Origin of the sequence: Silanimonas sp., from assembly GCF_044377035.1 — a bacterium.
GTDB lineage: Bacteria > Pseudomonadota > Gammaproteobacteria > Xanthomonadales > Xanthomonadaceae > Silanimonas.
The window spans coordinates 1-55,982 of sequence record NZ_JBILJW010000014.1 but is presented as its reverse complement, the minus strand read 5'-3'; the positions used below and the strand labels follow the sequence as shown (position 1 = coordinate 55,982).

Genomic DNA, 55,982 nt, shown 5'->3' with positions numbered 1-55,982 from the left:
GCGCGACAGCGTCGCGACCTGCTGCCTGGCGGTTACCAGTTCGGCACGCGCCTCGGCGTGCACCTTCAGCAACTCGCCGTGCTCGGCCCGCAGGTCCGTGAGGGCCGGCTCGGCGCGCCAGGCCATCCAAGCCCACAGCGCCAGCAGCGACAGCGGCCAACCGACGAGCACGGCCCAGCGGCGCAAGCGGTCGGAAGCGCGGCGGGGCACCACGATGAAGCGGGAATCGTCGTCGCGTTGGTGGCTCACGGCTCGGATCCGGCACGGGGGCGACCGGTATAGCGGCCCCCTTCAGGCAGGGTCAAGCGATCACTTCCATACTCCGGCCGTCCCCCGCCGCCCCGTGGAGTGCCGCCATGCCCGAAGCGCCCCTGTTCGCCCTTGGCCTCGCCCTCGCCTGCCTGGCCGGCGTCCGCGCCTACCTCACCGTGTTCGGCGTCGGCATCGCCGCCCTGCTCGGCTGGGTGGCCCTGCCCGCCGGGATGGACGTCGTCACCTCTCCGTGGGTGCTGGGCACGGCCGGCGCCCTCGCCGTGGTCGAGTTCTTCGCCGACAAGATCCCCGGCGTCGACTCCGCCTGGGACCTCGTGAACACGCTCGCCCGCGTGCCGGCCGGCGCTTTCCTGGCCTCGGCCGCGTTCGCGCCGGATGGCGAATGGAGCGTCGCCGCAGCCGCCCTCGGCGGTGCCGCGGCGCTCTCCACCCACACGCTAAAGAGCAGCACCCGCGTGGCCATCAACGCCTCGCCGGAACCGGTCTCCAACTGGGTGGCCTCGGGCACGGAGGACGCCGTGGCCGTCGGCGGCCTGACCCTGACCCTGCTCGCGCCGGTCCTGGCAGCCGCGCTGCTGCTCGTTTTCACGGCCGGCGGGCTCTACTTGGGCTGGCGGCTGGTCCGCGGCTTCAGCAAAAGACAAGAAAACAAAACGCGAACCGCGTCACAAGTGTGAATCTTGATGAACGCGGATTGCCGCGTTCCGGGGGGCGACCAACAATGAGGGCACCCCTTGGAGCCCGCCGCCCGTGTCCGTTGCCGCCGCCCTAGAAGCCGGCCGAATCGCGGCCGAAGACCTCGCGCCCGTGCTGCGCCATCGCTGCCGGCTGCTGGAACGCCGCGTGCGTCGTGCGCGGCGCACCGGCTGGGACATCAATGCCGTCGCCCAGATCCGCGAAGAGCTGGGGCCCCTCGTGCATGGCCTGCACGCGCTTGGCCGCAGCCCCGCCGTCGACACCGCACTGCTGCTGGCCGAGTCGCTCGCCCGCCCGCTGGAGAAACAGGACCTGCCGGACCCGATCCTCGGCGCCCGGTTCAGTGCCCTGCTCGAGACCCTGATCGACCAGCTGCCCGCCGGCGGCCACGACGAGCTCGAGCGCTCCCTGGTGATGCTGCCGCACCCGCCCCGCGGCGAAGCCCTGCCGCTGGGGTTCTGGCGACGCTGGGTGGCCGACGCCGCGCCGTCCCGTTGCGTGCCGGCCATGCCCATGAATCCCCCCCCGCTCCCCACCTCTGGTACACGCCCGACCCCCGCTGACGCGTCTACACTCGAAAATCCTCGTTTTGGCAATGGATCGCTGCCCATGACCGCACTGCGGCTTTACCTCCTGTCCGACGAAAGCCGCGAGGCCGAGACCCTGGCCGAGCAGCTGCGCTCCCGCCAGTTCGAGGTCGACGCGCTGTCGGATATCGACGAGCTCGTCGAACTGATGGGGGCGCTGCCCGCGGACGTGGTGCTCGTCGACCGCATGCATGCGGCCTCGATCGAGCGCATCGGCAACGCGATGAAGCCGATCCGCATGCGCGCCAACCAGCCGATCCGCATGGCGCTGATCACCGACACCGACGACGTGATGGCGCGGCTCTCGGCCCGCCGCGCCGGCATGGACGCGGTGCTGGTCCGGCCGCACGGTGGTATCGACGTGGCCAACCGCCTGCGCGACCTGTTCAGCACGGGCGAGCCGGTCTACCGCGTGCTGATCGTCGAGGACGACCGCGCCCAGGCCCTGTTCGCCGAAGGCGTGCTGCGCAACGCCGGCATGGACACACGCATCGTCCTCGACGCGCTCGACGTGCTGCCGACGCTCGACACCTTCGAGCCCGACCTGATCCTGATGGACTTCCACATGCCGGTGGCGAACGGCATCGAGCTCACCGCCTTGATCCGCGAGCGCGAGGCGTTCGCGCATACGCCGATCGTCTTCCTCACCGGCGAACAGGACGAGGAAGTGCGCTTCAACGCGATCGATGCCGGCGGCGACGACTTCCTGGCCAAGCCGATCCGCCCGAAGCACCTGATCGCGAGCGTGCAGGGCCGCATCCGCCGCTACCGCGATGTGCAGCAGATCCGCGACCGCGAATCCGATGGCGGCGCGGCGGTGGCCAGCAGCGTCGACAGCGGCATCGTCGAACGCGGCCGCATGATGGCCCGCATCGACCAGCTCATCACCGAAGGCAGGGCGCGCGGCGGCGTGGTGTTCCTCGAGATGGAGACGATCGCCAAGCTGCGCGAGCGGCTTGGCCTCGGCCAGTTCGAGCGCCTGCACGTCGAAGCCCTCGACCTGCTCAAGCCGCTGGCCGGCGAACGCATGCTGTGCCGCTTCGCGGACGGCGGATTCCTCGTGCTCGACGCAAGCCTCGACCCCGACGAGCTGCTGATGCTCGGCGTGCAGCTGCGCGAGGCGCTGGTCGCGCACGAGTTCCGCCTCGGCGACCAGAGCGTCATCACCCCGGCCGTCGCCGGCGTCGCCCCGCTGGCGGAAGAATTCACCGACGCGGGCGCCCTGCTCAACGCCGTCGAGAAGACCGCGCACAACGCGCGCAAGCGTGCCGACCGCATCGACCTCTACCGCCCGCTGGCCGCCGAAGAGGCGCAGCGCCAGAAGGCCCTGATCGACGACATGCGCAAAGCCATGACCGATGGCCGCCTGTCGCTGCTCTACCAGCCGATCGTCGCGGTCGCCGGCGGCGAGGACAGCCGCTACCAGTCCCTGCTGCGCCTCGACACCAGCAGCGGCAAGCGCATGACCGCCGCCGAGGTGATCCCGGCCGCCGAGCGTTCCGGCTTCATCGTCGAGATCGACCGCTGGGTGCTGCGCGAATCGATCGCGAAGATCGCCAAGGCGCGCGAGCGCGGCGCGGCGATGACGCTGTTCGTCACCCAGTCGCCCTACACGCTCGCGCATGGCGGCCATGCCGAATGGCTGCGCAACGAATTGCGCGCCCTCGACGTGCCGGGCGCCTCGCTGGTGCTCGAGATGCGGCTTTCCGACGCCAGCGTGCACACCGGCACGCTGCGTGAGTTCTGCTCGGCGATGGTGGCGGACGGCGTGCAGTTCTGCCTGTCGCAGTTCGAGCCGGGCCCGGAGGTCGAATCGACGATGGAGCAGCTGCCGCTCTCGCTGATCAAGCTCGCCGGCAAGTACTCCACCGGCGCGCTGTCGTCGGCCGTCCGCGACGAGTTGAAGGTCATCATCGACCGCGCGCACCGGCGCAGCCTCGAGGTGATCGGCCACGGCGTCGAAGACCCGCAGGCCGCCGCCACGCTGTGGATGAGCGGCGTCGACTTCGTGCAGGGCAACCTCGTCCAGCAGGCCGCCGACGCCCTCGACTTCGACTTCAATCAGGCGATCCTCTGACGTGCTGCCGCCACGCCTCCCGAACCGACTGCTCGCGGGCTGGCTGCTCCTAGCGGCGGCCGGTGGCCTGCTGCTCGCCGTGGTCTTCGCCCTGCTGCCCTTCGGTGCCTTTTGGCCCACCGTCATCGCCGCCTTGGCCTTCACCATCGGCGCGACCGTGGTCGTGCCGGGCGGCCTGCGCCAGGCGCGCGAGCTGTTGGCCGAGCACCAGCGCCTCACCAGCGAGAACCAGCGGATGGTGGAAACGCTGCAGCAGGAGCTGGAGCGCCACCGCCGCCTCGAGCTCGAGCTGAAGGACGCGAAGAAGCAAACCGAAGCCGCGATGATGGCCAAGGGCGAGTTCCTCGCCACGATGAGCCACGAGATCCGCACGCCGCTCAACGGCATCCTGCCGGTGATCGACATGCTGCTGGCCGCGCGCCTCACCGCCGACCAGGCCGACCTGCTGCGCACCGCGCATGGTTCGGCCAAGCAGATGCTGCGGATCGTCGACGACATCCTCGATTACTCGAAGCTCGAAGCGAACAAGGTCGACCTCGAAACCACCGGATTCAACCTGCGCGAGCTCGCCGAGTCGGTCGTCCGGCTGATGACCAAGCAAGCCGAGACGAAGGGCCTGCTGCTGCACCTCGAGATCGATCCCGGCGTGCGCCTGCCGGTGCGCGGCGATCCGACCCGCCTGCGCCAGGTGCTGTCGAACCTGCTCAGCAACGCGATCAAGTTCACCGACCGTGGCCGCGTCACCCTGCGCATCCAGAAGAACGGCGAGGAGCGCCTGCACCACCCGCTCCGGTTCGAAGTGGTCGACACCGGCATCGGCATCCCGAAGGACAAGCTCTCGCAGCTCTTCGTGGCCTTCTCGCAGGCCGACGCCTCGACCACGCGCATGTATGGCGGCACCGGCCTCGGCTTGGTGATCTGCAAGCGCATCATCACCCTGATGGGCGGCCGCATCGGCGTCGACAGCGACCCCGGCCAGGGCTCCCGCTTCTGGTTCGAAGTGCCGCTGTCCAAGGCCGTCGGCGACCTGCCTGCGGCGCGCGCCGACCTCTCCGGCGCCCGCGTCCTGCTGATGACGCCCGACCCGGCGCAGCGTGAACGCCTCGCTACGGCCATGCAGAACTGGGGCCTGCGCCTCTCCTATTCGAGCACGCCACCCGAGGCGCTGCAGATGCTGCGTTCGGCCGCGGCCCGCGGCATAGGCGGCGGCTTCGAGGCGCTGGTGGCCGACCTGCGCGACGGCGCCTCCGCCGCCGTGGTGCTGCAGCGCGCGCTCTCGCGCTCGCCGGAAGTCGCGGGCCTGAAACTGCTGCTCCTGACCGGCGCCGAGCCGCTGCCGCCGGAGACCACCGCCGCAGCGACGGTCGCCGTGCTGCGACGCGACGCCGCGTCGGCCGACCTGAAGTCGGGGCTGGCCGACCTGCTTGTGCCCGACCAAGCCATGCCGCTCCCGGGTGCGGCCGATGCCGAAGATGATTTCGCCCTCGGCGAGCCCCCGCCGTCGCCGGCCGTCGCCGCCCTGCCGCAGGGCAGCAGCGTCGGAGCGTTCTCGGAAGCGGCCATCGGCCGGCGCGCGCGCGTGCTGCTGGTCGAGGACAACCCCGTCAACCTGCTCGTCGCGCAGAAGCTGATCGCGCAGATGGACCTCATCTGCGAGTCCGCCGGCGACGGCGAGCGCGCACTGGAGCGCATGGCCGCGGGCAACCTCGATGTCGTGCTGATGGACTGCCAGATGCCGGTCAAGGACGGCTACACGGCCACCCGCGAATGGCGCGAGTACGAGAACGCGCACCGGCTCCCTCGCTTGCCGATCGTCGCCATGACCGCGAACGCGATGGCCGGCGACCGCCAGCGCTGCCTCGACGCCGGGATGGACGACTACCTGTCGAAACCGGTCGATCGTTCGCAACTCGAAGACACCCTGAAGCGCTGGCTGCAGCGCGGCGCACTCGCGCGCCGCAGCGCCGCTCCCGCCGCTCCCACACCGGCGCCTGCCGCCCGTCCGGCGCCTGCGCCGGCCGCGCCAGCCCTCGCACCGACCCTTCCCTCCATCCCCGGCATGCAGCGGCCCGAGGCGCCGTTGCCGCCGGCCGTCGTATCCGTGCCGATGCCGGCCCCGGCGCCGGCAACCCCAGCGCCGAACGTGCTGGACGACGACGTGCTCGCCGAACTGCGCGAGGTGATGGGTTCCGAATTCGGCAACCTCGTGCAGATGTTCCTCGTCGACGCGGCGAAGTACATCCAGCAGCTCGAGGAGGCCGCGGGCGGCGGCGACCTGGAGAAGATGATCGCTCCGGCGCACACGCTGAAGTCCTCCAGCGCCAATCTCGGCGCGATGGCGGTCTCGGCCGCCGCGAAGCGCATCGAGGTGGGGGCCCGCGAAGGCGTGCTGCCCCGCCCCGCCGTGGCCGTGGCCGTGCTCGAAGCGGAATTCCAGCGCGCCAGCGAATCGCTGCGCCGGCTGGTGGCCTGAAACGCGAACGGCCGGGTTTCCCCGGCCGTTGCTGTCGCGTCGCGATGAAACGCGGCGCTCAGTCCTTCGACATCGTCGTCTGCAGGTAAGGGCCCTCGCCGAGGCGCTTGATCAGGTCGAGCTGCGTTTCCAGCCAGTCGACGTGCTCCTCCTCGGACGCAAGGATCTTCGCGAACAGGTCGCGGCTGACGTAGTCACCCACCGATTCCGCATGCGCGACGGCGGCCTTCAGGTCGGGGATGGCGATCATCTCGAGCTTGAGGTCGCACTCGAAGACTTCCTTCGGCGTCTCGCCGATCATGATCTTGCCGAGGTTCTGCAGGTTAGGCAGGCCCTCGAGGAAGAGGACGCGCTCGATGACCCAATCGGCGTGCTTCATCTCGTCGATCGACTCGTGGTACTCGTGCTCGCCGAGTTCCTTGAAGCCCCAGTTCTTCAGCATGCGGGCATGCAGGAAATACTGGTTGATCGCGGTGAGTTCGTTGTAGAGCACCTTGTTGAGGTGCTGGATGACCTGCGGGTCGCCCTTCATGTCGGCTGCTCCTTGGCGCGTGGTGCGCGAAGCCTAGCGCCGCGCCTCCGCGCACGCGTAAACGCGAATCGCTGCGCGATATGGACGCGAAGTGAAGACCGGATCGGGGGGACGCCGCGACGACGCCTCAGGCGGCGATGGGCAGGCCGAGGCTCATCGACTTGGCCTGGAGGATCGCTTCTTCCGCGTACTCGCGGCAGCAGCCGCAGGTGCTGCCGCAACCCGTGCGCGCGGCGAGCGCGTCGAGGCTGTCGCAGCCCTCGTCGACGGCCCGCTGGATATCGCGATCGGTGACTCCGTTGCAGACGCAGACGTACACGGCTTGCATCCAGTAATACGAACAGTTCGCATTACAAGCCGCAAGCAGGGGACTGTCAAGGGCCGGGGGCGGCCGACAGATGCCGGGTTCAGCCACGGGTCGACGGCGTGAAGGCTCAGGCCTGGCGGCGGCTCCGCGCTTCGGCCAGCGGTGCCGGGAAAGCCGGCTCCGGCACCGCCTCGGTGCCGGCCAGTCCGCGGGCCGCTGGGGCCACGTGGCACAGCGCCCGGGTGTAGACGTCGCGCTTGAAGTGCACGACGTGCTCCAGCGGGTACCAGTAGTCGACCCAACGGAATCGGTCGAACTCGGGCTTCTCGTTGGCGTCGAGGCGCACATGGGATTCGCAGGCCACGAGCCGCAGCAGGAACCACACCTGCTTCTGGCCGATGCAGCGCGGCTTCTCGCCCTGACGCACGCAGCGCGACGGCAGGCGGTAACGCAGCCAGCCGGGCGTGGAATGCAGGAGCTCGACGTGCTCGGGGAGCAGGCCGGTCTCTTCCTGCAGCTCGCGGTACATCGCCTCGAGCGGCGTCTCGTCGCTGTTCATTCCGCCCTGGGGGAATTGCCAGCCGTCGCGATGCACGCGACGGGCCCAAAACAGGCGGCCGTCGTCGCGCATCAGGATGATGCCGACATTGGGGCGGTAACCGTCCGGATCGATCACCGTACGGGCTCCAAATTCAATGGGCTCACCATGCCACAGCGGTGAGAGAAGCCTCAAGCCTTGGTGTGTCCACCGAGACGATGCAAGGCCTGTTCGCCGAGATGGCGACCGGCTTCATGCAGGGTGAGGTGCGCCTCGTCCGCGCCATCGGCACGCAGCAGGGCCACGTGGTCGGCGTAGAGCGCATGGGCGACGATCGGGCCGCGGAACCCGCGCGCCCGCAGGTGCCGTGCGGCCGCGCGCTTGGCGTCGATGGCGTCCATCGCCAGCACGGCGACGCGCAGCGAGGCCAGGTCGGCGATTCGCCAGACGTCGGCGTCCTCGGCATCCACCATCACCACGTCGCGCCCGGCCTCCTGGTGCTCGCGGATGCGGAACGGGTCGGCATCCAGCCCGACCACCCCGCCCATCGCATCGCGCAGACGATCGTAGGCCGCCGTGCCGGTGCGGCCCATGCCAAACACCAAGGCTTCGGCGTGCCCGAGGCCCGGGGCGATCTCGTCGGGATGGCGTGTGTGGCGCTGGAAGCGCACCAGCCACGGTTCCAGGCGGTCGTACAGACGCTGCGCATGGCGATTCAAGGGCGCGGCGATGGCGAAGGACAAGGCCACGGCCAGGGCCAATGGCGTCAGCCAGTCTTCAAGGCCGGCGACGCCCGCCGCGACGATCAGGCCGAACTCGCTGTAGGCCGAGAGCGAGAGCGCGGCGAGAAAGGCATTGCGCGCGCGCAGGCGGAACGCCAGCAGAAGGAAAAAGAACAGCAGCGTCTTCAAGGGCAGCGCCAACAGCAGCAGTGCGGCGACGAGCCAATCGTGGCCCGTCGGCAAGCCCGCGAGGCCGATCCACAGGAAGAACGCAACGAGGAAGACCTCCTTCATCGCCCAGAGGTCGTGGCCGAGCTCGCGCGCCCGCGCGTGGCCACCGACCAGCACGCCCACCACCAGCGCACCGAGCTCGCCCGACAGGCCGAGCGCGGCGAAACCCATGCCACCGAACACCACGGCGAGCCCGAGGCCGGCGAGCACGAGCAGCTCGTCGTGGCCACAGCGGTCGAGCAACCGGTACAGCAGCGGGCGAAGCAACGGCAGTCCAAGCAGCAGCAGGGCCCAGGCCGACGGCGTCTTGCCGCCCCACAGGGCCAGTGCGGCGAGCGCGATGAGGTCCTGGACGATCAGGATGCCAATCGCGATCCGTGCATAGAACGCCGAGAGTTCGCGCTTTCCCTCAAGCATCTTCGCCGCAAGCACCGTGCTGGAGAACGACAGCGCGATCGCCACGAGGAGCGCCTCCTTGCCGCCCACTCCGGCCAACAGCACCAGCAGCGGCGCGAACACCGCCACCACGATCGCGCCGTGCGCCAGCCCACCGAGGAACACCGCAGGCTGCGCGATCTGCCCGGGTTTCAGCTTCAGTCCGACGGTGAACAGGAGCAGCAGCACGCCGAGATGCGCGATATGCCCGACCGTGGCGATGCCGGCCTCGCTGATGACGTCCCAACGCGCATCTACGGCATGGAGGGCGAAGCCCGCGGCGAGGAAGCCCACCAGCGGCGGAAGGCCGACGGCGCGGGCCACCAGGCCGAACAGCAGCGCCGCGCCGATGCCGAGGGCTTCCAGCATCCTCAGTCGCCCGACGTGCCGGCAGGAACGCGCACGTGGCCTTCCATCAGCACGCGGGCGCTGCGGCTCATCAGCGCGCGGCGCACGACCCACTGGCCGTCCACCTGCTCGGCCGCGGCGCCCACGCGCATCGTGCCGCTCGGGTGGCCGAAGCTGACCGCTTCACGCGCGCCGCCACCGGCGGCCTCGTTCACCAGCGTGCCCGGGATGGCCGCGGCCGTGGCGATCGCCACCGAGGCCGTGCCCATCATCGCGTGGTGCAGCTTGCCCATGGACAGCGCGCGTGCAACGAGATCGATGTCTGCAGCCTTGACGGCTTTGCCGCTGGAGGCGATGTAATCGGCCGGCGCCGCGACGAAGGCGACCTTCGGCGTGTGCTGGCGCTTCACGGCCTCTTCCGGGCTCTTGATCAGACCCATGCGCAACGCACCGGCGGTGCGGATGGCTTCGAAAAGCGCGAGACGCTCGCGGCTTTCGTTGATCGCCGGCTGCAGCTCGGCGCCGGTCAGGCCGATATCGGCCGCGCGCACGAACACCGTCGGGATGCCGGCAGTGATCATCGTGGCCTGCAAGCTGCCGACGCCCGGCACGTCGAGCGTGTCGACGACATTCCCGGTGGGGAACATCGCACCGCCCTCGTCGCCCTCGTCCACCGGATCCAGGAACTCCAGCGGGATCTCGGCACTCGGGAAGGTGACGCCGTCGAGTTCGAAGTCGCCGTCTTCCTGCACTTCGCCATTCGCGATCGGCACGTGGGCCACGATCGTTTTGCCGATGTTCTTCTGCCAGATGCGCACCGTGCAGACGCCGTGCTGCGGAACGCGGTCGGCGGGGATGAAGCCATTCGCGATCGCGAAGGGCCCGACGGCGCTGCTGAGGTTGCCGCAGTTGCCGCTCCAGTCGACGAAGGCGCTGTCGATGCTGACCTGACCGTAGAGGTAGTCGACGTCGTGGCCAGCCTGCGTGGCCGGGCCGATGATCACGCACTTGCTGGTGCTCGACGTCGCACCACCCATGCCATCGGTGTGCTTGGCGTAGGGATCCGGCGAACCGATCACGCGCAGCAGCAGCGCATCGCGCGACGGGCCAGGAACGCGCGCGGCATCGGGAAGATCGGCGAGGCGGAAGAACACGCCCTTCGACGTGCCGCCGCGCATGTAGGTGGCGGGGATGCGGACCTGCGGGCGAACGGGGCGCATGCTCAGGCCGCCTTGGTGGCTTCGAGGAAGTCCTGCGCGAAGCGCTGCAGCACGCCGCCGGCCTCGTAGATCGCCACTTCCTCGGCAGTGTCGAGGCGGCAGCGCACCGGGCATTCCACGCGGCTGCCGTCCTTGCGATGCACGACCAGCGTGAGCGTGGCGCCCGGCGTGCGCGCGCCGGTGACATCAAAGGTTTCGGTGCCGTCGAGGCCCAGCGTCAGGCGCGTGGTGCCGGGCAGGAACTCGCAGGGCAGCACGCCCATGCCGATCAGGTTGGTTCGGTGGATGCGCTCGAAGCCTTCGGCCACGATCGCCTCCACGCCGGCGAGGCGCACGCCCTTGGCTGCCCAGTCGCGCGAGCTGCCCTGGCCGTAGTCGGCGCCGGCGATGATGATCAGCGGCTGGCCGCGCTCCATGTAGGTCTCGATGGCTTCCCACATGCGCAGCGTCTGGCCCTCGGGCTCGACGCGGGCCAGCGAGCCCTTGCGCACCTTGCCCTCGGCGTCGCGGACCATCTCGTTCTGCAGGGTCGGGTTCGCGAACGTCGCGCGCTGCGCCGTCAGGTGGTCGCCGCGGTGCGTCGCGTAGGAATTGAAGTCCTCTTCCGGCAGGCCCATCTTCGCGAGGTACTCGCCGGCCGCGCTGTTCAACAGGATCGCGTTCGACGGCGAGAGATGATCGGTGGTGATGTTGTCGCCGAGGATCGCCAGCGGGCGCAGACCCGAGAGCGTGCGCGGCTTGGCCAGCGCGCCTTCCCAATACGGCGGGCGGCGGATGTAGGTGCTCATCTCGCGCCAGTCGTACAGCGGCTTCACCGCCTCGCCGTGCTCGACCACCACGCGGAACATCGGGTCGTACACCTTGCGGTACTGCTCCGGCTTCACCGATTGCTTCACCACCGCGTCGATCTCGGCATCCGTCGGCCACAGGTCCTTCAGCAGGATCGGCGTGCCGTCGGCGCGATGGCCCAACGCGTCCTTCTCGATGTCGAAGCGCACGGTGCCGGCGATGGCATAGGCCACCACCAGCGGCGGCGAAGCGAGGAAGGCCTGCTTCGCGTAGGGATGGATGCGGCCGTCGAAGTTGCGGTTGCCCGAAAGCACCGCCGTCGCGTAAAGGTCGCGCTCGATGACTTCCTTCTGGATGGCCGGATCGAGCGCACCGCTCATGCCGTTGCAGGTGGTGCAGGCGAAGGCGACGATGCCGAAGCCCAGCGCCTCGAGCTCGGCCTTCAGGCCGGCCTCTTCGAGATAGAGCTGCACGGCCTTCGAGCCCGGCGCCAGCGAGGTCTTCACCCAGGGCTTGCGCACGAGGCCCAGCGCGTTCGCCTTCTTCGCCAGCAGGCCGGCGGCGATGACATTGCGCGGGTTCGATGTGTTGGTGCAGGAGGTGATCGCGGCGATGATCACCGCGCCGTCCGGCATCAGGCCCTGCGCCTCCTGCTCGCGTGCAGCGGCGAGGTTGCCCGCGATGCCTTTGGCGGCCAGCTCACTCGTCGCGACGCGCGCATGCGGGTTCGAAGGACCGGCCATCGTGCGCACCACGGTCGAGAGGTCGAAGTGCAGCGTGCGCTCGTACTCGGCCGTGCGCAGGTCTTCGGCCCAGAGGCCGAGCGTCTTCGCATAGGTCTCGACCAGCGCCACCTGCTCGTCCGTGCGGCCGGTGAGGCGCAGGTAGTCGAGCGTGTTGCCGTCGATGAAGAACATCGCCGCCGTCGCACCGTACTCCGGCGCCATGTTCGAGATCGTCGCGCGGTCGCCCAGCGTGAGCGCCGCGGCACCTTCGCCGCGGAACTCGAGGTAGGCGCCGACCACCTTCGACTTTCGCAGGAACTCGGTGAGCGAGAGCACCACGTCGGTGGCGGTGATGCCCGGCTGCGGCTTGCCCGACAGCTCGACGGCGATGATGTCCGGCAGGCGCATCCACGAGGCGCGGCCGAGCATCACGTTCTCGGCCTCGAGGCCGCCGACGCCGACGGCGATGACGCCGAGCGCATCGACATGCGGCGTGTGCGAGTCGGTGCCGACGCAGGTGTCGGGATACGCAACGCCCTGCTCGACACCGATCACCGGCGACATCTTCTCGAGGTTGATCTGATGCATGATCCCGTTGCCCGGCGGGATCACGTCGACGTTCTTGAACGCGCGCTTCGTCCAGTCGATGAAGTGGAAGCGATCCTCGTTGCGGCGATCTTCAATTGCCCGATTCTTCTCGAACGCGTTCGGATCGAAGCCACCGCACTCGACGGCCAGCGAGTGGTCGACGATCAGCTGCACCGGCACCACCGGGTTCACCTGCGCCGGATCGCCGCCGAAATCGGCGATGGCATCGCGCAGGCCGGCGAGGTCGACGAGCGCCGTCTGGCCGAGGATGTCGTGGCAGACCACGCGGGCCGGGAACCAGGGGAAGTCGAGGTCGCGCTTGCGCTCGATGAATTGGCGCAGGTAGTCCGGAACGCGCACCGCGTCCGCCCGGCGAACAATGTTTTCGGCGTGCACGCGCGCGGTGTACGGCAGCGTGGCCCAGGCCCCGGGACGGATGGCATCGACGGCCTCGCGGGCGTCGAAATAGTCGAGGCGGGTGCCGGGCAGCGGCTTGCGGTGGGCGGAGTTCATGGCGGGCGTCGGCTCGAAGCGCAGGCGAGGCCTACGATTATCGGCGATCCCGCGTCGCGACCGGGTCTGACGGTGCCCGTTCAGTCGTCCGGTTGACGCGACGGCGGTCGGCGTGGACAATGCCCGCCCCCGTGGCTATGTAGCTCAGCCGGTTAGAGCACAGCACTCATAATGCTGGGGTCGGTGGTTCGAGTCCACCCATAGCCACCACACCTAACCCCGCGATTCTGCGGGGTTTTTTGTGTCCGAAAGGTCCTCGCATGGCCGCCCCGACCCGCCCCCTCAACGTCCTCGGCACCCCGCTCGAGGACTGCAGCCACGACCCGAAAACCGGCTGGTTCCGCGACGGCTGCTGCCGCACCGACGAGAACGACCAAGGCAGCCACACGGTCTGCGCCAAGGTCACCGCCGAGTTCCTCGAGTTCTCCGTCCGCGCCGGCAATGATCTGGTCACGCCTCGGCCCGAGTTCGGCTTTACCGGCCTGAAGCCCGGCGATTCGTGGTGCGTGTGCGCCTCGCGCTGGATGCAGGCTTTCGAGGCCGGTATTGCGCCTCCGGTTCGGCTGGAAGCGACGCACGAGAAGGCGATGCAGATCGTCCCGCTCGCCGCGCTGCGCTACCACGCGATCGAGGACGACACGGCGGACTGAGTGGCGCACGCCTTTCGCGGAAGAGTGGTGCAATACCGTCCGCCCACCACAGGAGGCCCGATGGCCACGACGACGGAAGGCTTCATCACCAGCAGCGATGGCACGCGCCTGTTCTTCCGTCGTCACGCGGCGGCGGCACCCAAGGCACGCATCCTCGTGATTCACGGCTTCGCCGAGCATGGCGGGCGCTACATCGAGCTGTTGGAGGCCCTCGCCGACGCCGGCTTCGACGCGCTGGCCTTCGACCTTCGCGGCCATGGGCGCTCGGACGGACTGCGTGCCGACCTCCGCCGGTTCGAGGATTACCTCGACGACACCCGCGCCGCCTTCGAGGCGCTGACGGCCGGCACGAAGGATGGCGCGCTGGTCTTCGGCCACTCGATGGGCGGGCTGATCGCCACGCATTTCGCCGCGTCGGAGCCGCAGCGTTGCCAGGCCTTGGCGCTCAGCGGGCCGATGTTCGCGCGGATGATGAAAGTGAACGCCGTGAAGCTGCTCGCCGCCCACGTGCTGGGCCGCCTGTTGCCCCGATTCGCGATGCCGAGCGGCATCACCGGTGCGCACCTGACGAGCGATCCCGCCGAAATCGCGATCCACGACGCCGACCCGTTGATCCTCCACCAGGCGCGGGCGGGATGGTTCCTGGCCTTGGAAGCCGCGATGGCCGCCACCCCAGCCTGCCTGCCGCGCCTGACGATGCCGCTCTACCTGATGCATGGCGAGGCCGACCCGCTGACGTCCTTCGAAGCGAGCCGAGCACTGTTCCCGCAGGCGGCGAGCACCGACAAGACCTTCGTGGCCCTGCCGGGCTTGCGCCACGAAACCCTGCACGAGATTGGACGGGAGAAGGTGCGGGCCGGCCTCGTCGCGTGGCTGGCAGCGCAGGCGGGCCTGTCGGCACCCAGCCATGCCTGAGTCGACCCGCCGGCTCTGCTACGCCATCGTCCGACAACCGGCGCGCAGCCTGCTCGACGCCTGCGAGCTCACCCACCTCGACCGCGTGGCGATCGACGCTGAAGGCATCGCTCGCGAGCACGCGGCCTACCGCGACGTCCTGGCGGCCATGGGGCTCTCGGTGACGGTGCTGCCCGCGATCGAGGCGCACCCGGACAGCGTCTTCATGGAAGACACCGCCGTGGTGCTCGACGAGGTGCTGGTACTCACCCGACCGACGCGCAGCCGCGAGGCCGAGCCGGCGCACCTGCTCGCCGATGCCGGCGCTCTCGGGCGCCCCGTTGCTCGCATCACCGCGCCCGGCACGCTCGAAGGCGGCGATGTGCTGCGCGTCGGACGGCGACTGATGGTGGGCCTCACCACGCGCACCAATGCCGAGGGCGTGGCGCAGCTGCACGCGATCGCCGAGCCCTTCGGCTACACGGTCGAATCCTTCGCCGTCGGCCGCAGCCTGCACTTCAAGACCGCCTGCACCGCGCTCGACGAGGGATTGCTGCTGGTGAATCCGGAATGGGTCGATGCGCAGGCCCTGCGCGCGGCCGGCTTCGAACTACTCGCCGTTCCCGGGGACGAGCCCTTCGCCGCGAACCTGCTCCGCGTCGACGATCGCGTGCTGATCAATGCCGCAGCGCCGAGAACTGCCGCGTTGGCGCGGGACGCTTGGCGGGCCCGTGGCCACGCACCCGATGCGCTGTTCGACACGCCGCTGGTTGAATTCGGGAAAGCCGAAGCCGGCCTGACCTGCCTGAGCCTCGTGTACGCCGACCCAGCCTCGACGTGATCCTGCCCCCGATGGCGGCAGCATGAGCGCATGACCAGCCTCGGCCCCCTGCCCTTCACTGTGTTGATCCTCGTCGCGGCCTGGGGCGTGGGCACCGTCGCGGGCCGATGGCGCGCGCGCGGCCTGCCGGACCCCAAACCGGCCGTTGGCGGTGCCTTGTTCGACATTGCGCTCGTGGGCCTGGTGGTCGCCCGCATCGCGTTCATCGTCGCGTGGTGGCCGCTGTATGCCGCCGACCCGTGGGCGATGCTGCGGCCCGGCGATGGCGGCTACCTGCCGATCGCGGGCGTGATCGCCGCACTCGCCTTCGCCGGATGGCGCGCGTGGCGGACGCCCGACCTGCGTCGCCCCCTGCTCGCGGGGCTGGTCGCCGCGGCGCTCGCCTATGGCGCACTCACGGCGGGCTTGCAGCAGTGGCAGGCCCGGGCCATCGGCCTCTCCGACGCCGTGCTCACGGGGCTCGATGGGCGCAGCACGCGCCTCGTCGCGCTGAAGGGCCAGCCGATCGTCGTGAACCTGTGGGCGACGTGGTGCCCACCCTGCCGACGCGAAATGCCCGCGCTCGCCGCGGCACAGGCCTGGTACGACGACGTGCACGTCGTGTTCGCGAACCAGGGCGAGGACGCCGGCACCATCACGCGTTACCTCGAGAGCCAGAACCTCGCGCTCGACCTTGTGCTGGTGGATCGGCTTTCGCAGCTCTCGCAAGACGCCGGAGCGCGCGGCCTGCCCACGACGCTGTTCTTCGATGCGCAGGGGCGGTTGATAGACGTGCACGTCGGTGAACTCACCCGCGCCGGCATCGCGGCGCGACTGGCCGGTAACTCCACAAAGCTGCCGATGCCGCCCTAGGTGCCGCCCAGCGCCTTTCGGACCCAGTCCACGCGCTTCAGCCATTCGAACAGCACCGCGGCCAGCACACCCACCACCACGGCCATCGCGGAGGCCGAGACGCCCGGCGGCGCGAAGCCGAACAGCGTCGCGGCCGTCGGGCGGCGGTATCCTTGCCGCCCCGAAACGCCAAGCCCGATCGCCCCATGGCCAAGCTCAACGCCCTGCAGGAACAACTGCTCAAGGCCGGTCTCGCGAAGAAGTCGAAGGCCGCCGAAGCTGCACGCGAGCAGGAGAAGGCACGTCGCGGCGAAGCGCCGTCGGCCGCTGCCGAAATCCAGCGCGAGGCCGAGCGCGCCCGCGAAGAAAAGGTCGAACGCGACCGCGCGTTGGCCGCAGCCCAGAAGGCCGAGGCGCAGGCCAAGGCGCTGCGCGCGCAGGCGCGCCAGATCACCCTCGACAAGCGCGTCGCGGTGAAGGGCGACATCGAATACCGGTATCCGATCGACGGCGCGATCCGCAGCCTGCTGGTCGATGAGGCCACGCGACGCCAGCTCGCCAATGGCCAACTGGTGATCGTGCGCTTCGAGGATGGCGTGGCGCTGTTGCCGCGACTCGCCGCTGAGAAGGTGCGCGAGCGCGCTCCCGATCTGATCGTGCTCGACAACCGCAGCGCCGCCGACACCGCAGCCACCGCGGGCAGCACCGAGGACGACGCGTACTACGCGCAGTTCACGGTGCCGGACGACCTCGTCTGGTGACACGCCGCCTCGGGCGTTCCCGAGGACACCGCGGCGTCAGTGCAGGGTTTCGCGCCCCTCGTCCGCCGCACGCAGCCGGTACTCGACCGCACAGCGCATCAACGCACCCGCGGTATGCAGTTCGAGCTTCTCCATCAAATGGTGGCGATGCGTCTCCACCGTCTTGATGCTGAGGCCCAAGCGATCGGCGACCTGCTTGTTCATCAGCCCCTCGCCCAAGGCCACCAGGACCTCCGACTCGCGTGCGGTCAACAGGGCGAACCTGGCGCTCTGCCGTTCCCGTTCCTCGCGGCGACGGTGCTCCTGCTCGGCCACGGCGGCAGCTTCGCCGACTTGGCGGGCATAGGCCTCGAGGTCGACCGGCTTGGGCAGCACGGTGAGCATGCCTTGCTGCATCGCTTCGACCACATGGGGCAGATCGACGACGCCGGACAGCATCAGCGCCGGACCGTCGAAACCCGCGCGCCTTGCCAGACGCAACGCGGCGATGCCGTCGGTGCCGGGCATCGAGTAATCAATCGACAGCACCTGCGGGTGGCCCCGCCCCACGTCCGCGTAGGCCAGCAGAAAGGCGTCGGCACCGGAGGCGCCTCGGGCGTCGAGGCCGAATGCCTTCAGCACATCGACGAGCAGAGTACGAAGGTGGTCGTCATCGTCGACCACCCACACGATCACCGGCATGCGCGCCCCCTGATCCATGGTCCCCACGTCCAAGGCTACCCTACCGTTGCGCGGGCGGTCTTCATGGGCGGGCCTCGGCGGCGGCCCGCCGCAGCACCGGCATCTCACGCCCGGCGATGCCCACGGCGATATCACCGAGGTTGGCGAGCGTGTACTCGAGCTGCGCTTCGATATCGACAAGGCTGGCACGCAGCTCATCGCCGTCCCAACGACTGGCGATGGATTCGATGCGGCTGTACGCATGGCCAAGCGCCAAGGCACCAACGGTGAAGCACGAGACCTTCAGGCGTCGGGCGCACCGGGCCGCCTCCTCCAAGTGGCCCTGGGTCGCCTCGCGGCACAGTGCCTCGTGCTGCCATCGGCACACGGCCTGGAACATGAGGTAGAAGCGGCGCAGCTGACGGGGATCGTCCCCGGTCAGGGCTTCCAACGTACTGGCGTCGAAATCGGGGCAGCGGATGCTCATGGCGTCCTCGTCGATCGGGGCCGGCGGCCCGGATGCGATGACGGTAAGGCGCGACCCTCCTCCCGGCGCATCCGCAACGACTTCTGTTCGGATCCTCGACGTGCGTCACGGACGCGCGTTTGCAATCGGAAGAACAGGGGCGCGGCCTGCGATCGTGGTCACGTTTGCTGATCGGGCTTTTCCCGAATCACGAAACGCGTTGCGCGGACTAGCGTTCAAGCTTGGGCCCGCGCCCCGCGGACCCGACGTTCTGGCGGAGGTGCGCGATGCAAGCCATCCGTTCACTGGTCCAACGCTGGCGTTCGGCCCGCGACGACCATCGAGTCGCGGTCCTCATGATCCTGTCCCTGGTCGCAGGCTGCGTGCTCCTACCCTTCGTCGTCGCCCGGGCCATGCGCGGCGAGTGGGCCCTAGCCATCGCCGACCTCGCGACGTCGGGCCTTGCCTTTGCGTGCTTCGTCCACGTGCTCATGACAGGTCGTCTGGCGGTCGCGACCTACGTGATGACCATCGCCGGCACGGCCTTCTCGGTATGGGCCGCCGCCCGGCTGGGCGAGCACGGGTTCTTCGTCGCCTTCCCGCTGGTCGCGGTCAACTTCCTGCTCCTCCGCTCCCGCGAGGCTTGGACCCTGCTCGCCACCATGCTGGTCGCGGTCACGGCGATCGCGGCACCGAAGAGCGGACTGCTTTTCATCGCGGCCTATTGCGGGGCGATGCTCGCCTTCGGCCTCTTCGCGGCCACCTTTGCGTCGCAGTGGAACCGGCAGAGTGCAAGAATGGCCGCGCAGATCGCCGAGATCGGCGAGAAGGAGCGATTGCAGAAGGCCCTGTTCGACATCAGCGAACTGGCCGACCACGCCGAGAGCGACGAGGCGATGCTCGAAGCCATGCACCGCGTGGTCGAGCGCCTGATGTACGCGCGGAACTTCTACATCGTCTCCCTCGACCGGGAGCAGGGAACGATCCGCTTCGACTACTACGTCGACGAGCAGGACGACGCGATCTTCGGGGACGTCCCCGTCGATAACATCAAGCACGGCCTCACATGGCACCTTCTCACCGGCGGAAGGCCGCTGCGCGGCACCATGGCGGACGTGGCGGCACAGGTTCGCGGCGAGCTCCGCGGGATCGGCAGCGATGCCAAGAACTGGCTGGGCGTCCCGATGCTCGTCGATGGCGAGGTCGTCGGCGCCATGGTGGTGCAGTCCTATACGCACGGCGTCGTCTACACCGAGCGCGACCAGTCGGTACTCGGCTTCATGGCGAGCCAGATCCAGCACTCGCTGGCCCGTCGCGGCTACCGCGAGCGCCTGGAGCGCCTCGTCCATGAGCGGACGCGCTCCATCGCAGAGCTCTACAGCCAGCAGCACGCGGTGTTCAACTCCGCCCCCGTCGGCCTGATGATCGAAGGCGATGGCCGCGTCGTGATGGCCAATCCCGAGCTTCACCGGATCCTCGGCGAGGCCTCCGGCTCGCTGCAGGACCAACCCGTCGACCCGCGACTCGCGAAGGCGGGGGACATCGCCATCACCACGGCGGAAGGCGATCGGCGCTGGATCGCCGTCCACCGGACCGATGCCTCGGTCGACGGCCAGCGCGAGGCGGCGGTGGTCGTGGTGCAGGACCTGACGGAGCGCAAGATGCTTGAAGGACTTGCCGAATCCTCCTTGCGGGACGCGCTCGAAGCAAAGACGTCGGCCGACCGCGCGCGCGAGCAAGCCGAGCAGGCGAACCACACCAAGAGCGAATTCCTCGCGATGATGAGCCACGAGATCCGCACGCCGATGGCTGGCGTGATCGGCATGCAGGGCTTCGCGTTGCGCGACCGCCATCTCTCGCCGGGGACGCGCGACCAGATCGAGTTGGCGCAGGAGAACGCCCGCGCCCTGATGACCATCATCAACGACATCCTCGATTTCTCGAAGATCGAGGCACGGAAGATGGCCGTCGAGAGCGTCGACTTCTCCGTCCGCGCGGTCGTCGACGACCTCTACGAGCTCATGGCCGACCGCGCTTCGGCGAAGAGCGTGATGCTGAAGGTGCACGTGGAGAACGCATTACCCGACTGGTCGAAGGGCGACCCCACTCGGCTGCGGCAAGTGCTGGTGAACCTGGTGGGCAATGCCGTGAAGTTCACCGAAGTGGGCAGCGTGACGGTCAGCGTCCGCCACCGGCTTCAGGCGGACGGCGTGCCGATGGTGGAGTTCGCGGTGCAGGACACGGGCATTGGCATCCAGCCCGAAGCGATGCAGCGGCTGTTCGATGCCTTCACCCAGGCCGACACCTCGACCACGCGCAAGTACGGCGGCACCGGCCTCGGCCTGGCGATCTCGCGCAACCTCGTGGAACTGATGGGTGGGACGATGAACGCCGACTCGAAGCCCGGCCTCGGCACGCGCTTCTGGTTCGCACTTCCGCTGCCCAACGGCAACGCACCGGATAGCGCCGAGGACGACGCGCAGTCACCGCACACGCACCGCCTCGCCATCCTCTGCGCCGAGGATTACCCCACCAACCAGATCATCATCCGCACGCTGCTCGAGGATCGCGGCCACGACGTCGACATCGTCGAGAACGGCAAGCTCGCCATCGATGCGCTTGCCCGCCGCGACTACGACCTGGTGCTGATGGATGGGCGGATGCCGGAGATGGATGGCGCCACCGCCACGCGCCACATCCGCGCCGGCGGCATCGACCACGTGCGCGTGCGTCGCCCTGGCCTGCCGATCATCGCTCTCACCGCGAACGCCACCTCGGAGGACCGGCGGCTCTACCTGGAATCCGGCATGGACGAGTTCCTGTCCAAGCCGATCAACGAGCGTGAGCTGCATGCCCTGCTCGAACGAATGGTCGGGCGACTGCTCGCGGAGGGCCGCCCGCTGCCACCGCAGGACCAGGATCCGGGCGCCGCTCTCGATGCACTGTTCGGCATCGTGGAGGCACCCGCGAACGCACCGGCGCCTCCGCCGCAGGGCAGGACCGACACCCCGCTATCCGGCGCGGAACGCGCGGGCGCTCCACCGACGAAGCGCAAGGCCGGGCCCGCGGACCTGCGCTCGCGCATGTGGGGAGCCTTCCTCGCAGACCTGCCGGAACGCCGCCGCGCCCTGGTCGCCAGCTTCGAAGCCCGCCACGCCATCGAGCTCGCACAGCAGTTCCATGGCATCAAGGGCAGCGCTGGCTTCCTCGCCCCGGACGGCCCCCTGCATCGGCTCGCGGGCGAACTGGAGAAGGCCGCCGACCGCGAGGATTGGCCCTTCATGGATGCCGAGACGCCCCGCCTCCTGACCTTGCTGGACCCCGACACTCTTGGAGAGCCGCATGAAGATCCTGCTCGTCGATGACGACGCCGTGTCGCGGATGGCCCTCATCGACCTGATGTCCCGTTTCGAAATGCTCGATCCGGTCGAGGCCAAGGACGGCATGGAAGCCTGGGACCTGCTGCTCGGCGGAATGACGCCGGCCGCGGTGCTGAGCGACCTGCACATGCCGCGCCTCAACGGCATCGAACTGTTGCGGAAGGTGCGCGCGCACCCAGGCTTGACCGATCTGCCCTTCGTACTCGTGACCTCGGCATCGGACGTCGGCACGGTGAAGCAGGCCATGGGACTGGGCGTGGAGCATTACCTCGTCAAACCCTTCGACGTTGAGTCCGCGGAATGCAGCGTCGCGCGCGCCATCGGCCACGCGTGGATGGCCGCGGCCGAACCGCCGTCCGCCACCCAGCAACGCCTTCGCATCCCCGGGGAGCGGCTGATGGTTTACCTCGACTCGCTCGCAAAGCAGGTGAGGCAACTGCAGAGCGAGGTCAACGACCTGCCGTCGGCCGGGGCCCTTTGGCCACGGATCGACACCGTCAACACCGGCTGCCTGACCTTGGGGCTGTGGCATGGCTCGCGCATCGCGAAGCGCATCCGCGAGGAAAGCGCCCTCCACTTCGACCGGACGCGGGTGGCGCGCGAGCTGCAGGAGATCCTCGACCGCGTGGACGACCAGGTCAACAACGCTTGAAGTCCTCGCGCGTCGCAAGCACCGCACGTGCGTGGTCGAGCCCGATCGCGACCACGCGGTCGAATGCCCGCCACTGCAGCAGGCCGACATCCGAGACGTCCGGTTGGAACGCGAGGTCGACGAGTTCGCGCATTCGCTTCTGGTGCGAGGTGCTGGCCATCAGCGCGACGTTGACCACCGTCGTCCCGAGGCTCGGGAAATCCTTGTAGCGCCGTCCGTCGCGACGACGGAACAGACGGTCGAGCAGGAACGCCCAAGGCGACGGCACGTCGGCGTGGTCGAGCGCGCGGTAGGCGTCCTGGCTCAGGTCCACGCCGATCACCCGTACCGCGCCCGCCGCGCGCATCAGGTCGACGGGGTAGTTGTTGAAGGTGCCGCCATCGACGAGCAACTCGCCGTCGCGCAGCACCGGCGGCAGCGCGGCCGGGATCGAGACGCTCGCGCGCAGCGCCTCCGACAGGCGGCCGCGCCGCAGCACGTCGGCCCGCTGCCGCGAGCAGTTGGACGCCACGCAGAAGAACGGCTTCCACAGATCCTCGATGTCCGCCGCGCCATCGAACGCCTCGGCGACGGCGTCGTCGATCACGCGCTTCAGGCGTCGGCCACGCAGCAGCGACATCACCGGCACCCAGTTCACGTCGCCGGTCGGGTTGCGGCGGAACGCCTCGCCGGCCAGCGCACGCACGCGCGAGGCCGGCAGGCCGGTGGCGGCGTAGAAGCCCATCACCGCGCCGATGCTGGTGCCGCCGACGACATCCCATTCGATGCCCCGCTCTTCGAGTGCCTGCATCACGCCGACGTGGGCGAAGCCGCGCGCTCCACCGCCGGCCAGCACGAGGCCGATAGCGCGGCCCGCAACGATGCGCGCGACCCGCCGCCAATCACCGGGATGCCCACGCCGCAGGTGCAGGTGCGACAGGCCATCGACCGCGAGGTGCGGGCGCGCCGCCAACCAGGCCGCGGTATCGCGGGGCCGTCGCCGGTCGTCGGGGTGCACCAGCCACAGCGCCTGGTGCGCGGCGATGCGCCGCGCGTCGCCAACGAGATGGGCGAGCTCCACGCCCTGCGGCGCGGGATCGGCATCGGCATCGGTCGCCAGCAACACCAGGTCGGCCTGACGCAGGCACAGGCGCGTCCAGGCGGTGTCGGCCGAATCGGCCACGAACACCTGCAGCGCATGCGCGGCTTCCTGCTGGTCGAGCCAGTCGAGCAGGCGTCGATGCTCGCCGAGCGCCTCGGCTTCCACGGCCTCGATATCCAAGCCGAGTGCCGCTTCCACGCTGCGACGATCGTGCAGGGCGACCGCACCGGCTGACGAGTCGTCCGCCGATAGCGCGGAGAGCTCGGCGTGCAGGCGCGATGCGAGGTCATCGCCGTCGATTGCCGCCTGCAAAGGCAGCACGCAGACGTTGATGAAGCCCTGTCGCCGCGCGCTGCCGCGCTTTCTCGACAGGCGTTCGATCAGCTTGCGCGCGAGCGGCAGCCCAGCCCGTGGCCAGCGCTGGAGGACGTCGATGAAGTCGGCACCATCGAGCCGCACCAGCACGCTGTCGCGCAGTGCGCGCACGGTGGCCGTGCGCGGCGCGCCGGTAATCACCCCCATTTCGCCGATCGGCTCGCCGCGGCCGATCTCGCCAAGTACCGCATCCGCACCGCGGCTGGCGACGAGCCGCCCCGAGAGCACCAAGTAGAGCGCATCGGAAGGCTCACCCTCGCGCATCAGGACCGTACCTCCCGGCAGCTCGAGCGTGGTGAGCCGCGGCTGGAGGCTGGCGAAGAGGCCCGGCTCGAGCTCGCCAAACACCTCGGCGAGGGTGTCCTCGAGCAGGCGCTGGTGGAAGCCGGCGGCGTCCGATGGCGGTGCTGGCGTGGGCATCGCCGCATGGTAGGCGATGCCGGCCCCGCGGCGTCGCGGCGGCTCAGTCCGGATCGGCCAGCAGCGTCAGCGACCCGTCCTCGCGCCGCACGCGGAAGCGGCGTTCATGCCGCGCCGTCGCCAGTGCCGCCGGATCCGCGTAGTGGCGCTCGGCGACCCGCTCCGCCTCCAACTCGAGATAGCGGACCCGCAATTCGTCGCGACCGATCGCCAGAAGCATCGCGCCATTGCGCCGTGTCTGCGCGTAACGCAGGCCGCCGTAGCCAGCGAGCAGCAGGGCGTCGAGGTTGGCGGCGAGGCGAGCCCCCGCCTCGCGCGTCGCGGCGTCGCCACCCGCGTTGCGCTCGAGGATGGCGCCGAGACTCTTGGACGACACCGCCGGCGTCGTGAACTCGACGACACGCGGCCGGTGCTGGCTGGCGAAGCTGGCGTGGATGTCGCCACTCAGCAGGACCGCACCTTCGCCGTCGAAGTGGTCGAGCCAGGCGTCGCGCTCCACGGGAAAGCCATCCCAGTGGTCGACGTTGAGCAGCACTTCGTGCGCCCAGCCGGCGGGGGCCTGGACCTCGGGCCGGCGCAGGTCGAGGCGCAACGGGGTAAAGGACACTGAACTGGCCACCAGGCGCCAGCGCGCATCACGGTGGCGCTCGGCCGCTCCGGCGAGCCACGCGGCCTGCGGAGCGCCCAATGCGCTGCCGAGCGGGCCGCCGATGCCGGCGGCACGCAAGCGGGCCAACAGGCCGAACCCCTCCGCCAGAACGAAATAGCGGCTGCCGACGGCATCGAACAACCGCGACTTGCCCACACCGGCCCAGCTCAGTCCGCGCGGCAGGTCCGGCGATTCGGGGATGGCGCCTGCATCGAGGAAGAACGGCGCGGCCGCGTCATGGCGGGCGAGGATGGCGTTGACCACCGGCAAGGCCATCGGCGCGGCGAGAACGGCATCGATCCTCGCCCGGACGTCCGCCTTCGCGAGGCCCTCGGCGGCATAGGCTTTGTGCAGCGCGCGGGCCAAGGGCCGGCGCCAGCGCCGGTACTCAGGCGTGTTGATGTCGATGTAGGGCTGAAGCCGCGAACGCCACCCGTCAAAGGATTCGCCGATGCGCGGAAGAGCGTCCTGCAGCGTCGGCTCGTCGAACACCATCGCGCCTGGGAAAGCATCTTCGGGGACGAGGTGGTCGGGACGCGCGCTGCGGTAGTCGGTCATGCACAGCGACGCTCGACGGCCGAAACGGAACTCGCGCCAGATGCGCGTCGCGGGGTGCAGCGCGCCAGCGTCCACGGCCGCGCCTTCGAACGCGCCGCCGACATCGACCGGCATGTACTCGAACCACGCCTGCTCCGACGCCCGCCGCCGCGCCGCATCGCGTTCGTCCTGGCGGCCGTCGTGGAAGGTCGCCACGTCCTGCCAGGCGTCGTCGGCGAACTCGTGGTCGTCCCAGATGGCGATCAGCGGCGCCTTGGCCAGCAAGGCCTGCAGCACCGGGTCCGTGCGGTATTCGCGGTGCAACTGGCGGTAGTTGTCGAGGCTGCGCGCCGACTGGAACCCGCCGTCGCCGAGCGTGAGCGCGCCCGCCGCGTCGTCGAACACCACCCGCCGCCCGTCGCCACTCTGGAAGGACGGATCGCCCGTGGTCTCGTAGATGAAGTCGCCGAGATGCACGATGGCATCGAGCGGTTCTTCCAGCAGCGGCAGCAGCGTGTTGTACCAGCGGCCGTTGTAGTCCTGGCAGCTGAGCACGGCGAGGCGCAGGTCGCGCTCCTCGTCATCGCCCGGGAGGGTGAGGGTGCGGCCCACGGGCGATGCTGCCGCGGGCCCGCCCTCGATGACGAAGCGGTAATGCCACGCGGTGCCGGATTCGAGATCGTCGACGCGGACCTTCAGACAGCCGTCGGTTTCGGCACCCACGGCGAATGCACGCTCGACGCGAAGGCGTTCGAAGCCCGCGTCCTCCGCGACCTGCAGAACGACCTCCCGCCCCCACGCCTGCGGTGCGAGGCGCGTCCACAGCACCACGCTCCGCGCCGACGGGTCGCCCGACGCCACGGCCTGCGGGAACAGGGACGCATCGATGGGCAGCGTGGCCGCGAAGCGACGGGCATGCAGTGGCAGCACCACGGCGGCGGCGGTCACGGAAAGCAGGCGCAGCACGGCGCGGCGGCTGATGGGGGGCATCGGTTGGCCAACAGAGGGGGGAAGGCAGCCGGCTATTCCAGCCCCCGCATCTTTCAGGACCGTGACCGGTTGTCGCTTTTAACGGCATTGCAACGACTCGCGACGACGCTGGCGTCTCCAACACCCCATGGAGTTCCCCTCGATGCGTCGCCCCACCCTGCTTGCCTCGGCGATCCACGCCGCCCTCGTCCTCGTCGCGGCCCCCGCGTTCGCCCAGGACGCCCCCACCGCCGGGGCGGCCAGCGTCGACGCCACGATGATCGACACGATCGTGGTGACGGCGCAGAAGCGCGAGCAGCAGGTTCAGGAGGTGCCGATCGCGATCAGCGCTTACTCGGGCGAGTTCCTCGAGGGCTTCGGCATCACCGGCATGGATGACATCGGCAACCTCGTGCCCGGCCTCGAAGTACAGGAGCAGAGCCCGAACAACCCCGGCTTCGTGATCCGCGGTATCACCTCCGACAGCGGCGCGTCGTTCTCGCCGCCTCGCGTCTCGGTCTTCCAGGACGGCATCGCCATCTCGCGCGCCCGCGGCGCCGTGGTGCAGCCCTTCGACCTCGAGCGCGTCGAAGTGCTGCGCGGCCCGCAGGGCACGCTGTTCGGCCGCGGTGCGCAGGTCGGCGCCGTGCATCTGGTGCAGAAGAAGGCCTTCCAGGGCTACGAAAGTGGCTTCACCGTGGGCCTGGGCAGCGACGAATGGCGTCGTGCCAGTGGCTACGCCAACGCCCCGCTGTCCGAGTCGCTGGCGATGCGCCTCGCCGTTTACCACGAGAAGAACCAAGGCTTCGTCGAGAACCTCTCGGGCGGCCACCTCAACGGTAAGGACACCAGCGCGCTGCGCCTGTCCCTCGGCCTCGACCTCGGCGACACGAACCGTGTCGACGTGATCTTCAACCACCAGGTGGATACGCCGCCGGGCACCGCCTTCCGCACCAACGTGCTGCCCACGCGCGCGGGCAGCCGCGACCTGTTCGATGGCACCGCCGACCTGAACCGCGGCGAGCAGCTCGGCCTCGACCGCCACGTCACCGGCTTCACCGTGCTGGGCCAGTTCGCCATCAACGAGTCGTGGAGCCTCTCGACCATCAGCGGCTGGCGCGAATTCGCTTCGCTGGAAGAGTTCGACGCCGACGGCTCGCAGCTGAATGCGCTGGAGTTCGCCGAGGACGCCGAGGGCGAGCAGTGGAGCCACGAGTTCCGCTTCAACTACGACAACGGCGGCGCCTTCCGCGGCTTCGGTGGCATCAGCTGGTTCAAGGAGGATGGCTTCCAGCGCGTGCCGTTCAGCACCGACGAGCGCCAGCTCGGCGCCCTGCTCTCGCCGGCCCTGCGCGCGGGTGTCGCCGGTGCGACGGGCGGGCTGATCCAGCTGCCCGTGGTCAGCCCGCTCAACCCCAACCTCACGCCGTTCCTCGGCTACACGGCGTTCCCGGCGCTGGGCATCCCGGGCATCCCGCTCGGCACGCCGCTGCCGCTGCGCGCCAGCCATCGCGAGGAGTACACGAACTTCGGCGAGGTCGATGCGATGGATATCTTCGCCGACGGCACCTGGTCGGTCACCGACCGCTTCGACCTGACACTCGGCCTGCGCGGGACGCGCGAGGACGTGCGCTCGGGCTACGAAGCCTTGACCTTCGGCGGTCTCTCGCCGCTCGGTCAGGTCCTGCCGGCCGCCCCGACCAACGTCGCGATTCCGAACATCCTGTTCCGCCCGGTGGCGCGTCGCTTCGCCGAAGACACCTACTCGTCCTTCGTGGGTCGCGTCGTGGCCGCCTACCGCTTCAGCGACACGCTCAACGGCTATGCCAGCGTTTCGCGCGGCCGCCGTCCGGACGTCATCGAGTTCCCGACCGGCGGCAACGGCACGCCCAACTTCATCCCGGCCGAAGTGGTGATGAGCTATGAGCTCGGCTTGAAGGGCACCGCCTTCGGCGAGGCGCTGACCTACGACATCGCCGTGTTCGACTACGACTACAGCGACTTCCAGGCCAGCGTGCTCAATCCGAACGGCATCGGCACGATCACCGCGAACGGCGGCAACGCCAGCGCCACGGGCGCCGAGCTCTCGGTGATCTTCCGCGCCAGCGACGGCCTGCAGGCCTTCTTCACCTACGGCTATGTCGACGCCAGCTTCGACGAGCGCGACGACGCGGGCCGTCGCCAGAGCCTCGCGGGCAACCGCTTCCGCCTGACGCCGGAGCACTCGGCCTCGGCCGGCCTCGACTGGCGCTTCGGCGTGGGCGACGGCCTCGACGCCTACGTGCGCCCGAGCTGGAACTGGCGCTCGCAGGTGTTCTTCGAAGACCAGAACCAGCGCGGCATCGAGCAGGCCGGCTACGGCCTGGTCGACGTTCGCGTCGGTGTCGAGTTCGGTGATGGCCGCTGGGACCTCGGCGCCTTCGTGAAGAACGCGGGCGATCGCGAGTACCTGATCGACGCCGGCAACACCGGCCTCAACTTCGGCGTGCCGACCTTCATCGTCGGTGCGCCGCGCACCTGGGGCGTGGAGCTGACCGGCCGCTTCTGATCCGCGAGCCTCGATCCGCTCTTTCCAGGCACCACGACGTCCGCCCCGCTCCCCGGGGCGGATTTCGTTTGGGCTGGCCGAGGAACCCGGCCGACGCCATAGTGCGCGCCACCCCAACGCAAGCCATCGCCCTTGGATCTCGAACGCTGGCAGCACGCCGACCCGGAACACGGCCTCACCCTGCGCGGCTGGCACACGCCACCCCGCGGCCTGCCGCTGCTGCACGTGCTCCACGGCAACGGCCTGTGCGCGCGCACCTACGCGCCGATGCTCGCGCCCCTGGCCGAGCGCTTCGATCTGTGGCTCTGTGATGCCCAAGGCCACGGTGACAGCGATGCCGGCGAGCGCTTCCTCGGCTGGAACGCCAACGGGGCGATGGCCACGCGTGCCTTCCGCGCCCACCACCCCTCACCCACCGTGCCGGTGTTCGCGGTGGGCCACAGCTTCGGCGGCGTGCTCACCGCCCTGATGGCCGCGGCCGACCCGGGACTGTTCCGGCGCATCGTCCTGCTCGACCCGGTGATTTACACGCCGCTGGTGGCCGCGACGGTCGCCCTGCTTGAGCGCCTCGGCTGGCAGGGGGCCTTGCCCCTGGTGCGCGCCACCCGTCGCCGGCGCACGCGCTGGCCTTCGCGCGACGACGCCTTCGCCCGCTTCCGCGGCCGTGGCGTGTTTGCCGACTGGCGGGACGACGCTCTGCGGGCCTATGTCGACCATGGCCTGCGGGAGGACGGCGAGGGCGTCACGCTGAAGTGCCCAACGTCCATCGAGGCCACGATCTTCAGCTCGGGTCCCGTCGGCCTGTGGCGGCAGCTCGACCGGCTCGCCACCCCGACCCTGCTCATCCACGGGGACCGCACGCTGCCCTTTGTCGGCCCTTCCGCGCGACGGCTGGCCGCCCGACACCCCCACGTCCGCGTCGACGCGATCCAAGGCTCCCACTGCTTCATGCTGGCCCAACCCGAGGCCACGGCGGCCCGCGTGGCGGCCTTCCTCGGCGAGGCCTGAATCCGGGCCTCGGCGGCGCCCGTGGCAGAATGCACGCCTGCCCCGGTCGTTTCCGCCATGCCCACCGAACTCAGCCAAGCCTTCTACTTCGAAGCCGCGCACACGTTGCGCCGCTACGTCGAGGGCGAGATCGAATCGAGCAAGCGGATCCACGGCCACACCTACCACGCCGAGGTCACGCTGCGCGGCGAGCCCGACCGCGAGACCGGCATGGTGGTGGACCTGGGTTTCGTGCGCCGCGAGCTGGCGGCGCTGCGCGACCGCCTCGACCACCGCTTCCTCGATGAGGTCGAGGGCATCGGCCCGGCCACGCTCGAGAACCTCTGCGCCTTCATCGCCCGCGAGCTGCAGCCGTCGATGCCGCTGCTGGTGCGCGTGTCCGTGTTCCGTCCCGCCTCGGGCGACCGCGCGACGCTTCAGCTCGGCTGAGGAAAGCCCTCGGGCAACTGCAGGTGCTGCGTGAGCGTCGCCGGGTCCACGCCCGGCGCGTTCGGCAGGCGGCCCAAGCACGGCACCGGCAGCGCGGCCTTCAGGGCCTCGAAGTAATCGTCGGGGAACAGCATCGTCGGTTCGACGTCCGAAGCGATCCAGCCCAGCACGGGGAAGCCCCGGGACAACACGGACTCGACGGTCATGCGCGCGTGGTTGATGCAGCCGAGCTTCAAGCCGACCACCACCAGCACCGGCAGGCGCAGCGCCCGCGGCAGCTCGCACTGGTCGAGCTGCGCGTTCACCGGCGCGAGGAAGCCACCGACGCCTTCGACCAGCACCACGTCGGCCTGGGCCGTCAACTGCGCGAAGGCCGCTTCGATCGGCGGCATCGTGACCTCCACGCCATCCAGCCGCGCCGCGATCTCCGGCGCTGTCGGCTCGCGCAGCGCCCACGGATTCACCAGCGCGTAGTCGGGGCGCGGATCGCTGGCCGCCTGCAGCGCGAGGGCATCTTCGTTGCGCAGACCCTCGGACGTTTCCTCACTGCCGCTGGCGACCGGCTTCATGCCCACGGCGCGCAGGCCGCGCTGGCGGAGCGCATGGAGCAGGACGGTGCTGGTGAAGGTCTTGCCGGCGCCCGTATCGGTGCCGGTCACGAAGAAAGCGGTTGTCATGCGGTGGAGGATGCCAAAGCGGCCGCAAGGCGGCGTCGATGCTGCGCGCGCAAACCGACCTGGGCGAAATGCATCACGAAGAAGATCATGCCCGGCGCGCCGTAGCGCAACGAGTCCGTCCACAGGCTCAGGCCCAGCGACACCAGCGAGAACAGGGGCAGCAGCGCCCACTGCCGCATCACCAGTCGAAGAGCGAGGACCTCCACGGCATCCAGGCCGAGTGCTTCGCGCTGGCGCCAGGCATGGTGGTTCAAGGCCCACAGCACCGCCCCCATCGACCCGAAGGCAATGGCGAAGGTCTGGAACATGCGCTGCACTTCCGCGATCGTGCCGAACGGGAAGTTCGACGGCAGCGCGCCGCCGCTGATCCAGTCGAAGAAGACGGCGAACACGATCTTCAGCGGGAACACGAAGATCAGCGTCAGGAAGATCAGCAGCAGGCTCCACTGCCGGCTGCGCGGGTCATCCAACCCGAAGCGCTCGCTCCAGTCGACATGGCCGCGCCAGAAGGTGGCGATCAGCCAGAAGCAGGCGGCGAAGGCCGGGACGCCCTTCAGTGCCGCCGCCAGCTCGTCGGGCGTGCGCGGCACGCTGCCCACGGCTATCACCATCAGCGTCAAGGCGAAGGCGAAGGCCGCATCGACGAAGGCTTCCAGCCGCGTGGTGCGCTCGCCGCGAAGGCGGAAACCGAACGGATCGCGCGCGCCGGCGACGCGTGCCAAGGCGTCCGCCCCGATGCCCATCCCGCTGTTCGACGGATCGCTCCCCATCACCACTCCCGGCCGCACACCGCGGCGTTGCCCGTCGATTCTAGGGGGACGGCCTAGGCGCACGGGGCCACGGAGGGACTCGCCTACACTGGGCGCTCGAGTCCAACCGGGTGGGCATGATGGCCGCGATGCGATGGCTCCCTCTGATCGTCTGTGCCTTGGGCCTCGGAGGCTGCGCGACCCTGCCGCGCGAGGAGGCCGGCACGCCGCCGCCCTTGGCCGAGGACTTCGTGGGCCAGACGGTGGCACAGCGGACTTGGTTTCCCGCGCGCGAGCTCGCCTTCGACCCGATCCGGCTTGGCGAAACCATCCCGCTCTCGCCCCTGCCCGTGCATGCAAAGCTGGTGGGCGCGAACAACGAGGATGCCGTGGCCTCGCTGGCGGCGAAACTGTGGCTGATCGACAACGCGCGCCATTCGATCGACCTCGTGTACTTCATCTTTGCCCGCGACGAAGCGGGCTACGCGATCCTCGGCGCGCTGTGCAACGCCGTACGGCGCGGCGTCGACGTGCGGATGATGATCGACTCGGTGGGCTCGCTGAGCGCCACGCATGCCGAGTTGCGCGGCCTGCAGTCCTGCGCTGAAGAAGCCGGCAATTTGACCGACCCGGAAGGCCGGCCCACGACACACCGGGCACGCGCCCAAGTCGCCATCATCAATCCGCTCTCCAGCCCTTTCGTGCGCTGGAACCGGCGCTCGCACGACAAGCTGCTGGTGGTCGATGGCCACCAGCGCGAGCTCGCCTACGCCATGACCGGCGGTCGCAACGTCTCGCTCGACTACTACGGCATCGATGCCCGCGGCGAACGGGACCCGCACGCGTTCCAGGACGCCGAGCTGCTGGTGCGCGCGCGCAACACGGAAGGCATGGCGGTGGGCGACGCGGCGACCTACTACTACAGCCTGCTGTTCCTGCAGCCGGGGACGCGATTGCTCGATCCACCACGCCCGGGATCGCGACGTGCCCGCGAACAGCGGCTCCAGGCGGAGGAAACCCTGGCCCGCGTGCGCGCCTGGCCCCTGATCCGCGACGCCCTCGCACGAATGCCCGGCTGGCTGAATGAGGGCGCCGTCGAGGCCGATGTCCGCATGGCCCATGAGCTGGGCAACCTCTACCGCCGACGCGCGGTGCGCGGCGTCCGGGAGAACCTCGAGGCCAACCGCAACTCGATCCAGCGCCAGTGGATCGAAATGAACCAGGCGAACCCGCCGAAGCACCTCAGGATCGTCAGCCCGTATTTCTTCTTCGCCCAGTACCGCCTCACCCAGCGCGGCCCGGCCTTCGACGGTGCGGCTACCCTGCTGGCGCTGGTCGATCAGAATCCGGAAATGCAACTGGAGCTGCTCACCAACTCCGTCGTCAGCAGCGACAACCTGCTGACGCAGGCCGTGATCGACATGGACACCGCCCCGCGCCTGCTGCTCGACGAGGCCGGCCTGCGCGAGTGGCGTCGGCGCGCGGGCGATGGAAGCCTCGACGAACTGGCCCGGGACGAAGCATGGCAGGCGCTGATGAACCACCCGCGGGTCCACGTCTACCAGCTGGGTGGGCTGGATGCGATCGCCATCGGTGGCGACGTGGCCTACGGCAAGCTGCATGCGAAGTTCATCGTCGCGGATGATCGGGGCTTCATCGGCACCGACAACTTCGATTACCGCTCGCGCCTGTTCAACAACGAGTTCGGGTACTTCTTCCAGAGCCCGGCGCTGGCCGGCGAGCTGGTGGCGGAGTTCGAGGCCCTGAAGCGGCGCTCCCTGCGCTGGGGCTCGCCGGAGTGGATCGAAATGCGCCGGCGGGTGATCGACGCTGGTGGCACCACCGGCCTCACCACGCGCTGGCAGCGGGCCATCCACGGCCTGTCCAAGATCACCGGCCTCCACTGGCTGTATTGAGCCTGCCGCTTGCCCGGGGCGCTTTCCGCCACCATTGTGTGCCCCCCACGTTCCACGAATCGCCACCCATGTCCTTCACCACCGCCGCCCTCGAGGGCACCAAGGCCGAGCAGTACGCCCAACTCGTCGACCAGGCCCGTGGCCTGATGCACGGCGAGCCCGACCGCACCGCCAACGCCGCCAACCTGTCCTCGCTCGTCTTCCACGCCCTGCCCGACCTCAACTGGGTGGGCTTCTACTTCTTCGATGGCAAGGAGCTCGTGGTCGGGCCCTTCCAGGGCCTGCCGGCCTGCGTGCGCATCGCCATCGGCAAGGGCGTCTGCGGCACGGCGGCGGCCACGCGCCAGACCCAGCTCGTCCCCGATGTCGAGGCGTTTCCGGGCCACATCGCCTGCGATTCGGCCTCGCGCTCGGAAGTGGTGGTGCCGCTGTTCAAGGGCGAAACGCTGGTCGGCGTGTTCGACATCGACAGCCCGGTGCTCAACCGCTTCGACGCCGACGACCAGCGCGGGCTGGAAGCGCTGGCGCAGGCTTTCCTCGACACCCTGGCCTGATCGCGATGGCGGCGCCGGAGAAGCTGCGCAACATCGGCCCGAAATCGGCAGCACAGTTGCGCCAGGTTGGCGTGCGCACGCTCGACGATCTACGCGCGCTCGGCAGCCTCGAGGCCTTCGTCAAGCTGAAGCGAGCCGGCTTCAAGCCCTCGTTGAACCTGCTCTATTCGCTGGAGGGCGCCCTGCTCGAGTGCCATTGGCAGCAGGTGCCCGATGAGCGCCGTAGCGAACTGATCCTCGCCGCCGATGCTGCGAGTGCCGCGCTGCCCAAGGCGCAGCCGCGCTGGTTCAGTGGCGGCAACGCGCCGGCGGGCGCCGTGGCCGGGAGTGACGGCGACGGCGAGCCGAATGCCGACGCGGACGAGACCCCGGCGGACGACGGCGGGAGCGACGGCGGCGGCGACTGAGGACCGTCGCCCTTCGCTTCCACGGCCTCGGGATGGCAGGCTGGGGTTCCGCACCTGACTGAGGATTCCCCATGCGCCTCGTGATCGCCGCCTTCGCGGTCCTCGCCCTTGCCGCCAGCAGCCTGCTCCAGGCCGTGCCGCTCGAGAACAAGTGGCGCCTGCAATTCAGTGGCAACGCCCGCTCCGACGGCACGCTGGTGCTCGCGATCACGCCGAGCCGCGGCGAAACTGTGACCGTGCCGATCGAGGTCGCTGCCGGCACGCGCGAGAACATGGTCGCCAAGCGCGTCGTCGACGTGCTCCGCGAGGCCATCGGTGCCGACTACAAGGTCGAGCGCGACGACGGCGAAGACGTGCTGGTAAAGCGTCGCCTCGGCCGCGATCGCTTCAACGTCACCGTCGTGAGCAACTCCATCCGCGGCGTGCGCCTGAACCTCGACCAGGAGTGACCTCGCGGAAGGCCGCGCGGGCAAGGGCTTGCCTTCGCAGCGGGATCGGCGAGGATGACGGTCCCACCTCTCTCACGGACCCTTTGCCATGCCCTGGACCCTCGGACTGCTGCTGACGGTCGTCGTCATCTGCGGGCTGCTGTTCGCCTCCGGCGAGGCCGGATTCCGCTGGGGGCGCCGACAGCTGGTGCGTGAAGGCCAGGACGCCGACAAGGGGCTGGGGGTCATCGAGGGCGCGGTGTTCGCCCTGCTCGGCCTGCTGATCGCCTTCAGCTTCTCCAGCGCCGGTGACCGTTTCGAGACGCGCCGCCTGCTGATCGCCGAAGAAGCCAATGCGATCTCGACCAGCTACCTGCGACTCGACCTGCTGGGCAGCGACCTGAGTGCGCCGATCCGGCCGCTCTACCGCGACTACCTCGAGGTGCGCATCGCCGAGAGCAAGCACAGCGATGACGCGCCGGCACGTGCGGGCTCGCAGGCGGCCACCGAAGCGCAGCAGGCGCGCATCTGGGCCGCCGTCAACGCCGCGCTCGAGCAGAAGGGCCAGCCCGCGCTCGCCATGGCGCTACTCGGCCCCTTGAACGAGATGATCGACATCACCACCACGCGCCGCATGGCGGCGATGCTGCACCCGCCGGGCATCGTGTTCGCCGCGTTGGCCCTCGTGGCGATGCTCGCGACCTTCCTCGCCGGCCACGCCCGCGGCCTCAGCGGCCGGCGCAGCCCGCTGCATACCGTGGTCTTCGTCCTCGTCATCAGCGGGACGATCTACAGCATCATCGAATTGGAGTACCCGCGCCTCGGCTTCGTGACGATCCAGGACGCGGACGTCGTGCTGGCCGAGCTGCGCGGGATGATGCGCTGAGCCGCGGCGCTCAACGCACGACGGCGTAATCGCGCGCGTTCTCGCTCCAGCGCGGTGTCTCCCGAATGCGCGGCAGCACCTCGTCGACGCGCGCCACCATCGACCACATGGCGGCGTGTTCGGGATTCATGAAGCGCTCGTCGATCACCTTCTGCATGAAAGCCTGCAGGCCGTCGTAGAAGCCGTTGACGCTGAGCAGCACGATCGGGCTGAAGTACAGGCCAAGGCGCTTCAGCGTGATCGCCTCGAACAGCTCCTCCAGCGTGCCGCAGCCGCCCGGCAGGGCGATGACCGCATCGCTGCCGGTGAGCAGGCGATGCTTGCGTTCGCGCATGTCCTCGACGAGTTCCAACGTGGTGACACCCGGATGACCCCATTCGAGGTCGACCATGAACTTCGGGATGATGCCGATGACCTCGCCACCCGCGGCGATGGCGCCGTCGGCCAAGGCGCCCATCAGGCCCTGCCCGCCGCCGCCATAGACCGTGGTGCAGCCGGCGCGGGCCAGCGTGGCACCCAGTTCGCGGGCCGCGGCGAGATAGGCGGGGTCGACTTTGCCGCTCGAGGCGGCGTAGACACAGATGCGCATGGCGGTATGGCAACAGGCCGATTCGCGCGCGTCAACGGCTGCAGACGGGGGCATTCGGCGTCCGACGCAAAAAAAGTGCGGTTTTTTTCGCGTGGGGGCTCACTTTTTGCCGCGTTTCAGGCGAGGATTGGCAGGTCCGAGCCGACCGCGGGTCGCCGGGCCGGTCCCACCACCGATCCACGGAACCAAACGAGAATCCATCACATGGCAACCAAGAAAGCTGCGAAGAAAGCCCCGGCCAAGAAGGCCGCCCCGAAGAAGGCCGCCCCGGCTGCGCCGAAGGCCATCAAGGAAACGCTGAACAAGACCGGCCTCGTCGCGCACATCGCCGAAGCCGCTGGCGTCGCCGCCAAGGACGTCCGTGGCGTGCTCGCCGCGCTCGAAGGCGCCATCGTCGGTTCGCTCAACAAGAAGGGCGCCGGCCAGTTCGTGCTGCCGGGCCTGCTGAAGATCACCTCGGTCAGCGTTCCGGCCAAGCCGAAGCGCAAGGGCATCAACCCGTTCACCAAGGAAGAGCAGTGGTTTGCCGCCAAGCCGGCCTCGACCAAGGTCAAGGTCCGCCCGCTGCGCAAGCTGAAGGCCGCCGCGGAGTAATCCTGCGCGCGCCGCGGCTCGGCGCCGAACGCGGCGCAGACGCCTGAAACGCCGAACGGCCGGTCCCTCGCGGGGCCGGCCGTTTCTTTTTCAGATCGCCCCGGGACGACCTGATGCATCCGTACCGCCGAAGGACAGCGCCGTCGCCGCGATCACGCTGCCAAGCAGGGCGAGGGCCATGTCCTTCTGCGCGTCCCAGATGTCGCCCTGGGTGCCGAGGAAGGCCATGCGGAGATCGCCACCGAACACCACGGCGGCGCCCCACTCGATCAGTTCGTAGAGCAGGGAATGCGAGGTGACGAAGCCCACGGCCAGCAGCCATCGCCAGAGACGCGTGGTGGGCGCCCGCGCATCGACGATGTCGAGCGCCGCCGGGATGGCGAGCAGGCCGTAGAGGAAATGCACGAGCCGGTCGTAGTGGTTCCGCTCGAAGCCGAACGCCGCATCGGGCGAGAACCCCAACCAGGCTTGGCACCAGGCATCGACCGGCACCTCGGAGTAGGTGTAGTGCGATCCAATGGCATGGAACACGAAGAACACGAACAGCGCGACGTAGCTGACGTTCCGCAGGCGCAGGCGCGAGGACGACCAGACAAGTAGCGGGATCGCGACGAAGACCAGCACGTTCTCGAGCCACCAGTCCGCGCGGTGCTTCGGGGCGATGGCCAAGGCACCCCAGACGACGCCATACGCAAGGAGCAGCGCCGCCGGAACGGCGCGCTTCGACGCAGGGAATGAGGCGCTGGCCAAGAGGAGGTCCGCCGATCGGCTTCGGACCTCCCGGACACTACTCCACCGTCACCGACTTCGCGAGGTTGCGCGGCTTGTCGACGTCCGTACCGCGCGCCAACGCGGTGTGGTACGCGAGCATCTGCACCGGGATCGCGTGCACGACCGGCGACAGCGGCCCCACGTGGCGCGGCGTGCGGATCACATGCACGCCGTCCTCTTCGCCGAAATGGCTGTCGGCATCGGCGAAGACGAACATCTCGCCGCCGCGCGCGCGCACTTCATGGATGTTCGACTTCACCTTCTCGAGCAGGGTGTCGTTCGGCGCGATCACCACCACCGGCATCTCGGCGTCGACCAGCGCCAGCGGGCCATGCTTCAGCTCGCCGGCCGCATAGGCCTCGGCGTGGATGTAGGTGATCTCTTTCAGCTTGAGCGCGCCTTCCAGCGCGATCGGGAAGTGCAGGCCACGACCGAGGAACAGCGCATGGTCCTTGGTGGCGAACGCTTCAGCCCAGGCCGCGATCTGCGGCTCGAGGTTGAGTGCATGCTGCACGCTGCCCGGCAGGTGGCGCAGCGCGTCGATGTACCCGGCTTCCGCCTCGGCATCGAGACGCCCACGGGCCTTGGCGATCACCAGCGCGAGCGCGAACAGTGCGACCAACTGGGTGGTGAACGCCTTCGTCGAGGCAACGCCGATCTCCGCACCCGCGCGGGTAAGGAACTGCATCGCCGACATGCGCGGCAGCGCACTCTCGGCCACGTTGCAGATCGACAGCGTGCGGTGGTGGCCTTCAGCGATCGCGTACTTCAGCGCCTCGAAGGTGTCGAGCGTCTCGCCCGACTGCGAAATGGTGACGACGAGGTTGCCGGGGTTCGGCACGATCGGGCGATAGCGGTACTCGCTGGCGATATCGACGGCGCAGGGCACGCCGGCGATGGCTTCGATCCAGTAGCGCGCCACGAGGCCCGAGTAGTAGCTGGTGCCGCAGGCGAGGATCTGCACGCCGGTGACGCCGTCCATCAGTTCCGCGCCACGCGGCCCGAACAGCGCTGGCACGAAGCCGGTCTCCAGGATCGGCTCGAGCGTGTCGGCGATCGCGCGCGGCTGCTCGTGGATCTCCTTCTGCATGAAGTGGCGGTACGGGCCCAGCTCCAGCGAGGCGAGCGAAACGCCGGACACCTGCTCCTTGCGCTGCACGGCGGCACCGTCGGCGTCGAACACGCGCAGACCGTCGCGCTTCACTTCCGCGACGTCACCTTCTTCGAGATAGACGACACGGCGCGTCTGCGCCACGACGGCGGAAACGTCGGAAGCCACGAAAGCTTCGCCATCGCCGACGCCGATCAGCAGCGGGCAGCCCATGCGCGCGGCGATCAGGCGCGACGGATCGGACTTGGCGATGATGGCCAGCGCGTAGGCACCGCGCAGCTCCTTCACCGCGGCCTGCGAGGCCGCAAGCAGGTCGCCGCTGGCGCGCAGGTGGTGGCGGATGAGATGTGCGACCACTTCGGTATCGGTCTGCGACGTGAACACGTAGCCCAGCGACTTCAGGCGATCGCGTTGTTCCTCATGGTTCTCGATGATGCCGTTGTGCACCAGGGCGAGTTCGCCGTCGCTGATGTGCGGATGGGCATTGGCCTCGGTCACGCCGCCGTGGGTGGCCCAGCGCGTGTGGCCGATGCCGATGTGCGCGGCCAAGCCTTCTGCGGCGGCGGCGGCTTCCATCTCGGCCACGCGGCCGGTGCGACGGACGCGCTTCAACTCGCCATCCAGCACGGCCACGCCGGCCGAGTCGTAGCCGCGGTACTCCAGGCGCTTCAATCCATCGACCAGCACCGGCACGACATCACGACCGGCGATCGCTCCAACGATTCCGCACATTGATTACCGCTCCACAGAAATCAGGGGGCGCCCAGTGTAGCGGCCGTGAAGGCAGCAGCATGACGCGACGACGGTGGAATTCTGTCCACGCGCGGGCGGCCGCAGCCCGCCGCGGACGCCGGACGGACGACCGCGGACACTGGCACCTCGTCGCAAGCCACTGATATAGAAGGGAAAACCGATTGGCACGCGACGTGCTAGGGAAGAGCCATTCCCTCACGACGTCCGCGCCGATGATCCCCGACACCTCCGCCCAAGACCGTACCGTCGCCGCGCCGAAGCGCCGCCTGCCGTGGCTCGCCATCGGCGCCACCGCCGGACTCGTGGCGGTGCTGGTGGCGGTTTGGGCCTGGGCCGGCGCCGGCCGCTCGGTAAGCGCCGACCGCCTGCGTATCGCCACGGTCGAGCGCGGCTTGCTGGTGCGCGACGCGCAGGTCAACGGCCGGGTGGTGGCGTCGGTGAGCCCGACGCTGTACGCGCCGGCGGCGTCGACGGTGAACCTGAGGACGCGCGCCGGCGCCACGGTGAAGCAGGGCGATGTGCTGGCCACGCTCGACTCGCCGGAGCTCCGCGCCGAGCGCGACCGCGAGCTCGCGACGCTGCGGGGCTTCGAGGCCGACGTGGCACGCCAGCGCATCCTCGCGCAGAAGGCCCGGCTGCTGGCCGCGCGCACCGCCGATGAAGGCCGCCTCGCCCTGCAGACGGCCCAGCGCGACGCCGAACGCACGGCCCGAGCCTGCGAGCTGCAGGCCATCCCCCGCGCCGACTGCCTGCGCTATGCCGATGCGGTGGAAGCGGCGCAGGTGCGCGCCCGCCACAGCGAGGCCGATGCCGGTCTCGAAGGGCAGAACGCCGCGCTGGAATTGAAGAGCCGCGAGGAGGCCTTGGCCCGCCAGCGCGCCGTGGTCGCCGACCTCGAGCGCCGCGTCAGCGACCTCGATCTGCGCTCCCCGGTCAACGGCATCGTCGGCAGCATCGCGGTCGCCGATCGCGCGGTCGTCCCCGCGAATGCGCCGCTGATGACCGTGGTCGATCTCTCGCAACTCGAAGTGGAACTCGAAGTGCCGGAGACCTACGCCGACGACCTCGGTCTCGGCATGCGCGTCGAAGTGCGCATCGGCGCCCAGACCGTCGGCGGCGAGCTCATGACCATCGCGCCCGAAGTCCTGAACCGCCAAGTCCTTGCGCGCGTCCGCCTCGACGCACCGCCGGAGGGCCTTCGCCAGAGCCAGCGCGTCAGTGCCCGCGTGCTGATCGAGGAGAAACCCGATGTGCTGAAGCTGGCACGCGGCCCTTTCCTCGAAACCCAAGGCGGCCGCTTCGCCTACGTGATGGACGGCGGCGATGCCGTGCGCCGGCCCATCAGCGTCGGCGCCACCGCCGTCGGCGCCATCGAAATCGTCGAAGGGCTGCGGGAAGGCGAGCGCGTGGTCATCGCCGGCACCGACCTTTTCGAAAACGCTGAACGCGTGCAAGTCAACGAGTAGCGCCACGCGGCCTTGCGGCCTCGGCACCCCTTCCCCTCTCTACCTTCCGACGGAACCCCACATGCTTACGATGAAACAGCTCTCCAAGGTCTACCAGACCCACATGATCGAAACCCACGCCCTGCGCGGCATCGACATGGCCGTTCGCGAAGGCGAGTTCGTCGCCGTCACCGGCCCATCGGGTTCGGGCAAGACCACCTTCCTCAACATCGCCGGCCTGCTCGAGGAGTTCACCGGCGGCGAGTACCACCTCGATGGCGTCGATGTCCGCGGCCTCGACGACAACCAGCGCTCGCGCCTGCGCAACGAGAAGCTCGGCTTCATCTTCCAGGGCTTCAACCTGATCCCCGATCTCAACCTGTTCGACAACGTCGACGTGCCGCTGCGCTATCGCGGCTTCAAGGGGCCTGAGCGCAAGCAGCGCATCGAGGAGGCACTGGCCAAGGTGGGCCTCGCCTCGCGCATGAAGCACTATCCGGCGGAACTCTCGGGCGGCCAGCAGCAGCGCGTCGCCATCGCCCGCGCGCTCGCCGGCAGCCCGCGCCTGCTGCTCGCCGACGAACCGACCGGCAACCTCGACACGCAGATGGCCCGCGGCGTCATGGAACTGCTCGAGCAGATCAATGCCGAGGGCACGACCATCGTGATGGTGACGCACGACCCGGAGCTCGCCGCGCGCGCCCAGCGCAACATCCACATCGTCGACGGCCAGGTCGTGGACCTGCAGCGTCTCGCCGCGGCCTGAGGAGTCCGACGCAATGTTCCGCTACCACCTCAAGCTTGGCCTCAAGAGCCTGCGCCGCGCGCCGGTGCTCACCGCACTGATGGTGCTCATCCTCGCCGTCGGCATCGGCACCAGCATGACCAGCCTGACCCTGCTGCTGGCGCTCTCGGGCGACCCCGTGCCACAGATGAGCGGCAAGCTGTTCGTGCCACGCCTGGATGCGCGGCCGCTGGAAAGTTACACCGCCGGTGACGAGCCCGACTTCCAACTGGGCTACATCGATGCCCGCAATCTGCTGCGCGACGCCAAGGGCACGCGGCAGACCGTGCTGTTCGGCATCGCCCCCGCGGTCGACAGCGGCCGTGATGATCTTCAGCCCTTCTTCGAGGACGGCATGACGGCCACGCGCGATGCCTTCGCCATGTTCGACGTACCTTTCGTCGAAGGCGGCCCTTGGAGCGCCGAGGACGACGCCAACGCCGCGAAGGTCGCCGTGATCGGGCAAGACCTTGCGCAACGCCTGTTCCCTGGCGGCAAGGCGGTGGGCCAGCGCATCCGTCTTGACGCGCGCGACTACACCATCACCGGCGTCATGGGCCTTTGGCAGCCGGTGCCGAACTACATCCGCGTGTATGGCAGCAGCGCCACCGGCCGCCCCCAGCAGCTGTGGATTCCGTTCAGCACTGCCGTGCAGTTCGAGTACAGCAACAACGGCACGACCAACTGCCAAAGTGTCCCCGAGCCGGGCTACCAGGGCTTTCTGGACTCCGAGTGCACCTGGTTGCAGTACTGGGTGCAACTGGACGATACCGACCAGGTGCGGGCCTACCGCGACTACCTCTCGGCCTACGTGGCCGAGCAGAAGAAACTCGGCCGCATGCCGCGCCCACCCAACATCGCATTGCTGCCCCTGATGGCGCATCTGGAGAAAGCCGGCGTCGTCGGCAACGACCAGCGCCTGTCGAGCTGGTTGGCCTTCGGCTTCCTCGGCGTCTGCCTGGTGAACCTGATGACCCTGATGCTGGCCAAATTCACCGCGCGCCACGGCGACATCGGCGTGCGTCGCGCACTCGGCGCCACCCGCGCCCAGATCTTCCAGCAGTACCTCACCGAAGCCGGGGTGGTCGGCGCCGTGGGGGCCGTGCTGGGCGCGGCACTGGCCTGGTATGGGGTGCATCTGGTGGGCCGGGCGACCGCAACCGCCGAAGACTTCTACCGGATGGACCCCGGCCTGCTGGCAAGCAGCGTCGTGCTGTCGGTGCTGGCCGCGCTCGTGGCCGGCCTGTTGCCCACCTGGCGCGCCTGCACGGTGCGCCCCGCCCTGCAATTGAAGAGCCAGTGAGGCCCGCCATGGAACTCCGCCCCATCCTTTCGGCCATGCTGCGCAGCAAGACCGGCGTCCTGCTGATCGCGCTGCAGATCGCCCTCACCCTCGCCATCCTGACCAACGCCCTGAGCGTCATCGACGACCGCCTGCGCGAAGCCAAGCGCCCCAGCGGGTTGGACGAGGCCAACACCTTCCACCTCGCAGTGATCGATCGCGAGGCCAAGCTGGGGGATGGCGTGGTCGACAACGATCTCGGCCACCTGCGCGCCCTGCCCGGGGTCGAGGCCGCCGCCTGGGTGAGCCAGGTGCCACTGATGCAGTCCGGCAGCAACAACGGCTACCAGCGCCAGCCGGACCCGTCGGGTGACTATGTCATCGCGACGAACTACATGGTCGATGCCGAGGCCTTCAAGGCTTGGCCGCTTCGTCTGACCGAGGGTCGGTCCTTCGGTGCCGATGCGATGATCGAGGTCGACCGTACGCTGCCGGGCCAGCCCGCACCGAGGGTCGCCGTGATCACGCAGGGCCTCGCGCGCGCGCTCTGGCCGGATGCAAGCGCTGTGGTCGGAAAGAGCTTCTACGAGGGCTCGGCAAGCGTGCCGATCGAGGTCATCGGCGTGGTCGAGACGCTGGTGTCCCCCTGGGGTCGCGGATGGAACGATGGCAGCAATGCCGTGCTGTTCCCCGTCGTCGAACGCCAGCGCTACAACATCTACGCGGTGCGTACGGCGCCCGGGCAACTTGACCGGGTGATGAAGGAGGCCGAAGCCACGCTTCTGGCCCAGGTGCCGGGGCGGATGGTGTCCTACAACGAGGCAATGGCCGAGACCCGCGCCGACCGCTACGGCGGCGAGCACACGCTGGTCAACGGCCTGCTGGTGGTCGTCGCCCTGCTGCTGGTGATGACGGCGAGCGGCATCGTCGGCCTGGCCTCGCTGTGGGTGAACCAGCGCCGCAAGCAGATCGGCGTGCGTCGCGCGCTCGGCGCGCGCCGCGTCGACATCCTGCGCCTGTTCGTGACCGAGAACGTGATGATCACGGGCATCGGCATCGTGGTGGGCTGCGGGTTCGCACTGGGCCTCAATGCCTTGATGATGGACCAGCTCGAGTTGCCGAAGCTGCCCTTGGGGTATCTCGGGCTGGGTTCGGCGGTGCTGCTCCTGCTCGGCATCACCGCCGTGCTCGGCCCCGCACTGCGTGCCGCCTCGGTGCCGCCGGCGGTGGCCACGCGGAGCGCCTAAACTCGGCCCATGCCCACCCTTCTCGTCATCGACGACAACGCCGGCGTGCGCACCGCGCTCGAGGTGCTGTTCGATCTGCACGGCCTCAACGTCCTCGGCGCCGAAAGCCCCGAGGACGGCCTCGCCCTGCTCGACGCCCACCGCGTCGACCTCGTGCTGCAGGACATGAACTTCACCGCCGACACCACGTCGGGCGAAGAAGGCATCGCCCTGTTCCACGAGATCCGACGCCGCCACCCGGACATGCCGGTGATCCTGCTCACCGCGTGGACGCAGGTGGAAACCGCGGTGAGCCTGATGAAGTCCGGCGCGGCCGACTACCTCGGCAAGCCCTGGGACGACCACAAGCTGCTGGCCAGCGTGCGCAATCTGCTGGAACTGTCCGACACGCGTCGCGCGCTGCAGCAACTCGCCGGCGCCGATCGCCGCCGCCGCGCCGGGCTCGACGGCCGCTTTGACCTGCGCGGCATCGTCTATGCCGACCCAGCGATGGAGCGCGTGCTGCAGCTCGCCACGCAAGTGGCTGGCGCGGACGTTCCGGTTCTGATCACCGGCCCGAACGGCAGCGGCAAGGAGAAGGTCGCGGAAGTGTTGCAAGCGAACTCCGCGGTGCGTGAAGGACCGTTCGTGACGCTCAATTGCGGCGCCCTGCCCTCCGAGCTGATCGAAGCCGAACTGTTCGGCGCGGAGGCCGGCGCCTACACCGGCGCCACCAAGGCCCGCGAAGGCAAGTTCGAAGCCGCAGACGGCGGCACGCTGTTCCTCGACGAAATCGGCAACCTTCCAGCGGCCGGGCAGATGAAGCTGCTGCGCGTGCTGGAAACCGGGCGCTTCGAGCGACTCGGCAGCAATCGCGAGCGGCAGGTCAAGGTGCGCGTCATCAGCGCGACCAATGCCGACCTTGCCGCGATGATCCGCGACGGTCGCTTCCGCGAAGACCTCTACTACCGATTGAACCTCATCGAGCTGCGCGTGCCGCCGCTGGCGGAGCGCCCGCTCGACGTGATCCCGCTCGCCGAGCACTTCCTCGCCGGCAGCGGCAAGACGCTCGACGACGGCGCACGCCACGCGCTGCGTGCGCACGGCTGGCCCGGCAACGTGCGCGAGTTGAAGAACACGATCGCGCGCGCGGCCCTACTGTCGTCCTCGCCGACGATCACCTCCAACGACCTTGGGTTGCCTGCCTTCGCCGCCGACACGGCCGCTCGTAGCAACGACGCCCCGATGGATGCCGACGAACCGGATCGCGCCAGCATCGAAGCCGCGCTGAAGCGGCACCGCGGCGTCCTCGCGCAAGCGGCGGCCGAACTCGGCCTCTCGCGCCAAGCGCTCTACCGGCGACTTGAGCGCCTGGGCATCGACCGCGAGTCGGCGTCGTGAGTGGCTTGCCCTCGTCCGAGGCGGCGCCGTCGTGATGCGCTGGCGGCTCTCGCTCGCGGGCCAGTTCGCGCTGCGAGTGCTGCCCGTGCTCGCGGGTGGCATCGCGCTCGCGCTGGCGCTGCAGGCCTGGCTCGGTGACGCCCTGCTGGCCGGTGCCATCACCGTCGTCGCGAGCGGCCTCGTGCTGCTTTGGCTGCTCGGCGCCTGGCTGTCGCCGGTGCGCTCGCTGATCCGGGCCCTCACCGGCACCGCGCTCAGCTACCGCGACGGCGACTACAGCTTCGGCCTGCGCTGGCCGCGCAACGACGAGCTCGGCGACCTCGTCGCTGGCCACAACGCGATCGGCGAAGCCCTGCGCGAGAAGCAGCTGCAGCTGGTGCAGCGCGAGCTACTGCTCGACACCATGGTGCAGAACACGCCGGTGGCCATGCTGTTGCTCGACGCGCAGCAGCACGTGGTCTTCGCCAACGTCGCGGCGCGCAAGCTGCTGGGCGAAGGCCGCCGCCTCGATGGCCACGCACTGCACGGCCTGCTCGGCGCACGCGACGATGCCTTGTCGGAAGCCCTCCGCCACGGCGCCGCGGGCGTGTTCAGCACCGGTGACGGCGAAGACGACGACGTCTACCACCTCGCCACCTCCGCCTTCCGCCTGAACGGCCGCGAGCACACCCTGCTGCTGGTTCGCCAGATCACCACCGAGCTGCGCCGGCAGGAGGTGCAGACTTGGAAGAAGGTGATCCGCGTGATCAGCCACGAGCTCAACAACTCACTGGCGCCGATGGCCTCGCTCGCGCACAGCGGCGCCGAGTTGGCGCGACGTGGCCAGATCGAGAAGCTGCCCACGGTGTTCGCCACCATCGAGGAGCGCGCCCGCCATCTCGACGGCTTCCTTCGTGACTACGCGCGCTTCGCCAAACTGCCGCAGCCGCGCATCGAAGCCCATGACCCCGCGGTGCTCGTCGAGCGCCTGCAGAGCCAGATCCCTTTCGAGGTCGACAGCGACATCCCGCAGGAACCGCTGCGCGTCGACGGCGCGCAGTTCGAACAGGCCCTGCTCAACTTGCTGAAGAACGCACACGAGGCCTGCCCGCCCGAAGCTGACGTGCGGATGCGCCTGCGCCACCTTGGCGGCGACTGGCGCATCGAGGTGCTCGACCGCGGCACCGGCATGAGCGAGGCGGTGATGGCCAATGCCCTCGTGCCGTTCTATTCGACCAAGCGCAGCGGCACCGGCCTCGGCCTCGCGCTGGTGCGCGAGATCATCGAAGCCCACGGCGGGCGGATTGGATTGAGCAATCGAGACGGCGGCGGGCTGTGCGTCAGCCTCGTCCTGCCTGGCTGATCAGACCTTCTTCACCGGCCGCTGCCACGCGGCGATGCTCACCTGCTTGCCACGCGCCACGGTGAGCTGGCCTTCCGGGGCATCCTTCGTCACCACCGAGCCCGCACCGATCGTCGCCATCGCGCCGATCGTCACCGGCGCCACCAGCGAGCTGTTGCTGCCGATGAAGGCACCGTCGCCGATGGTGGTGGTCCACTTGTTCACGCCGTCGTAGTTGCACGTGATGGTGCCCGCGCCCACGTTCACCTTGGCGCCGATCACTGCATCACCTAGGTAGGTGAGGTGGTTGGCCTTGCTGCCCTTGCCGAGCACGGTCTTCTTCGTTTCGACGAAGTTGCCGATGTGCACGCCCTCCGCAAGCTGCGTGCCGGGGCGCAGGCGAGCGAAGGGGCCGATGGTGCAGTTCGCCTCCGCGACCGCGCCCTCGAGATCACTGTGCGCGGCGACAACAGTGCCGGCGCCGAGCGTCACGTCCTTCAAGCGGCAGAACGGTCCGACCACGACGCCGTCGCCGAGTTCGACGCGGCCTTCGAGGATCACGTCGACATCGATGCGCACGCCCTGCCCGACCACGACCGTACCGCGCTGGTCGAAGCGCGACGGATCAGCAAACTGCACGCCCTGCTCGGAGAGCGCCTTTGCGCAGCGACGCTGGTAGGCGCGCTCGAGTTGCGCGAGCTGCCACGGGTCGTTCGCGCCTTCCACTTCGCCGGCATCGGCAACGCGGACGACCGCCGCGGGGCCACCCTCGGCCGCAGCTGCCGCGAACACGTCGGTGAGGTAGTACTCGCGCTGCGCGTTCTCGTTGCGCAGGTTCGCCAGCCAGCGCTTCAGCGCGGCACCCTCGGCCGCGATCAGGCCGGTGTTGATCGTGCGCACGGCGCGCTGTTCCGGCGTGGCGTCCTTCTGTTCGACGATGGCCTGCACGCGGCCGCCTTCATCGACGAGCACGCGACCGTAGCCCGTCGGATCGACGAGCTCGGCCACCAGCACCGCCAGCTTGCCCTCGGCGGCCACGAGCGGACGCAGTGATTCGGCGCGGACGAGTGGGACATCGCCATACAAAACGAGCACGCGCGCATCGTCGGGCAATCCCGGCACCGCCTGCTGCACCGCGTGTCCCGTGCCGAGTCGCTCGGCCTGCTCGACCCAGGCAAGGTCCGCGTCTGCCTTGAAGGCCTCGCGCACTGCTTCACCGCCATGGCCGTAGACGACGTGGATGCGCGCGGCGCCCAGCGCGCGTGCCGTGTCGATCACGTGGCCGAGCATCGAACGCGTGGCGATCGGCTGCAGCACCTTCGGCAGCGGGGACTTCATGCGCTTGCCCTCGCCGGCGGCGAGGACGACCACGTGCAGGGGGGAGGTCATGGCGGGGATCCGTTCTTTGGAGGGCGCCATTCTAGAGGACGTGATGGCGATCACACGCCGCGCACCTCGTTGGTTGACCGCTTTCGACGCGCGCGGCGGAAACGCGAACGCCGGCCCTAGGGCCGGCGTTCGGTGTCGCGAATCACCGCCGTCGCCGGCGGGTCGCCTTAGTGCTTGAGGTTCTTCCGCAGACGCTCCAGCGCCTGCAGCTGCGCCATGGCCTCGGCCAGCTTGGCCTGCGCCTCGGCGATTTCCATCGCCTCGCTGCGGTTGGCCAGGATGCGCTCGGCTTCTTCCTTGGCCTTCTTGACCACGGCTTCGTCGAGGTCATCGGCACGCACGACGGTGTCGGCCAGCACGGTGACGACCTGCGGCTGCACCTCGAGGATGCCGCCCGACACGTAGAAGTCGAGCTTCTCGCCGTTCGGCTGGGTCACGACGACCTTGCCCGGCTTGATGCGCGTGATCAGCGGCGCATGGCGCGGAGCGATGCCGAGCTCGCCCAGTTCGCCAGTGGCCACGACCAGCGTCGCGTCGCCGTGGAAGATTTCCTTCTCGGCGCTGACGATGTCGCAGCGGATGGTGGTGCTCATGCGAATGCTCCCGTGAGGACGGCGGCCTTAGGCCGCCATCTTCTTGGCCTTCTCGAAGGCTTCGTCGATGCCACCGACCATGTAGAAGGCCTGCTCCGGCAGGTGGTCGCACTCACCTTCGACGATCATGCGGAAGCCGCGGATCGTTTCCTTGAGCGTGACGTACTTGCCCGGCGAGCCGGTGAACACTTCGGCGACGTGGAAGGGCTGCGAGAAGAAGCGCTCGGCCTTACGGGCGCGCGACACGACCTGCTTGTCTTCTTCCGACAGCTCGTCCATGCCGAGGATCGCGATGATGTCCTTCAGCTCCTTGTACTTCTGGAGCGTGGCCTGCACCTTGCGCGCGGTCTCGTAGTGCTCGACGCCGATGACGTTCGGGTCCAGCTGGCGCGAGGTCGAGTCCAGCGGGTCGACGGCCGGGTAGATGCCGAGCGAGGCGATGTTTCGCGACAGCACGTAGACAGCCTGGATCGAGGTGATCGAGCCGGTCTTCGTCGAGGTGATGCGCTCCTGCAGGACGCCCATTTCCTCGGCGAGCGTCGGCTGGTAACCCACGGCCGACGGCATGCGGCCCAGCAGCGCCGACACTTCGGTACCGGCCAGCGTGTAGCGGTAGATGTTGTCGACGAAGAACAGGATGTCGCGGCCCTTGCCGGTCGCCGGATCGATGTCGTCGCGGAAGTACTCGGCCATCGTCAGGCCGGTCAGCGCGACGCGCAGGCGGTTGCCCGGCGGCTCGTTCATCTGGCCGTACACCATCGCGACCTTGTCGAGGACGTTCGAGTCCTTCATCTCGTGGTAGAAGTCGTTGCCCTCGCGGGTACGCTCACCCACGCCAGCGAACACCGACAGACCTTCGTGGGCCTTGGCGATGTTGTTGATGAGTTCCATCATGTTGACGGTCTTGCCGACGCCGGCGCCGCCGAACAGGCCGACCTTGCCGCCCTTCGCGAAGGGGCACATCAGGTCGATGACCTTGATGCCGGTCTCGAGCAGCTCGTTGCCACCCGCCTGGTCGGCGTAGGCCGGCGCAGCGCGGTGGATTTCCCACGAGGTGTCGGCGGCGATCGGGCCGGCTTCGTCGATCGGACGACCCAGCACGTCCATGATGCGGCCCAGCGTGCCCTTGCCCACCGGCACCGAGATCGCGTGGCCGGTGTTCTCGGCGACGAGGTTGCGCTTCAGGCCGTCGGTCGAGCCGAGGGCGATGGTGCGCACGATGCCGTCACCGAGCTGCTGCTGGACCTCGAGCGTGATTTCCGTGCCCTGGACCTTCAGCGCGTCGTAGACCTTCGGCACCTGGTCACGCGGGAACTCGACGTCGACGACGGCGCCGATGATCTGAACAACTTTGCCCTGGTTCATGGTGGGTTCCTCAAAAGAAAGCTGGTGGAGGGCGCGCCGCTTAGACCGCTGCGGCGCCGCCGACGATTTCCGAAATTTCCTGCGTGATCGCAGCCTGACGTGCCTTGTTGTAGATCAGGTTCAGGGTGCCGATCAGCTTGGTGGCGTTGTCCGAGGCCGCCTTCATCGCGACCATGCGGGCCGCGTGTTCGGAGGCGAGGTTCTCGAGCACCGCCTGGTAGACGAGCGATTCCACGTAGCGGGTCATCACGTCGTCGAGCACGGTCTGCGCGTCCGGCTCGTAGAGGTAGTCCCAGTCGTGCGTCGCTTCGAGCGACTCCGACGCCGGCAGCGGGAGCAGCGGCGAGAGCGTCGGCTTCTGCGTCATCGTGTTGATGAAGTCGTTGAAGCACAGCGTGACGCGGTCGATCTTGCCTTCCGTGTAGCCGTCCAGCATCACCTTGACGACGCCGATCAGCTGCTCGACCTGCGGGTTCTCGCCGAGGTGCGTGACCGAGGCCAGCATCTCGACCTTGAGGCGACGGAAGAACGTGGAAGCCTTCTGGCCGACGCAGACCACGTCGATGCCCACGCCCTTGCCCTGCCACTCGCGCATGTCGGCGAGGATTCGGCGGAACAGCTGCGAGTTCAGGCCGCCGCAGAGGCCGCGATCGGTCGAGACGATGATGTAGCCCACGCGCTTGACCTCGGCGCGCTCGGCCATGAACGGGTGCACGTAGTCGGCGTTTGCCTTAGCGACATGGCCGACGACCTGCTTCATGAGACGCGCGTACGGACGCGAGGACTTCATCTTGTCCTGCGCCTTGCGGATCTTGGATGCCGAGACCATCTCGAGCGCGCGCGTCACCTTGCGGGTGTTCTGCACGCTCTTGATCTTGGTTTTGATTTCGCGACCGCCTGCCATGGTGTCCTCCGGTCAGGGCGCGCTGGCCGCGCGTCCTGCCCCGTTGTCGTTCGTCAGAAGCTGCCGGTGGCCTTGAACTCGGCGATCAGGGCCTTGAACTGGCCTTCGATCTCCTTGTCCCACGCGCCCGAGCTGACGATCTTGTCCATCAGCGCGCCCTGCGTGTTGGCGGCGTGCGCATGCAGGCCGGCCTCGAAGGCACCGATCTTGGCGAGCGGCACGTCGTCCATGTAGCCCTCGTTGACGGCGTAGATGGACAGGGCCATCTGCGCGATCGACATCGGGGCGTACTGCTTCTGCTTCATCAGCTCGGTGACGCGCTGGCCGCGCTCGAGCTGCTTGCGGGTGGTTTCGTCGAGGTCCGAAGCGAACTGCGCGAAGGCCGCCAGCTCGCGGTACTGCGCGAGCGAGATACGGATGCCGCCCGACAGCTTCTTCATGATCGTCGTCTGCGCGGCGCCACCGACGCGCGACACCGAGATGCCGGCGTTCACGGCCGGGCGGATGCCGGCGTTGAACAGGTCGGTCTCGAGGAAGATCTGGCCGTCGGTGATCGAGATCACGTTGGTCGGCACGAAGGCCGAGACGTCACCGGCCTGGGTCTCGATGATCGGCAGCGCGGTGAGCGAGCCGGTCTGGCCCTTGACGGCGCCGTTGGTGAACTTCTCGACGTACTCGGCCGAGACGCGGGCCGCACGCTCGAGCAGGCGCGAGTGCAAATAGAACACGTCGCCCGGGTAGGCTTCGCGGCCCGGCGGGCGGCGCAGCAGCAGCGAGATCTGGCGGTAGGCGACGGCCTGCTTCGACAGATCGTCGTACACGATCAGGGCGTCCTGGCCGCGGTCCATGAAGTACTCACCCATGGCGCAACCGGCGTACGGGGCGATGTACTGCATCGCCGCCGACTCCGAAGCCGAGGCCGCGACGACGGTCGTGTAGGCCATCGCGCCGTTCTCTTCGAGCTTGCGCACGATCGAGGCGATGGTCGAGTTCTTCTGGCCGATCGCGACGTAGACGCACTTCACGCCCGACGACTTCTGATTGATGATCGCGTCGATCGCCATCGCGGTCTTGCCGGTCTGGCGGTCGCCGATGATCAGCTCGCGCTGGCCACGACCGATCGGGATCATGCTGTCGACCGACTTGTAACCCGTCTGCACCGGCTGGGCCACCGACTGGCGCCAGATGACGCCCGGGGCCACGCGCTCGACCGGCGAGGTCAGCGAGGCGTTGATTGGGCCCTTGCCGTCGATCGGCTCGCCCAGCGCGTTGACAACGCGGCCGAGCAGTTCCGGACCCACCGGCACTTCGAGGATGCGGGCGGTGGTCTTCGCGACCGCGCCTTCGCGCAGGTGCTCGTAGTCACCGAGGACCACGGCGCCGACCGAGTCGCGCTCGAGGTTCAGGGCCAGGGCGAAGGTGTTGCCCGGCAGCTCGATCATTTCGCCCTGCATCACGTCGGCGAGGCCGTGGATGCGGACGATGCCGTCCGACACCGAGGTGACGGTGCCTTCGTTGCGCGCTTCGGCCGACAGCTTGGCCTTCTCGACGCGCTGCTTGATGAGTTCGCTGATTTCCGACGGGTTGAGCGTCTGCATTGGGGTGCCTCGTTGCCGGCTTAGAGCCGGTTAGCGGAAAGGGAAAGTCTTAATGCGTGAGAGCAGTTTCGAGGCGCGCCAGCTTGCTGCGCAGCGACCCGTCGATGACCACATCGCCGGCGTCGATGACGGCACCGCCGATCAGCGTCGGGTCGACGGCCGTTTCCAGCGCGACATCGGCGTTGAAGCGGCGACGCAGCGCCTGCTCGATCTTGGACTGCTCGTCGCCCGAGAGCGGCGTGGCCGACGTGACCTTCGCGCGCACGACGCGCTCGGCTTCGGCACGGAGCTGCTCGTACTGGCCGGCGATCTCCGGCAGCAGGGCGAGGCGATCGTTCGATGCCAGCACGTCGAGGAATTGCAGGAAGACGGCGTCGCACGACGGCGGCGCCACCAGTCCCGCGGCCTCGGCGCGTTCAAGCGCCGGGTGCGCGACGAGGCCGGCGATGCGCGGATCGGCGGCAAGCTGCGCCGACACCGACAGCGCGGCCGACCATCCCGGCAGGGTGCCGGATTGGCGGGCCAGCGCGAACGCGGCGCGGGCGTAGGGACGGGCGAGGGTCAGGGCCAGGCTCATGGGCGTGTCGTCAGATCTGCGCGGCGAGTTCGTCGATCAGGGCCGCATGGGCCTTGGCGTCGATTTCGCGACGGATCAGCTTCTCGGCGCCGGCGACGGCCAGCGAACCGACCTCGCGACGCAGGGTTTCCTTCGCGCGGAAGGTCGAGGCCCCGATCTCCGACTCGGCCAACGCCTTCTGGCGCTGCCCTTCGGCGATGGCTTCCTGCTTGGCGGCGTCGACGATCTGGGCCGCACGGGCTTCCGCCTGCGCGATGATCTCGTTGGCCTTGACGCGGGCTTCCTTCAGCGCCTCGTTGACCTTGTCCTGCGCCTGCGCGAGGTCCTTCTGGCTACGCTCTGCAGCGGCCAGACCCTCGGCGATCTTCTTCTGGCGCTCTTCGATGGCCTGAAGCAGCGGCGGCCACACCTTGGTAGCGATCAGCCAGATCAGCATCGCGAAGGCCAGCGCCTGCGCGAACAGCGTGAGATTGATATTCATGGGTTCGCTCTGGAAGAACATTCGCGCGCCCCATCCGGGGCGCCCGCAAACACCGCCGGCTCAGGGCCGGCATGCGCGGGGGCGAACCCCCGCGCGAGCAACGCCGCTTAGGCCGCCTGGAAGGCGGTGGCGAGCGGGTTGATGAAGGCGAACATCAGGGCAACACCGACCGTGATGATGAACGCGGCGTCGATCAGGCCGGCGGTCAGGAACATACGGACCTGCAGGACCGGGATCAGTTCCGGCTGGCGGGCAGCCGACTCAAGGAACTTGCCGGCCATCATGGCCATGCCGAGACCGGCGCCGAGCGCGGCCAGGCCGATCATGATGCCGATGGCCAGCGCGGTCGAGGCCTGGACGTTCGCGAGAAGGGCGAGGGTTTCCATGGTGTTACTCCGATGACAATGGTTGAAAGGAAAAGGGTGGAACGAAAACGATTCGGCAGAATCGGGTGCAGCGAAATCAGTGACCTTCTTCCATGAGGCTCAGGTACACGACCGAGAGCATCATGAAGATGAAGGCCTGCAGCGGAATCACGAGCAGGTGGAAGAGCATCCAACCGAAGCCGAGCAGGCTGGACGCCGCCACGCCGACAAGGCCGACGCCGCCCAGGGCCCAGATCAGCAGGAAGAGCACTTCGCCGGCAAACATGTTGCCGAACAGACGCATGGCCAGCGACACCGGCTTGCTCAGCAGCTCGACCGCGTTGAGCAGCAGGTTGGCCGGAAACATCCACTTGCCGAACGGCGCGGTGAAGAGCTCATGGATGAAGCCACCCAGGCCCTTGGCGCGCAGCGCAAAGAAGATCATCAGGAAGAAGACGCTGAACGACAGACCGAAGGTCGCATTCAGATCGGCGGTCGGGACCGGCTTCCAGTACTCGAGGCCGAGCGCATGGAGCGGCATGGCGATGAAGTCCGCCGGGATCATCTTGATGCTGTTGAGCACCAGGATCCAGCAGAACAGGGTGATCGCGATGGGCGTCACGAGGCGGCTCGGGCCGTGGTATGCGTCCTTAGCCTGCTTGTCGACGAACTCGAGCACGATCTCGACGAACGCTTGCCACTTGCCCGGAACGCCCGCCGTGGCCTTGCGCGTCGCGAGCCAGAAGGCGAAGACCATGAACAGGCCGACGACAATCGACGTGGCCAGCGTGTCGACGTGCAGCGTCCAGAACGCGCTACCGTCGTCGACGGTGATCGCAAGGTTCTTGAGGTGGTGCTGGATGTAGCCAGCCGGAGTCAGGTTTTCGCTTGCCATCGCCGCTTCATTGCCTCTTGAACGTCATCATCGCCACGACCAACGCCACCTGGGCGAACAGTAGACCGGCGAACACCGGGAAGACCCTCGGCATCGCCACCACCATCGCCAGCACGAGCAGCGCCGCGACCACCACCCACTTCAGCACCGTCCCGAGCACCACCGCGTACATTGCCGCGGAGCCACTCGGTGCAACGGCGCGCAGCGCATAGAGCGCCGAAACCGCAACACCCGACAAAAGCGCGAACCCGCCGCTGAAGAAAGCCGCAGCAGCCGCCATGTCGAAGACCAGAGCCACCAGCAACGCCGCTGCACCCTGCGCCGCCAGACCTCGCCACCACACCGCCTTCGTCAGCAGACGCTTTTCGACGAGGGCTTGCATGACACGGTCCGGCGCGGGAATGGGACGCCGCTGATAAGGAGCGGGAGTTTAGCATGCCCTCGGAATCAGCCTCAACGGCCTGAAGCACCGGGGACGTTTGCGTTCACAGTCGGTGCACAGCCGTGACCTGTGCCGTCACAACGGTCGATTTGTGTCCCGCCGTTCGACGGGCCGCATTCGTGGCCAGGGGTGTCTGTCAGGGGTGATGGGCCGCCGGATAACCCTATTGCCCGACTACCCGCCCCAACTTTCTCCGCCCCAAAGAAAAACCCCTCCGGGGATCCCGGAGGGGTTTTGGTGTAAGGCCCTGGCGATGACCTACTCTCGCATGCGG

Annotated in this window: 50 protein-coding genes, 1 tRNA gene and 1 pseudogene (1 of these 52 running past the window's edge); 26 read left to right on the top strand and 26 right to left on the bottom strand. The window is 68.8% G+C overall.

Going from position 1 to position 55,982, the window contains the following annotated elements; translation table 11 throughout:
- Positions 1 to 249 carry the beginning of a DUF6776 family protein gene (locus ACIQ6S_RS09425; protein WP_397608135.1) on the bottom strand. Its footprint begins 477 nt before the window's first position, so the window shows 249 of its 726 coding nt (coding positions 1-249); its start codon is at positions 247 to 249; the stop codon falls past the left edge of the window.
- A gap of 107 nt (positions 250 to 356) precedes the next feature.
- On the opposite strand from ACIQ6S_RS09425, the gene ACIQ6S_RS09420 reads away from it, so the two are divergent.
- The 3 genes from ACIQ6S_RS09420 (at position 357) to ACIQ6S_RS09410 (ending at position 6,106) form a co-directional block, all read left to right on the top strand.
- Positions 357 to 950, top strand: a complete 594-nt coding sequence (locus tag ACIQ6S_RS09420) for a DUF4126 domain-containing protein (RefSeq protein WP_397572963.1) — start codon at positions 357 to 359, stop codon at positions 948 to 950.
- A 73-nt stretch (positions 951 to 1,023) separates the two neighbouring features.
- Complete coding sequence (locus ACIQ6S_RS09415) at positions 1,024 to 3,633, top strand: EAL domain-containing protein (protein ID WP_397608134.1); 2,610 nt, start codon at positions 1,024 to 1,026, stop codon at positions 3,631 to 3,633.
- A gap of 1 nt (position 3,634) precedes the next feature.
- Entirely contained in the window at positions 3,635 to 6,106 is a 2,472-nt protein-coding gene (locus ACIQ6S_RS09410; RefSeq protein ID WP_397608133.1) for an ATP-binding protein, read from the top strand.
- Between the two features lie 58 nt (positions 6,107 to 6,164).
- Here the strand turns inward: ACIQ6S_RS09410 and bfr are convergent, their stop codons facing one another.
- From bfr to acnD, 6 genes and pseudogenes are all read right to left on the bottom strand, one after another.
- On the bottom strand, positions 6,165 to 6,638 hold the full coding sequence (gene bfr, locus ACIQ6S_RS09405; protein WP_297867327.1) for a bacterioferritin: 474 nt from the start codon (positions 6,636 to 6,638) through the stop codon (positions 6,165 to 6,167).
- Between the two features lie 127 nt (positions 6,639 to 6,765).
- A complete protein-coding gene (locus ACIQ6S_RS09400) occupies positions 6,766 to 6,957 on the bottom strand; it encodes a bacterioferritin-associated ferredoxin (protein WP_397572981.1) in 192 nt (63 codons plus the stop codon).
- Positions 6,958 to 7,093: 136 nt separating this feature from the next.
- Positions 7,094 to 7,621: pseudogene (locus ACIQ6S_RS09395) on the bottom strand (RNA pyrophosphohydrolase); the annotation flags it as partial.
- Between the two features lie 53 nt (positions 7,622 to 7,674).
- Positions 7,675 to 9,240: a cation:proton antiporter gene (locus tag ACIQ6S_RS09390; RefSeq protein WP_397608132.1), complete on the bottom strand. Its 1,566-nt coding sequence runs from the start codon at positions 9,238 to 9,240 to the stop codon at positions 7,675 to 7,677.
- A gap of 2 nt (positions 9,241 to 9,242) precedes the next feature.
- Positions 9,243 to 10,439 (bottom strand): 2-methylaconitate cis-trans isomerase PrpF, encoded by a 1,197-nt coding sequence (gene prpF / locus ACIQ6S_RS09385; RefSeq protein WP_397608131.1) that lies wholly within the window; start codon positions 10,437 to 10,439, stop codon positions 9,243 to 9,245.
- 2 nt (positions 10,440 to 10,441) lie between these two features.
- Complete coding sequence (gene acnD, locus ACIQ6S_RS09380) at positions 10,442 to 13,054, bottom strand: Fe/S-dependent 2-methylisocitrate dehydratase AcnD (RefSeq protein ID WP_397608130.1); 2,613 nt, start codon at positions 13,052 to 13,054, stop codon at positions 10,442 to 10,444.
- A gap of 133 nt (positions 13,055 to 13,187) precedes the next feature.
- Between acnD and ACIQ6S_RS09375 the strand changes: the two genes are divergently transcribed.
- The 6 genes from ACIQ6S_RS09375 (at position 13,188) to ACIQ6S_RS09350 (ending at position 17,031) form a co-directional block, all read left to right on the top strand.
- Positions 13,188 to 13,264, top strand: a tRNA-Met gene (locus ACIQ6S_RS09375).
- Between the two features lie 50 nt (positions 13,265 to 13,314).
- Positions 13,315 to 13,704, top strand: a complete 390-nt coding sequence (locus tag ACIQ6S_RS09370) for a DUF2237 family protein (protein ID WP_397608129.1) — start codon at positions 13,315 to 13,317, stop codon at positions 13,702 to 13,704.
- Positions 13,705 to 13,764: 60 nt separating this feature from the next.
- Complete coding sequence (locus ACIQ6S_RS09365) at positions 13,765 to 14,619, top strand: lysophospholipase (RefSeq protein ID WP_397608128.1); 855 nt, start codon at positions 13,765 to 13,767, stop codon at positions 14,617 to 14,619.
- Positions 14,612 to 15,439 (top strand): dimethylarginine dimethylaminohydrolase family protein, encoded by an 828-nt coding sequence (locus ACIQ6S_RS09360; RefSeq protein ID WP_397608127.1) that lies wholly within the window; start codon positions 14,612 to 14,614, stop codon positions 15,437 to 15,439. The genes ACIQ6S_RS09365 and ACIQ6S_RS09360 overlap by 8 nt, the downstream gene beginning before the upstream one ends.
- Before the next feature lie 30 nt (positions 15,440 to 15,469).
- Positions 15,470 to 16,291 carry a redoxin family protein gene (locus ACIQ6S_RS09355; RefSeq protein WP_397608126.1) on the top strand — a complete coding sequence of 274 codons (822 nt, stop codon included), beginning with the start codon at positions 15,470 to 15,472 and terminating at the stop codon, positions 16,289 to 16,291.
- Between the two features lie 185 nt (positions 16,292 to 16,476).
- Positions 16,477 to 17,031 (top strand): DUF2058 domain-containing protein, encoded by a 555-nt coding sequence (locus tag ACIQ6S_RS09350; RefSeq protein ID WP_397608125.1) that lies wholly within the window; start codon positions 16,477 to 16,479, stop codon positions 17,029 to 17,031.
- A gap of 36 nt (positions 17,032 to 17,067) precedes the next feature.
- Here the strand turns inward: ACIQ6S_RS09350 and ACIQ6S_RS09345 are convergent, their stop codons facing one another.
- Both ACIQ6S_RS09345 and ACIQ6S_RS09340 read right to left on the bottom strand, forming a co-directional pair.
- The gene (locus ACIQ6S_RS09345) at positions 17,068 to 17,712 is read right to left on the bottom strand and encodes a response regulator transcription factor (protein ID WP_397608124.1); all 645 of its coding nucleotides are present in this window, start codon (positions 17,710 to 17,712) and stop codon (positions 17,068 to 17,070) included.
- A gap of 61 nt (positions 17,713 to 17,773) precedes the next feature.
- Positions 17,774 to 18,178: a hypothetical protein gene (locus tag ACIQ6S_RS09340; RefSeq protein WP_397608123.1), complete on the bottom strand. Its 405-nt coding sequence runs from the start codon at positions 18,176 to 18,178 to the stop codon at positions 17,774 to 17,776.
- A gap of 335 nt (positions 18,179 to 18,513) precedes the next feature.
- On the opposite strand from ACIQ6S_RS09340, the gene ACIQ6S_RS09335 reads away from it, so the two are divergent.
- Positions 18,514 to 21,522: an ATP-binding protein gene (locus tag ACIQ6S_RS09335; protein WP_397608122.1), complete on the top strand. Its 3,009-nt coding sequence runs from the start codon at positions 18,514 to 18,516 to the stop codon at positions 21,520 to 21,522.
- Positions 21,500 to 22,189: a response regulator gene (locus ACIQ6S_RS09330; RefSeq protein WP_397608121.1), complete on the top strand. Its 690-nt coding sequence runs from the start codon at positions 21,500 to 21,502 to the stop codon at positions 22,187 to 22,189. The genes ACIQ6S_RS09335 and ACIQ6S_RS09330 overlap by 23 nt, the downstream gene beginning before the upstream one ends.
- Here ACIQ6S_RS09330 and ACIQ6S_RS09325 read toward each other — a convergent pair.
- Both ACIQ6S_RS09325 and ACIQ6S_RS09320 read right to left on the bottom strand, forming a co-directional pair.
- Positions 22,176 to 24,065 (bottom strand): patatin-like phospholipase family protein, encoded by a 1,890-nt coding sequence (locus tag ACIQ6S_RS09325; RefSeq protein ID WP_397608120.1) that lies wholly within the window; start codon positions 24,063 to 24,065, stop codon positions 22,176 to 22,178. The two genes, ACIQ6S_RS09330 and ACIQ6S_RS09325, sit on opposite strands and share 14 nt — an antisense overlap.
- 43 nt (positions 24,066 to 24,108) lie before the next feature.
- On the bottom strand, positions 24,109 to 26,241 hold the full coding sequence (locus tag ACIQ6S_RS09320) for an alkaline phosphatase D family protein (RefSeq protein ID WP_397608119.1): 2,133 nt from the start codon (positions 26,239 to 26,241) through the stop codon (positions 24,109 to 24,111).
- 142 nt (positions 26,242 to 26,383) lie between these two features.
- Here ACIQ6S_RS09320 and ACIQ6S_RS09315 point away from each other — a divergent pair, with 142 nt between their 5' ends.
- The 3 genes from ACIQ6S_RS09315 to ACIQ6S_RS09305 all read left to right on the top strand — a co-directional run bounded on the left by ACIQ6S_RS09315 (position 26,384) and on the right by ACIQ6S_RS09305 (position 30,205).
- A complete protein-coding gene (locus tag ACIQ6S_RS09315; protein ID WP_397608118.1) occupies positions 26,384 to 28,768 on the top strand; it encodes a TonB-dependent receptor in 2,385 nt (794 codons plus the stop codon).
- Positions 28,769 to 28,900: 132 nt separating this feature from the next.
- Entirely contained in the window at positions 28,901 to 29,776 is an 876-nt protein-coding gene (locus tag ACIQ6S_RS09310) for an alpha/beta fold hydrolase (protein ID WP_397608117.1), read from the top strand.
- A gap of 57 nt (positions 29,777 to 29,833) precedes the next feature.
- The gene (locus ACIQ6S_RS09305) at positions 29,834 to 30,205 is read left to right on the top strand and encodes a 6-carboxytetrahydropterin synthase (RefSeq protein ID WP_397597134.1); all 372 of its coding nucleotides are present in this window, start codon (positions 29,834 to 29,836) and stop codon (positions 30,203 to 30,205) included.
- Here the strand turns inward: ACIQ6S_RS09305 and bioD are convergent.
- Positions 30,193 to 30,882: a dethiobiotin synthase gene (bioD, locus tag ACIQ6S_RS09300; RefSeq protein ID WP_397608116.1), complete on the bottom strand. Its 690-nt coding sequence runs from the start codon at positions 30,880 to 30,882 to the stop codon at positions 30,193 to 30,195. The two genes, ACIQ6S_RS09305 and bioD, sit on opposite strands and share 13 nt — an antisense overlap.
- Positions 30,879 to 31,652, bottom strand: coding sequence for a TMEM175 family protein (locus ACIQ6S_RS09295; protein WP_397608115.1), 774 nt, complete (start codon positions 31,650 to 31,652; stop codon positions 30,879 to 30,881). Before ACIQ6S_RS09295 ends, bioD begins: the two co-directional genes overlap by 4 nt.
- 128 nt (positions 31,653 to 31,780) lie before the next feature.
- Here ACIQ6S_RS09295 and ACIQ6S_RS09290 point away from each other — a divergent pair, with 128 nt between their 5' ends.
- From ACIQ6S_RS09290 to ACIQ6S_RS09270, 5 genes are all read left to right on the top strand, one after another.
- On the top strand, positions 31,781 to 33,547 hold the full coding sequence (locus ACIQ6S_RS09290; RefSeq protein ID WP_397608114.1) for a phosphatidylserine/phosphatidylglycerophosphate/cardiolipin synthase family protein: 1,767 nt from the start codon (positions 31,781 to 31,783) through the stop codon (positions 33,545 to 33,547).
- Positions 33,548 to 33,615: 68 nt separating this feature from the next.
- The gene (locus ACIQ6S_RS09285) at positions 33,616 to 34,101 is read left to right on the top strand and encodes a GAF domain-containing protein (RefSeq protein WP_397608113.1); all 486 of its coding nucleotides are present in this window, start codon (positions 33,616 to 33,618) and stop codon (positions 34,099 to 34,101) included.
- A 5-nt stretch (positions 34,102 to 34,106) separates the two neighbouring features.
- Entirely contained in the window at positions 34,107 to 34,508 is a 402-nt protein-coding gene (locus ACIQ6S_RS09280; protein ID WP_397608112.1) for a TfoX/Sxy family protein, read from the top strand.
- Between the two features lie 71 nt (positions 34,509 to 34,579).
- Complete coding sequence (locus ACIQ6S_RS09275; RefSeq protein ID WP_397608111.1) at positions 34,580 to 34,957, top strand: hypothetical protein; 378 nt, start codon at positions 34,580 to 34,582, stop codon at positions 34,955 to 34,957.
- An 88-nt stretch (positions 34,958 to 35,045) separates the two neighbouring features.
- Positions 35,046 to 35,822 carry a hypothetical protein gene (locus ACIQ6S_RS09270; protein ID WP_397608110.1) on the top strand — a complete coding sequence of 259 codons (777 nt, stop codon included), beginning with the start codon at positions 35,046 to 35,048 and terminating at the stop codon, positions 35,820 to 35,822.
- Positions 35,823 to 35,832: 10 nt separating this feature from the next.
- On the opposite strand, the gene ACIQ6S_RS09265 is transcribed toward ACIQ6S_RS09270, so the two are convergent.
- Positions 35,833 to 36,411 carry a TIGR00730 family Rossman fold protein gene (locus tag ACIQ6S_RS09265; protein WP_397608109.1) on the bottom strand — a complete coding sequence of 193 codons (579 nt, stop codon included), beginning with the start codon at positions 36,409 to 36,411 and terminating at the stop codon, positions 35,833 to 35,835.
- Between the two features lie 204 nt (positions 36,412 to 36,615).
- Here ACIQ6S_RS09265 and ACIQ6S_RS09260 point away from each other — a divergent pair, with 204 nt between their 5' ends.
- The gene (locus tag ACIQ6S_RS09260) at positions 36,616 to 37,005 is read left to right on the top strand and encodes an HU family DNA-binding protein (RefSeq protein WP_297867408.1); all 390 of its coding nucleotides are present in this window, start codon (positions 36,616 to 36,618) and stop codon (positions 37,003 to 37,005) included.
- A gap of 90 nt (positions 37,006 to 37,095) precedes the next feature.
- Here ACIQ6S_RS09260 and ACIQ6S_RS09255 read toward each other — a convergent pair whose 3' ends face one another.
- Together ACIQ6S_RS09255 and glmS are read right to left on the bottom strand one after the other, a co-directional pair.
- The gene (locus ACIQ6S_RS09255) at positions 37,096 to 37,755 is read right to left on the bottom strand and encodes a DUF2238 domain-containing protein (protein ID WP_397608108.1); all 660 of its coding nucleotides are present in this window, start codon (positions 37,753 to 37,755) and stop codon (positions 37,096 to 37,098) included.
- Positions 37,756 to 37,792: 37 nt separating this feature from the next.
- Positions 37,793 to 39,619 (bottom strand): glutamine--fructose-6-phosphate transaminase (isomerizing), encoded by a 1,827-nt coding sequence (glmS, locus tag ACIQ6S_RS09250; RefSeq protein ID WP_397608107.1) that lies wholly within the window; start codon positions 39,617 to 39,619, stop codon positions 37,793 to 37,795.
- A gap of 233 nt (positions 39,620 to 39,852) precedes the next feature.
- On the opposite strand from glmS, the gene ACIQ6S_RS09245 reads away from it, so the two are divergent.
- The 6 genes from ACIQ6S_RS09245 to ACIQ6S_RS09220 all read left to right on the top strand — a co-directional run bounded on the left by ACIQ6S_RS09245 (position 39,853) and on the right by ACIQ6S_RS09220 (position 47,120).
- Positions 39,853 to 41,106 carry an efflux RND transporter periplasmic adaptor subunit gene (locus ACIQ6S_RS09245; RefSeq protein ID WP_397608106.1) on the top strand — a complete coding sequence of 418 codons (1,254 nt, stop codon included), beginning with the start codon at positions 39,853 to 39,855 and terminating at the stop codon, positions 41,104 to 41,106.
- A 61-nt stretch (positions 41,107 to 41,167) separates the two neighbouring features.
- Positions 41,168 to 41,851: an ABC transporter ATP-binding protein gene (locus ACIQ6S_RS09240; protein WP_298345598.1), complete on the top strand. Its 684-nt coding sequence runs from the start codon at positions 41,168 to 41,170 to the stop codon at positions 41,849 to 41,851.
- Between the two features lie 13 nt (positions 41,852 to 41,864).
- Complete coding sequence (locus ACIQ6S_RS09235) at positions 41,865 to 43,172, top strand: ABC transporter permease (protein ID WP_397608105.1); 1,308 nt, start codon at positions 41,865 to 41,867, stop codon at positions 43,170 to 43,172.
- A gap of 8 nt (positions 43,173 to 43,180) precedes the next feature.
- Complete coding sequence (locus ACIQ6S_RS09230; RefSeq protein WP_397574229.1) at positions 43,181 to 44,398, top strand: ABC transporter permease; 1,218 nt, start codon at positions 43,181 to 43,183, stop codon at positions 44,396 to 44,398.
- A gap of 9 nt (positions 44,399 to 44,407) precedes the next feature.
- Positions 44,408 to 45,778, top strand: coding sequence for a sigma-54-dependent transcriptional regulator (locus ACIQ6S_RS09225; protein ID WP_397608104.1), 1,371 nt, complete (start codon positions 44,408 to 44,410; stop codon positions 45,776 to 45,778).
- A gap of 34 nt (positions 45,779 to 45,812) precedes the next feature.
- Positions 45,813 to 47,120 carry a sensor histidine kinase gene (locus ACIQ6S_RS09220; protein WP_397608103.1) on the top strand — a complete coding sequence of 436 codons (1,308 nt, stop codon included), beginning with the start codon at positions 45,813 to 45,815 and terminating at the stop codon, positions 47,118 to 47,120.
- On the opposite strand, the gene glmU is transcribed toward ACIQ6S_RS09220, so the two are convergent.
- From glmU to ACIQ6S_RS09170, 10 genes are all read right to left on the bottom strand, one after another.
- Entirely contained in the window at positions 47,121 to 48,488 is a 1,368-nt protein-coding gene (gene glmU / locus ACIQ6S_RS09215; protein ID WP_397608102.1) for a bifunctional UDP-N-acetylglucosamine diphosphorylase/glucosamine-1-phosphate N-acetyltransferase GlmU, read from the bottom strand.
- Positions 48,489 to 48,655: 167 nt separating this feature from the next.
- Positions 48,656 to 49,081 (bottom strand): F0F1 ATP synthase subunit epsilon, encoded by a 426-nt coding sequence (locus ACIQ6S_RS09210; protein WP_297867398.1) that lies wholly within the window; start codon positions 49,079 to 49,081, stop codon positions 48,656 to 48,658.
- A 27-nt stretch (positions 49,082 to 49,108) separates the two neighbouring features.
- Positions 49,109 to 50,446: a F0F1 ATP synthase subunit beta gene (gene atpD, locus ACIQ6S_RS09205; protein WP_397608101.1), complete on the bottom strand. Its 1,338-nt coding sequence runs from the start codon at positions 50,444 to 50,446 to the stop codon at positions 49,109 to 49,111.
- Between the two features lie 40 nt (positions 50,447 to 50,486).
- A complete protein-coding gene (gene atpG, locus ACIQ6S_RS09200) occupies positions 50,487 to 51,350 on the bottom strand; it encodes a F0F1 ATP synthase subunit gamma (protein WP_297877539.1) in 864 nt (287 codons plus the stop codon).
- Between the two features lie 53 nt (positions 51,351 to 51,403).
- On the bottom strand, positions 51,404 to 52,948 hold the full coding sequence (gene atpA, locus ACIQ6S_RS09195; protein ID WP_397608100.1) for a F0F1 ATP synthase subunit alpha: 1,545 nt from the start codon (positions 52,946 to 52,948) through the stop codon (positions 51,404 to 51,406).
- A gap of 49 nt (positions 52,949 to 52,997) precedes the next feature.
- Positions 52,998 to 53,525, bottom strand: coding sequence for a F0F1 ATP synthase subunit delta (locus ACIQ6S_RS09190; protein ID WP_397608099.1), 528 nt, complete (start codon positions 53,523 to 53,525; stop codon positions 52,998 to 53,000).
- 10 nt (positions 53,526 to 53,535) lie between these two features.
- A complete protein-coding gene (locus ACIQ6S_RS09185; protein ID WP_397608098.1) occupies positions 53,536 to 54,006 on the bottom strand; it encodes a F0F1 ATP synthase subunit B in 471 nt (156 codons plus the stop codon).
- A 107-nt stretch (positions 54,007 to 54,113) separates the two neighbouring features.
- Positions 54,114 to 54,392 carry a F0F1 ATP synthase subunit C gene (gene atpE / locus ACIQ6S_RS09180; RefSeq protein ID WP_397608097.1) on the bottom strand — a complete coding sequence of 93 codons (279 nt, stop codon included), beginning with the start codon at positions 54,390 to 54,392 and terminating at the stop codon, positions 54,114 to 54,116.
- A gap of 76 nt (positions 54,393 to 54,468) precedes the next feature.
- Positions 54,469 to 55,266, bottom strand: a complete 798-nt coding sequence (atpB, locus tag ACIQ6S_RS09175; protein ID WP_397597151.1) for a F0F1 ATP synthase subunit A — start codon at positions 55,264 to 55,266, stop codon at positions 54,469 to 54,471.
- A 7-nt stretch (positions 55,267 to 55,273) separates the two neighbouring features.
- Positions 55,274 to 55,648: a hypothetical protein gene (locus tag ACIQ6S_RS09170; RefSeq protein ID WP_397608096.1), complete on the bottom strand. Its 375-nt coding sequence runs from the start codon at positions 55,646 to 55,648 to the stop codon at positions 55,274 to 55,276.
- Between the last annotated feature and the right edge of the window lie 334 nt (positions 55,649 to 55,982).

Coding starts and splice junctions, on each gene's coding strand:
- ACIQ6S_RS09370 (WP_397608129.1), top strand. CDS start 13,315: ATGGCCGCCCCGACCCGCCCCCTCAACGTCCTCGGCACCCCGCTCGAG.
- ACIQ6S_RS09230 (WP_397574229.1), top strand. CDS start 43,181: ATGGAACTCCGCCCCATCCTTTCGGCCATGCTGCGCAGCAAGACCGGC.
- atpB (WP_397597151.1), bottom strand. CDS start 55,266: ATGGCAAGCGAAAACCTGACTCCGGCTGGCTACATCCAGCACCACCTC.
- acnD (WP_397608130.1), bottom strand. CDS start 13,054: ATGAACTCCGCCCACCGCAAGCCGCTGCCCGGCACCCGCCTCGACTAT.
- ACIQ6S_RS09240 (WP_298345598.1), top strand. CDS start 41,168: ATGCTTACGATGAAACAGCTCTCCAAGGTCTACCAGACCCACATGATC.
- ACIQ6S_RS09245 (WP_397608106.1), top strand. CDS start 39,853: ATGATCCCCGACACCTCCGCCCAAGACCGTACCGTCGCCGCGCCGAAG.
- ACIQ6S_RS09275 (WP_397608111.1), top strand. CDS start 34,580: ATGCGCCTCGTGATCGCCGCCTTCGCGGTCCTCGCCCTTGCCGCCAGC.
- ACIQ6S_RS09390 (WP_397608132.1), bottom strand. CDS start 9,240: ATGCTGGAAGCCCTCGGCATCGGCGCGGCGCTGCTGTTCGGCCTGGTG.
- ACIQ6S_RS09345 (WP_397608124.1), bottom strand. CDS start 17,712: ATGCCGGTGATCGTGTGGGTGGTCGACGATGACGACCACCTTCGTACT.
- atpE (WP_397608097.1), bottom strand. CDS start 54,392: ATGGAAACCCTCGCCCTTCTCGCGAACGTCCAGGCCTCGACCGCGCTG.
- ACIQ6S_RS09225 (WP_397608104.1), top strand. CDS start 44,408: ATGCCCACCCTTCTCGTCATCGACGACAACGCCGGCGTGCGCACCGCG.
- prpF (WP_397608131.1), bottom strand. CDS start 10,439: ATGCGCCCCGTTCGCCCGCAGGTCCGCATCCCCGCCACCTACATGCGC.
- glmU (WP_397608102.1), bottom strand. CDS start 48,488: ATGACCTCCCCCCTGCACGTGGTCGTCCTCGCCGCCGGCGAGGGCAAG.
- ACIQ6S_RS09350 (WP_397608125.1), top strand. CDS start 16,477: ATGGCCAAGCTCAACGCCCTGCAGGAACAACTGCTCAAGGCCGGTCTC.
- ACIQ6S_RS09355 (WP_397608126.1), top strand. CDS start 15,470: ATGACCAGCCTCGGCCCCCTGCCCTTCACTGTGTTGATCCTCGTCGCG.
- ACIQ6S_RS09360 (WP_397608127.1), top strand. CDS start 14,612: ATGCCTGAGTCGACCCGCCGGCTCTGCTACGCCATCGTCCGACAACCG.
- atpG (WP_297877539.1), bottom strand. CDS start 51,350: ATGGCAGGCGGTCGCGAAATCAAAACCAAGATCAAGAGCGTGCAGAAC.
- glmS (WP_397608107.1), bottom strand. CDS start 39,619: ATGTGCGGAATCGTTGGAGCGATCGCCGGTCGTGATGTCGTGCCGGTG.
- ACIQ6S_RS09335 (WP_397608122.1), top strand. CDS start 18,514: ATGATCCTGTCCCTGGTCGCAGGCTGCGTGCTCCTACCCTTCGTCGTC.
- ACIQ6S_RS09315 (WP_397608118.1), top strand. CDS start 26,384: ATGCGTCGCCCCACCCTGCTTGCCTCGGCGATCCACGCCGCCCTCGTC.
- bioD (WP_397608116.1), bottom strand. CDS start 30,882: ATGACAACCGCTTTCTTCGTGACCGGCACCGATACGGGCGCCGGCAAG.
- ACIQ6S_RS09365 (WP_397608128.1), top strand. CDS start 13,765: ATGGCCACGACGACGGAAGGCTTCATCACCAGCAGCGATGGCACGCGC.
- ACIQ6S_RS09340 (WP_397608123.1), bottom strand. CDS start 18,178: ATGAGCATCCGCTGCCCCGATTTCGACGCCAGTACGTTGGAAGCCCTG.
- ACIQ6S_RS09285 (WP_397608113.1), top strand. CDS start 33,616: ATGTCCTTCACCACCGCCGCCCTCGAGGGCACCAAGGCCGAGCAGTAC.
- ACIQ6S_RS09325 (WP_397608120.1), bottom strand. CDS start 24,065: ATGCCCACGCCAGCACCGCCATCGGACGCCGCCGGCTTCCACCAGCGC.
- ACIQ6S_RS09260 (WP_297867408.1), top strand. CDS start 36,616: ATGGCAACCAAGAAAGCTGCGAAGAAAGCCCCGGCCAAGAAGGCCGCC.
- ACIQ6S_RS09290 (WP_397608114.1), top strand. CDS start 31,781: ATGCGATGGCTCCCTCTGATCGTCTGTGCCTTGGGCCTCGGAGGCTGC.
- ACIQ6S_RS09305 (WP_397597134.1), top strand. CDS start 29,834: ATGCCCACCGAACTCAGCCAAGCCTTCTACTTCGAAGCCGCGCACACG.
- ACIQ6S_RS09210 (WP_297867398.1), bottom strand. CDS start 49,081: ATGAGCACCACCATCCGCTGCGACATCGTCAGCGCCGAGAAGGAAATC.
- ACIQ6S_RS09330 (WP_397608121.1), top strand. CDS start 21,500: ATGAAGATCCTGCTCGTCGATGACGACGCCGTGTCGCGGATGGCCCTC.
- ACIQ6S_RS09270 (WP_397608110.1), top strand. CDS start 35,046: ATGCCCTGGACCCTCGGACTGCTGCTGACGGTCGTCGTCATCTGCGGG.
- ACIQ6S_RS09190 (WP_397608099.1), bottom strand. CDS start 53,525: ATGAGCCTGGCCCTGACCCTCGCCCGTCCCTACGCCCGCGCCGCGTTC.
- ACIQ6S_RS09420 (WP_397572963.1), top strand. CDS start 357: ATGCCCGAAGCGCCCCTGTTCGCCCTTGGCCTCGCCCTCGCCTGCCTG.
- ACIQ6S_RS09235 (WP_397608105.1), top strand. CDS start 41,865: ATGTTCCGCTACCACCTCAAGCTTGGCCTCAAGAGCCTGCGCCGCGCG.
- ACIQ6S_RS09320 (WP_397608119.1), bottom strand. CDS start 26,241: ATGCCCCCCATCAGCCGCCGCGCCGTGCTGCGCCTGCTTTCCGTGACC.
- ACIQ6S_RS09170 (WP_397608096.1), bottom strand. CDS start 55,648: ATGCAAGCCCTCGTCGAAAAGCGTCTGCTGACGAAGGCGGTGTGGTGG.
- bfr (WP_297867327.1), bottom strand. CDS start 6,638: ATGAAGGGCGACCCGCAGGTCATCCAGCACCTCAACAAGGTGCTCTAC.
- ACIQ6S_RS09280 (WP_397608112.1), top strand. CDS start 34,107: ATGGCGGCGCCGGAGAAGCTGCGCAACATCGGCCCGAAATCGGCAGCA.
- ACIQ6S_RS09295 (WP_397608115.1), bottom strand. CDS start 31,652: ATGGGGAGCGATCCGTCGAACAGCGGGATGGGCATCGGGGCGGACGCC.
- atpD (WP_397608101.1), bottom strand. CDS start 50,446: ATGAACCAGGGCAAAGTTGTTCAGATCATCGGCGCCGTCGTCGACGTC.
- ACIQ6S_RS09265 (WP_397608109.1), bottom strand. CDS start 36,411: ATGCGCATCTGTGTCTACGCCGCCTCGAGCGGCAAAGTCGACCCCGCC.
- ACIQ6S_RS09185 (WP_397608098.1), bottom strand. CDS start 54,006: ATGAATATCAATCTCACGCTGTTCGCGCAGGCGCTGGCCTTCGCGATG.
- atpA (WP_397608100.1), bottom strand. CDS start 52,948: ATGCAGACGCTCAACCCGTCGGAAATCAGCGAACTCATCAAGCAGCGC.
- ACIQ6S_RS09220 (WP_397608103.1), top strand. CDS start 45,813: ATGCGCTGGCGGCTCTCGCTCGCGGGCCAGTTCGCGCTGCGAGTGCTG.